Source organism: Nocardioides daedukensis (genome assembly GCF_013408415.1).
Lineage (GTDB): Bacteria > Actinomycetota > Actinomycetes > Propionibacteriales > Nocardioidaceae > Nocardioides > Nocardioides daedukensis.
Map to the genome: position 1 here is coordinate 451,941 of NZ_JACCAA010000001.1, position 56,331 is coordinate 508,271.

The 56,331-nt window shown below is 67.4% G+C and carries 56 protein-coding genes and 1 riboswitch (2 of these 57 running past the window's edge); of the genes, 38 read left to right on the forward strand and 18 right to left on the reverse strand.

Translation table 11 applies throughout. The features are described 5' to 3' along the window. The 11 genes from BJ980_RS02270 to BJ980_RS02320 all read left to right on the forward strand — a co-directional run. Positions 1 to 579, forward strand: the 3' portion of a protein-coding gene (locus BJ980_RS02270; protein WP_179500790.1) for a DUF881 domain-containing protein. It extends 279 nt beyond the left edge of the window; the window shows 579 of its 858 coding nt (coding positions 280-858); the start codon falls outside the window, past its left edge; its stop codon occupies positions 577 to 579. Beyond that, complete coding sequence (locus tag BJ980_RS02275) at positions 576 to 908, forward strand: DUF1290 domain-containing protein (protein WP_179500791.1); 333 nt, start codon at positions 576 to 578, stop codon at positions 906 to 908. Before BJ980_RS02270 ends, BJ980_RS02275 begins: the two co-directional genes overlap by 4 nt. Continuing rightward, positions 901 to 1,722, forward strand: coding sequence for a DUF881 domain-containing protein (locus tag BJ980_RS02280; RefSeq protein WP_179500792.1), 822 nt, complete (start codon positions 901 to 903; stop codon positions 1,720 to 1,722). Before BJ980_RS02275 ends, BJ980_RS02280 begins: the two co-directional genes overlap by 8 nt. Before the next feature lie 48 nt (positions 1,723 to 1,770). Beyond that, positions 1,771 to 2,157 (forward strand): glycine cleavage system protein GcvH, encoded by a 387-nt coding sequence (gene gcvH, locus BJ980_RS02285; RefSeq protein WP_179500793.1) that lies wholly within the window; start codon positions 1,771 to 1,773, stop codon positions 2,155 to 2,157. An 82-nt stretch (positions 2,158 to 2,239) separates the two neighbouring features. Further along, positions 2,240 to 2,755 carry a zinc-ribbon and FHA domain-containing protein gene (locus tag BJ980_RS02290; protein WP_179500794.1) on the forward strand — a complete coding sequence of 172 codons (516 nt, stop codon included), beginning with the start codon at positions 2,240 to 2,242 and terminating at the stop codon, positions 2,753 to 2,755. Positions 2,756 to 2,790: 35 nt separating this feature from the next. Then, the gene (ftsR, locus tag BJ980_RS02295) at positions 2,791 to 3,483 is read left to right on the forward strand and encodes a transcriptional regulator FtsR (RefSeq protein WP_179500795.1); all 693 of its coding nucleotides are present in this window, start codon (positions 2,791 to 2,793) and stop codon (positions 3,481 to 3,483) included. A gap of 49 nt (positions 3,484 to 3,532) precedes the next feature. After that, complete coding sequence (locus tag BJ980_RS02300) at positions 3,533 to 4,012, forward strand: bifunctional nuclease family protein (protein ID WP_179500796.1); 480 nt, start codon at positions 3,533 to 3,535, stop codon at positions 4,010 to 4,012. A gap of 186 nt (positions 4,013 to 4,198) precedes the next feature. Next, positions 4,199 to 4,798, forward strand: a complete 600-nt coding sequence (locus BJ980_RS02305; protein ID WP_179500797.1) for a MerR family transcriptional regulator — start codon at positions 4,199 to 4,201, stop codon at positions 4,796 to 4,798. An 80-nt stretch (positions 4,799 to 4,878) separates the two neighbouring features. Beyond that, positions 4,879 to 4,980, forward strand: a riboswitch (glycine riboswitch). A 100-nt stretch (positions 4,981 to 5,080) separates the two neighbouring features. Further along, positions 5,081 to 7,945 (forward strand): aminomethyl-transferring glycine dehydrogenase, encoded by a 2,865-nt coding sequence (gene gcvP / locus BJ980_RS02310; RefSeq protein WP_179500798.1) that lies wholly within the window; start codon positions 5,081 to 5,083, stop codon positions 7,943 to 7,945. Further along, positions 7,942 to 9,282 (forward strand): serine hydrolase, encoded by a 1,341-nt coding sequence (locus BJ980_RS02315; RefSeq protein ID WP_218855387.1) that lies wholly within the window; start codon positions 7,942 to 7,944, stop codon positions 9,280 to 9,282. The genes gcvP and BJ980_RS02315 overlap by 4 nt, the downstream gene beginning before the upstream one ends. Continuing rightward, positions 9,279 to 9,932, forward strand: coding sequence for a GNAT family N-acetyltransferase (locus tag BJ980_RS02320; protein WP_179500799.1), 654 nt, complete (start codon positions 9,279 to 9,281; stop codon positions 9,930 to 9,932). The genes BJ980_RS02315 and BJ980_RS02320 overlap by 4 nt, the downstream gene beginning before the upstream one ends. A gap of 20 nt (positions 9,933 to 9,952) precedes the next feature. Here the strand turns inward: BJ980_RS02320 and BJ980_RS02325 are convergent, their stop codons facing one another. Both BJ980_RS02325 and kstD read right to left on the reverse strand, forming a co-directional pair. Next, the gene (locus BJ980_RS02325) at positions 9,953 to 10,837 is read right to left on the reverse strand and encodes a MaoC/PaaZ C-terminal domain-containing protein (RefSeq protein WP_179500800.1); all 885 of its coding nucleotides are present in this window, start codon (positions 10,835 to 10,837) and stop codon (positions 9,953 to 9,955) included. Continuing rightward, positions 10,838 to 12,520 (reverse strand): 3-oxosteroid 1-dehydrogenase, encoded by a 1,683-nt coding sequence (gene kstD, locus BJ980_RS02330; protein ID WP_179500801.1) that lies wholly within the window; start codon positions 12,518 to 12,520, stop codon positions 10,838 to 10,840. It lies immediately after the preceding gene. 278 nt (positions 12,521 to 12,798) lie between these two features. Here kstD and BJ980_RS02335 point away from each other — a divergent pair, with 278 nt between their 5' ends. From BJ980_RS02335 to BJ980_RS02365, 7 genes are all read left to right on the forward strand, one after another. Continuing rightward, positions 12,799 to 13,695: an acetaldehyde dehydrogenase (acetylating) gene (locus tag BJ980_RS02335; RefSeq protein WP_179500802.1), complete on the forward strand. Its 897-nt coding sequence runs from the start codon at positions 12,799 to 12,801 to the stop codon at positions 13,693 to 13,695. Between the two features lies 1 nt (position 13,696). Then, positions 13,697 to 14,785, forward strand: coding sequence for a 4-hydroxy-2-oxovalerate aldolase (gene dmpG, locus BJ980_RS02340; protein ID WP_218855388.1), 1,089 nt, complete (start codon positions 13,697 to 13,699; stop codon positions 14,783 to 14,785). Positions 14,786 to 14,877: 92 nt separating this feature from the next. Further along, on the forward strand, positions 14,878 to 16,044 hold the full coding sequence (gene hsaA, locus BJ980_RS02345; protein ID WP_179500803.1) for a 3-hydroxy-9,10-secoandrosta-1,3,5(10)-triene-9,17-dione monooxygenase oxygenase subunit: 1,167 nt from the start codon (positions 14,878 to 14,880) through the stop codon (positions 16,042 to 16,044). A gap of 5 nt (positions 16,045 to 16,049) precedes the next feature. Continuing rightward, on the forward strand, positions 16,050 to 16,934 hold the full coding sequence (gene hsaD / locus BJ980_RS02350; protein WP_179500804.1) for a 4,5:9,10-diseco-3-hydroxy-5,9,17-trioxoandrosta-1(10),2-diene-4-oate hydrolase: 885 nt from the start codon (positions 16,050 to 16,052) through the stop codon (positions 16,932 to 16,934). Further along, positions 16,931 to 17,830, forward strand: coding sequence for an iron-dependent extradiol dioxygenase HsaC (gene hsaC / locus BJ980_RS02355; RefSeq protein ID WP_343047646.1), 900 nt, complete (start codon positions 16,931 to 16,933; stop codon positions 17,828 to 17,830). Before hsaD ends, hsaC begins: the two co-directional genes overlap by 4 nt. Positions 17,831 to 17,846: 16 nt before the next feature. Then, complete coding sequence (locus tag BJ980_RS02360) at positions 17,847 to 18,488, forward strand: flavin reductase family protein (protein WP_246279911.1); 642 nt, start codon at positions 17,847 to 17,849, stop codon at positions 18,486 to 18,488. A gap of 60 nt (positions 18,489 to 18,548) precedes the next feature. Further along, complete coding sequence (locus BJ980_RS02365) at positions 18,549 to 19,310, forward strand: enoyl-CoA hydratase-related protein (protein ID WP_179500805.1); 762 nt, start codon at positions 18,549 to 18,551, stop codon at positions 19,308 to 19,310. Between the two features lie 98 nt (positions 19,311 to 19,408). On the opposite strand, the gene BJ980_RS02370 is transcribed toward BJ980_RS02365, so the two are convergent. The 6 genes from BJ980_RS02370 to BJ980_RS02395 all read right to left on the reverse strand — a co-directional run bounded on the left by BJ980_RS02370 (position 19,409) and on the right by BJ980_RS02395 (position 26,295). Next, positions 19,409 to 20,293, reverse strand: a complete 885-nt coding sequence (locus BJ980_RS02370; RefSeq protein ID WP_179500806.1) for an HpcH/HpaI aldolase/citrate lyase family protein — start codon at positions 20,291 to 20,293, stop codon at positions 19,409 to 19,411. A gap of 3 nt (positions 20,294 to 20,296) precedes the next feature. Next, positions 20,297 to 21,379: an HpcH/HpaI aldolase/citrate lyase family protein gene (locus BJ980_RS02375; RefSeq protein ID WP_179500807.1), complete on the reverse strand. Its 1,083-nt coding sequence runs from the start codon at positions 21,377 to 21,379 to the stop codon at positions 20,297 to 20,299. Positions 21,380 to 21,586: 207 nt separating this feature from the next. Beyond that, positions 21,587 to 22,561, reverse strand: a complete 975-nt coding sequence (locus BJ980_RS02380) for an acyl-CoA dehydrogenase family protein (protein ID WP_179500808.1) — start codon at positions 22,559 to 22,561, stop codon at positions 21,587 to 21,589. 1 nt (position 22,562) lies between these two features. Beyond that, the gene (locus BJ980_RS19390; protein WP_179500809.1) at positions 22,563 to 23,519 is read right to left on the reverse strand and encodes an acyl-CoA dehydrogenase family protein; all 957 of its coding nucleotides are present in this window, start codon (positions 23,517 to 23,519) and stop codon (positions 22,563 to 22,565) included. Next, complete coding sequence (locus BJ980_RS02390) at positions 23,516 to 24,670, reverse strand: acyl-CoA dehydrogenase family protein (RefSeq protein WP_179500810.1); 1,155 nt, start codon at positions 24,668 to 24,670, stop codon at positions 23,516 to 23,518. The genes BJ980_RS19390 and BJ980_RS02390 overlap by 4 nt, the downstream gene beginning before the upstream one ends. Continuing rightward, a complete protein-coding gene (locus tag BJ980_RS02395) occupies positions 24,670 to 26,295 on the reverse strand; it encodes a FadD3 family acyl-CoA ligase (RefSeq protein WP_179500811.1) in 1,626 nt (541 codons plus the stop codon). Before BJ980_RS02395 ends, BJ980_RS02390 begins: the two co-directional genes overlap by 1 nt. 80 nt (positions 26,296 to 26,375) lie before the next feature. On the opposite strand from BJ980_RS02395, the gene BJ980_RS02400 reads away from it, so the two are divergent. From BJ980_RS02400 to BJ980_RS02415, 4 genes are read left to right on the forward strand one after another with little or no spacing between them, the layout of a single operon-like run. Further along, positions 26,376 to 27,557 carry an acyl-CoA dehydrogenase family protein gene (locus BJ980_RS02400; protein WP_343047650.1) on the forward strand — a complete coding sequence of 394 codons (1,182 nt, stop codon included), beginning with the start codon at positions 26,376 to 26,378 and terminating at the stop codon, positions 27,555 to 27,557. Further along, complete coding sequence (locus BJ980_RS02405) at positions 27,554 to 28,357, forward strand: SDR family oxidoreductase (protein ID WP_179500813.1); 804 nt, start codon at positions 27,554 to 27,556, stop codon at positions 28,355 to 28,357. The genes BJ980_RS02400 and BJ980_RS02405 overlap by 4 nt, the downstream gene beginning before the upstream one ends. Next, positions 28,350 to 28,943 carry a TetR/AcrR family transcriptional regulator gene (locus BJ980_RS02410; RefSeq protein ID WP_179500814.1) on the forward strand — a complete coding sequence of 198 codons (594 nt, stop codon included), beginning with the start codon at positions 28,350 to 28,352 and terminating at the stop codon, positions 28,941 to 28,943. The genes BJ980_RS02405 and BJ980_RS02410 overlap by 8 nt, the downstream gene beginning before the upstream one ends. Continuing rightward, positions 28,936 to 30,099 carry an acetyl-CoA C-acetyltransferase gene (locus BJ980_RS02415; RefSeq protein WP_179500815.1) on the forward strand — a complete coding sequence of 388 codons (1,164 nt, stop codon included), beginning with the start codon at positions 28,936 to 28,938 and terminating at the stop codon, positions 30,097 to 30,099. Before BJ980_RS02410 ends, BJ980_RS02415 begins: the two co-directional genes overlap by 8 nt. An 81-nt stretch (positions 30,100 to 30,180) precedes the next feature. Here BJ980_RS02415 and BJ980_RS02420 read toward each other — a convergent pair whose 3' ends face one another. From BJ980_RS02420 to BJ980_RS02435, 4 genes are read right to left on the reverse strand one after another with little or no spacing between them, the layout of a single operon-like run. Next, the gene (locus tag BJ980_RS02420; RefSeq protein WP_179500816.1) at positions 30,181 to 31,248 is read right to left on the reverse strand and encodes an NAD(P)H-dependent flavin oxidoreductase; all 1,068 of its coding nucleotides are present in this window, start codon (positions 31,246 to 31,248) and stop codon (positions 30,181 to 30,183) included. Beyond that, entirely contained in the window at positions 31,245 to 32,018 is a 774-nt protein-coding gene (locus BJ980_RS02425; RefSeq protein WP_179500817.1) for a CoA-transferase subunit beta, read from the reverse strand. The genes BJ980_RS02420 and BJ980_RS02425 overlap by 4 nt, the downstream gene beginning before the upstream one ends. Further along, positions 32,015 to 32,911, reverse strand: coding sequence for a CoA-transferase (locus BJ980_RS02430; RefSeq protein WP_179500818.1), 897 nt, complete (start codon positions 32,909 to 32,911; stop codon positions 32,015 to 32,017). The genes BJ980_RS02425 and BJ980_RS02430 overlap by 4 nt, the downstream gene beginning before the upstream one ends. Next, positions 32,908 to 33,669, reverse strand: coding sequence for an enoyl-CoA hydratase family protein (locus BJ980_RS02435; RefSeq protein ID WP_179500819.1), 762 nt, complete (start codon positions 33,667 to 33,669; stop codon positions 32,908 to 32,910). The genes BJ980_RS02430 and BJ980_RS02435 overlap by 4 nt, the downstream gene beginning before the upstream one ends. A 108-nt stretch (positions 33,670 to 33,777) precedes the next feature. Between BJ980_RS02435 and BJ980_RS02440 the strand changes: the two genes are divergently transcribed. Next, complete coding sequence (locus tag BJ980_RS02440; protein ID WP_179500820.1) at positions 33,778 to 34,542, forward strand: SDR family oxidoreductase; 765 nt, start codon at positions 33,778 to 33,780, stop codon at positions 34,540 to 34,542. Between the two features lie 28 nt (positions 34,543 to 34,570). Then, a complete protein-coding gene (locus tag BJ980_RS02445) occupies positions 34,571 to 35,449 on the forward strand; it encodes an SDR family oxidoreductase (RefSeq protein WP_179500821.1) in 879 nt (292 codons plus the stop codon). A gap of 84 nt (positions 35,450 to 35,533) precedes the next feature. Here BJ980_RS02445 and BJ980_RS02450 read toward each other — a convergent pair whose 3' ends face one another. The 3 genes from BJ980_RS02450 to BJ980_RS02460 all read right to left on the reverse strand — a co-directional run bounded on the left by BJ980_RS02450 (position 35,534) and on the right by BJ980_RS02460 (position 38,373). After that, positions 35,534 to 35,878: a TM2 domain-containing protein gene (locus BJ980_RS02450; protein ID WP_218855389.1), complete on the reverse strand. Its 345-nt coding sequence runs from the start codon at positions 35,876 to 35,878 to the stop codon at positions 35,534 to 35,536. A gap of 111 nt (positions 35,879 to 35,989) precedes the next feature. Beyond that, positions 35,990 to 37,210: an acyl-CoA dehydrogenase family protein gene (locus BJ980_RS02455; protein ID WP_179500822.1), complete on the reverse strand. Its 1,221-nt coding sequence runs from the start codon at positions 37,208 to 37,210 to the stop codon at positions 35,990 to 35,992. Further along, on the reverse strand, positions 37,210 to 38,373 hold the full coding sequence (locus BJ980_RS02460; protein WP_179500823.1) for a steroid 3-ketoacyl-CoA thiolase: 1,164 nt from the start codon (positions 38,371 to 38,373) through the stop codon (positions 37,210 to 37,212). The genes BJ980_RS02455 and BJ980_RS02460 overlap by 1 nt, the downstream gene beginning before the upstream one ends. Before the next feature lie 187 nt (positions 38,374 to 38,560). Between BJ980_RS02460 and BJ980_RS02465 the strand changes: the two genes are divergently transcribed. Beyond that, on the forward strand, positions 38,561 to 39,787 hold the full coding sequence (locus BJ980_RS02465) for a cytochrome P450 (protein WP_343047652.1): 1,227 nt from the start codon (positions 38,561 to 38,563) through the stop codon (positions 39,785 to 39,787). A gap of 144 nt (positions 39,788 to 39,931) precedes the next feature. Here the strand turns inward: BJ980_RS02465 and BJ980_RS02470 are convergent, their stop codons facing one another. Genes BJ980_RS02470 through BJ980_RS02480 form a run of 3 tightly spaced genes read right to left on the reverse strand, consistent with a single transcriptional unit; the run spans position 39,932 to position 42,681 of the window. After that, a complete protein-coding gene (locus tag BJ980_RS02470; RefSeq protein ID WP_343047653.1) occupies positions 39,932 to 40,498 on the reverse strand; it encodes a carboxymuconolactone decarboxylase family protein in 567 nt (188 codons plus the stop codon). A 10-nt stretch (positions 40,499 to 40,508) separates the two neighbouring features. After that, positions 40,509 to 41,408, reverse strand: coding sequence for an SDR family oxidoreductase (locus tag BJ980_RS02475; protein WP_179500825.1), 900 nt, complete (start codon positions 41,406 to 41,408; stop codon positions 40,509 to 40,511). 13 nt (positions 41,409 to 41,421) lie between these two features. Next, positions 41,422 to 42,681 (reverse strand): phospholipase D-like domain-containing protein, encoded by a 1,260-nt coding sequence (locus BJ980_RS02480; protein WP_343047654.1) that lies wholly within the window; start codon positions 42,679 to 42,681, stop codon positions 41,422 to 41,424. A 97-nt stretch (positions 42,682 to 42,778) separates the two neighbouring features. Between BJ980_RS02480 and uvrB the strand changes: the two genes are divergently transcribed. The 13 genes from uvrB to BJ980_RS02545 form a co-directional block, all read left to right on the forward strand. Continuing rightward, positions 42,779 to 44,899, forward strand: coding sequence for an excinuclease ABC subunit UvrB (gene uvrB, locus BJ980_RS02485; protein ID WP_179500826.1), 2,121 nt, complete (start codon positions 42,779 to 42,781; stop codon positions 44,897 to 44,899). Further along, positions 44,896 to 45,321 carry a DivIVA domain-containing protein gene (locus BJ980_RS02490; protein WP_179500827.1) on the forward strand — a complete coding sequence of 142 codons (426 nt, stop codon included), beginning with the start codon at positions 44,896 to 44,898 and terminating at the stop codon, positions 45,319 to 45,321. Before uvrB ends, BJ980_RS02490 begins: the two co-directional genes overlap by 4 nt. Positions 45,322 to 45,511: 190 nt before the next feature. Continuing rightward, positions 45,512 to 46,243, forward strand: coding sequence for an MlaE family ABC transporter permease (locus BJ980_RS02495; RefSeq protein ID WP_179503720.1), 732 nt, complete (start codon positions 45,512 to 45,514; stop codon positions 46,241 to 46,243). A gap of 11 nt (positions 46,244 to 46,254) precedes the next feature. Next, positions 46,255 to 47,082, forward strand: a complete 828-nt coding sequence (locus BJ980_RS02500; RefSeq protein WP_246279912.1) for an MlaE family ABC transporter permease — start codon at positions 46,255 to 46,257, stop codon at positions 47,080 to 47,082. Between the two features lie 5 nt (positions 47,083 to 47,087). After that, the gene (locus BJ980_RS02505; protein WP_179500829.1) at positions 47,088 to 48,452 is read left to right on the forward strand and encodes an MCE family protein; all 1,365 of its coding nucleotides are present in this window, start codon (positions 47,088 to 47,090) and stop codon (positions 48,450 to 48,452) included. Next, the gene (locus tag BJ980_RS02510) at positions 48,449 to 49,516 is read left to right on the forward strand and encodes an MCE family protein (RefSeq protein ID WP_179500830.1); all 1,068 of its coding nucleotides are present in this window, start codon (positions 48,449 to 48,451) and stop codon (positions 49,514 to 49,516) included. The genes BJ980_RS02505 and BJ980_RS02510 overlap by 4 nt, the downstream gene beginning before the upstream one ends. Then, positions 49,516 to 50,499, forward strand: coding sequence for an MCE family protein (locus tag BJ980_RS02515; RefSeq protein ID WP_179500831.1), 984 nt, complete (start codon positions 49,516 to 49,518; stop codon positions 50,497 to 50,499). The genes BJ980_RS02510 and BJ980_RS02515 overlap by 1 nt, the downstream gene beginning before the upstream one ends. Beyond that, on the forward strand, positions 50,499 to 51,686 hold the full coding sequence (locus tag BJ980_RS02520; protein ID WP_179500832.1) for an MCE family protein: 1,188 nt from the start codon (positions 50,499 to 50,501) through the stop codon (positions 51,684 to 51,686). Before BJ980_RS02515 ends, BJ980_RS02520 begins: the two co-directional genes overlap by 1 nt. Continuing rightward, the gene (locus tag BJ980_RS02525) at positions 51,683 to 53,053 is read left to right on the forward strand and encodes an MCE family protein (RefSeq protein ID WP_179500833.1); all 1,371 of its coding nucleotides are present in this window, start codon (positions 51,683 to 51,685) and stop codon (positions 53,051 to 53,053) included. The genes BJ980_RS02520 and BJ980_RS02525 overlap by 4 nt, the downstream gene beginning before the upstream one ends. Continuing rightward, entirely contained in the window at positions 53,050 to 54,324 is a 1,275-nt protein-coding gene (locus BJ980_RS02530; RefSeq protein WP_179500834.1) for an MlaD family protein, read from the forward strand. The genes BJ980_RS02525 and BJ980_RS02530 overlap by 4 nt, the downstream gene beginning before the upstream one ends. After that, the gene (locus tag BJ980_RS02535) at positions 54,325 to 54,891 is read left to right on the forward strand and encodes a hypothetical protein (protein WP_179500835.1); all 567 of its coding nucleotides are present in this window, start codon (positions 54,325 to 54,327) and stop codon (positions 54,889 to 54,891) included. It abuts the gene before it with no gap. Positions 54,892 to 54,896: 5 nt separating this feature from the next. After that, positions 54,897 to 55,853: a hypothetical protein gene (locus BJ980_RS02540; protein WP_179500836.1), complete on the forward strand. Its 957-nt coding sequence runs from the start codon at positions 54,897 to 54,899 to the stop codon at positions 55,851 to 55,853. A gap of 150 nt (positions 55,854 to 56,003) precedes the next feature. Further along, positions 56,004 to 56,331, forward strand: partial view of an NAD(P)/FAD-dependent oxidoreductase gene (locus tag BJ980_RS02545; protein ID WP_179500837.1) — the 5' end (the start) only. 656 nt of this gene lie beyond the right edge of the window; only the first 328 of its 984 coding nucleotides appear in the window; its start codon is at positions 56,004 to 56,006; its stop codon lies off the right edge, out of view.

Genomic DNA, 56,331 nt, shown 5'->3' on the forward strand with positions numbered 1-56,331 from the left:
CTGGAGAAGCGGCAGGCCAGGATCGGCGACCTGCGCGAGGAGACCCTCTCGCTGTCCGACGACGTACGCCGGGTGGCGGAGGCCGAGTCGAGCGCGAAGACCAACCTGCTGGGGATCCGCGGAGTCAGTGGCTTCGCGCCCGTCACCGGCCCCGGTGTCCGCGTCAAGGTGGACGACGCGCCCGACGGCAGTGCGAACGGGCAGGTCCGTGATGAGGACCTGGCCCTCGTGGTCGACGGACTCTGGGCCGCAGGCGCGGAAGCGATCTCGATCAACGGGCACCGGCTGACGCCGCTGACCGGCATCCGCAACGTCGGCGTCGCCGTACACATCAAGGCGCAGCCCCTCAAGCCTCCTTATCTGATCGAGGCCATCGGGGACCCGGACACCCTGCAGTCCCTCTACGTCGAGTCCTCGCCCGGCACCCAGTTCATGTCGGTGGCAAACCAGTTCGGGTTCCGGCTCGACATGGACAACGCCCGCACCCTCAACCTCTCCGGAAGCACGAGTCCACGACTGCGTTCGGCACAGGTGCACCAGAAGAAGAAGTCGGAGAAGGACATGGAGGTCAGACCGTGATTGCAGCACTTGGCCTGTTGATCGGGATCGTCGTCGGGTTGATTCTCCAACCCGACGTCCCGATCTGGCTCGAGCCCTACTTGCCGATCGCGGTGGTTGCGGCGCTCGACGCCGTCTTCGGTGGTCTGCGTGCCTTCCTGGACGGCATCTTCGACGACAAAGTCTTCGTGGTCTCGTTCTTCAGCAACGTCGTGATCGCGGCCGGCATCGTGTTCCTCGGCGACAAGCTGGGCGTCGGCGGCCAGCTGGCGACGGGAGTCATCGTGGTGCTCGGCATCCGGATCTTCTCCAACGTGGCTGCGATCAGGAGGCACATCTTCCATGCCTGAGCAGCCAGGGAGCCCCGAGCCCAAGCCGGAGGACAGCAAGTCCGTGCCGGCGGACGTCGAGGCAACCAGTGAGTCGCCGGAAGCACCCGCCGAGGGCTCGACGGGGCGCGCCCGATTCATGAAGGCGCTGGTGTCCCGCCCGACGCGCGGTCAGGCCCTCGTGGCCGTGCTCCTTGCCGCGGTCGGATTCGCTGCCACCACACAGGTGCAGTCCAACGAACGCGACGATGACTACACCGGGCTGCGCCAGTCCGACCTGATCCGAGTGTTCGACGGACTCTCGGGCAGCTCCCAGCGCGCGGATGCCGAGATCCAGCGACTGACCGGGCTCCGCGACGACCTCAGGACCGAGAGCTCGAGTCGTCAGGCCGCCCTCGACCAGGCCCGCAACGACGCCCAGGTCTATGGCATCCTCGCCGGCACGCTGCCCGCCTCGGGGCCCGGCGTGCGGATCACCATCGAGGACCCGGAAGGGCGGGTCTCGGCACGCACCCTGCTCGACACCATCCAGGAGCTGCGCGCTGCGGGGGCCGAGGTGATCGAGTTCAACGAGCGGGTCCGCCTGATTGCCCAGAGCGACGTCGTGGAGACGGTCTCGGGCATCGAGATCGACGGACGAAGCCTGGAGGCTCCCTACGTGATCGACGTGATCGGTGAGCCGAACACCCTGGCCGGATCGCTCGACTTCCCCGGAGGACCGACCGAGAGCGTCGCCGCCGAGGGAGGAAGCATCACCTTCGAGGAGTTGGACCAGGTCGTCGTCGAGAGCGTCGTGGACGAATCCGCGTCGAAGTTCGCCTCGCCCCGTTCCTAGCAGTAGCCTGCCGTCGACACCAGACGGCATCACCCGAGAGGATCCGCCTTGTACCCCACCGACCTGAAGTACAGCAGCGAGCACGAGTGGGTCCGTCAGCCGGGGGAGAGCCCCGACTCGGTCCGCATCGGGGTCAGTCACTTCGCCCAGGATGCCCTCGGCGACATCGTCTACGTCTCGCTCCCGGAGATCGGCGACCAGATCGCCTCCGGCACCGCTGTCGGCGAGCTCGAATCGGTGAAGTCGGTCAGCGACATCTACTCCCCGGTGACCGGCGAGGTGGTGGCACGCAACGAGTCGCTCGACGACACTCCGGGCCTGGTCAACTCCGACCCGTACGGCGGCGGATGGCTCTTCGAGGTCAAGGTCACAGACGCATCTGAGCTGGACTCCTTGATGGATGCCGATTCCTACCAGAGTTCATTGGACGGCTGATAGGTTTACACCATCAACCTCGACTGTGTGTTGAGGGTTGGCGACCTTTGTTCCACCCATGATCTCTATGGAGGGCTCGTAGATGCCGTTCTGCACCAGCTGTGGCCGGAAGAACCCTGACGACGCGCGGTTCTGTGCCCAGTGTGGAAATCGGCTCGTCACCGAGACGGGCGCGGAGTCCGCGACCGAGTCCACGGCCACGATCTCGTTCAACGCACCGGAGCGTGTCGAGACCGGTGATCGAGCCCTGAACCTCGCCGAGTCGGCCGCCGTCGACGCGCTGCCGGCCGGGCATGCCCTGCTCGTGGTGCAACGCGGACCCAGCGCCGGGTCGCGCTTCCTGCTCGACCAGGACCTGGTCACCGCCGGACGTCACCCGGAGAGCGAGATCTTCCTCGACGACGTGACCGTGTCGCGCCGCCACGCCGACTTCCGTCGCGCAGGCGCAGGCTTCACGGTCTCCGACTCCGGGAGCCTCAACGGCACCTACGTGAACCGTGACCGGATCGACGAGGTCATCCTGCAGGACGGGGACGAGGTCCAGATCGGCAAGTACCGGCTGGTCTACTTTGCCGGGCACGGCAGCGAGACGCACTGATCGTGGCCACTCCGGCAGCTTCACCACGAAGCCGGATGAACATCGGGCAGGTGCTGTCCGAGCTGGAAGGCGACTTCCCGGGCATCTCGCACTCGAAGATCCGCTTCCTCGAGGACAAGGGCCTGATCGATCCCGAGCGCACGTCTGCGGGCTATCGCAAGTTCTCCGCCCGTGACGTGGACCGGTTGCGCTACATACTGCGGATGCAGCGCGACCACTACCTTCCACTGAAGGTGATCGGTGAGCACCTCGACGCCATGGACCGGGGGCTCCAGCCGCCGGCGATCGAGGAAGTCGGTCCTCGGGTGCCGAGCGTCGCCCTGGCCACCGACGGCATGCCGTCGGTCGAGTCCTTCCGTAGCACCTCCGACCTCCGTGTCTCGCGCCGTGAGCTGCTCAAGGTGGCCGGCATCGACGAGGACCTGCTGGCCCAGCTCGAGACGTTCGGTCTGGTGACGGCGAGCAGGAGCGGACACTTCGACGCCGACGACCTGGTCATCGCCAAGGCTGCCTGCGACCTGGCCGCCTTCGGGTTGGAGCCGCGACACCTGCGGACCTTCCGCACGGCCGCCGATCGTGAGGTCGGACTCGTGGAGCAGGTGGTCGCCCCCGTGCGTGGAGGACGCGACGCGAGTGCCCGCGCCCGGGCGGAGGAGGCGGTCGCGGAGATCGCCGCACTGACCGTGAAACTCCATGCCACGTTGGTGAAGAAGGGCCTGCGTTCCTGATCGCACCGCCGCAGTGGTGCGTGCCCGCAGGCCGAGTAGTGTGACGCACATGCGTGAAGTGGATGTCATCGGAGTCCGTGTCGAGATGCCTTCGAACCAGCCGATCGTGCTGCTGCGCGAGGTGGCGGGGGAGCGATACCTCCCGATCTGGATCGGCGCGGTGGAGGCCACCGCGATCGCCTTCGCCCAGCAGGGCGTCGTACCGCCGCGTCCGTTGACCCACGACCTGCTCAAGAACATTCTGGACGAGACCGGCAACGCGCTCTCCGAGGTGCGGATCACCGAGATGCGCGATGGTGTCTTCTATGCGCTGCTGGTCTTCGAGTCGGGACTCGAGATCAGTGCCAGGCCCTCGGACTCGATTGCCCTGGCGTTGCGCACGCAGACCCGGATCGTCTGCTCCGAGGAGGTCCTCGACGAGGCCGGACTGGCGGTGCCCGAGGAGCAGGAGGACGAGGTCGAGCGATTCCGGGAGTTCCTCGACCACGTCACGCCGGAGGACTTCGAGAGCGGTTCCGAGGAGAGCTGAAAGACTCACCTTCAACTTCAGGTTGAGGGTTGCGACACTCGGCGCGTCACGTTGACCAAGGTGGTGCTCTGCCTTACCTTGAAGTGTCTCCGTTGTAACTCCACCGTTGTGGTCCGCCCAGGTCGCCCGCAACACCTTCCCCCCTCGGGAGTTACGCTGAATGGAGTAACTGACCGGAGGGTCGACGTGGCATTCAACGAAAAGGACGCAGTGGACGAGTCCGCTGCTGCCGCAGCAGGCAGAGCCGACGAGCAGGGCCTGCTCTTCACCGACGATGTGTCGCCGCTGCCCAGCGACCTGGGCTACCGCGGGCCGACCGCGTGCAATGCCGCCGGGATCACCTACCGCCAGCTCGACTACTGGGCCCGCACCGGCCTGGTCGAGCCCACCGTGCGCGGTGCCACGGGTTCGGGCACGCAGAGGCTCTACTCCTTCCGCGACATCCTGATCCTCAAGATCATCAAGCGACTCCTCGACGCAGGCATCTCGCTGCAGCAGATCCGCACCGCCGTCCAGCACCTGCGTGAGCGGGGCACCGAGGATCTCACTCGCGTGACGCTGATGAGCGACGGCGCGTCCGTCTATGAGTGCACCAGCAATGACGAGGTCATCGACCTGCTCCAGGGTGGGCAGGGCGTCTTCGGCATTGCCATCGGTGGAGTGTGGCGAGAGATCGAGGGGTCCCTCGCCGAGCTCCCCAGCGAGCGCGCTGCTGACGACGCCGCCGCAGGCGAGTCGGGCAACGACGAGCTCGCTGCGCGACGCGCGGCACGCAAGATCAGCTGAATCCACGCACCTTCGCAACGGCTCGCCACCTGATCGTGGCGGGCCGTTCGTGCGCTCCGGTGATAGATTGCAGCCGCTGACAATCCCGCGTGGGAGAGTCCCTGCCGGTCCAGGCCGCGCAGGGCGCCGAAGGTGCAACTCCTCCCCGGAACCTCTCAGGTGCAAAGGACCACGCGGAGCAGGCAACTCTGGAGCCACCCGGACGACCACCGGGCCCGGTGACTGAGGGGGAGGCGTGAACCACGCCATCCGCCTTCTCCGCCTGCCTCCGGGAGTCACACCGTGTCCGATCACCCCACGCTCTCCGAGCTCGACAACGCCCAGCCCTTCACCGATCGCCACATCGGCCCGGACGCCGATGCCGTGGCAACGATGCTGGAGACGCTGGGCCAGGAGAGCCTCGACTCGTTGATGGACGCCGCGGTGCCCGGGGGCATCCGGTCGGTCGAGTCACTCAACCTTCCCGCGGCAGCTTCGGAGAGCACCGTGGCCAGCGAGCTGCGTGAGCTCGCCGGACGCAACCGCGCGGCCGAGTCCATGATCGGTCTCGGCTACCACGGCACGGTGACCCCTCCGGTGATCCGTCGCAACGTGCTGGAGGACCCGAGCTGGTACACCGCCTACACGCCGTACCAGCCGGAGATCTCCCAGGGCCGCCTCGAGGCCCTGCTCAACTTCCAGACCGTGGTCGCCGACCTGACCGGCCTGCCGGTGTCCAACTCCTCGCTGCTCGACGAGGGCACCGCCGTCGCGGAGGCGATGACGCTCGTACGTCGTGGCAACCGCAAGGCGAGTGGCCCCTTCGTGGTCGACGCCGACGCCCTGCCGCAGACCATCGACGTGGTCCGCACCCGCGCCGAGGCGATGGGGATCGACGTCGTTGTGGCCGACCTCGCCGAGGGTCTGCCCGAGGGTGACCTGTGCGGCGTGGTCGTCCAATATCCCGGCGCCTCGGGTCGCATCGTCGACCCCCGAGGAGTGATCGACCAGGCGCACGAGCGCAACGCCCTGGCCGTGGTCGCCACCGATCTGCTCGCCCTCACCCTCCTCGAGGCTCCCGGGACGATGGGAGCAGACGTCGTCGTCGGCTCGAGCCAACGGTTCGGCGTCCCGCTCTTCTACGGCGGTCCGCACGCCGGTTTCATGTCCGTGTCGTCCGGTCTCGAGCGCCAGCTGCCCGGTCGTCTCGTCGGTGTCTCCGTGGACGCCGCCGGTCGTCCGGCATATCGCCTCGCGCTGCAGACCCGAGAGCAGCACATCCGCCGCGACAAGGCGACCTCCAATATCTGCACGGCCCAGGTGCTCCTGGCCGTCGTCGCCTCGATGTACGCCGTGCACCACGGCCCCACCGGTCTGAAGCAGATCGCCGCACGCACGCACCGCTATGCAGCCGTGATCGCGAGGGCGCTGACCGACGCCGGGTTGGAGATTCTCGCGGGGGAGTTCTTCGACACCGTCACGGTCCGTGTCCCGGGTGGCGCCGAGGCTGTCGTCTCGGCGGCCCGCGACCTCGGCGTGCACCTTCGCCTGGTCGATGCCGACCAGGTCGGGCTGTCCACCTCCGAGACCACCACGCGCTCGACAGTGACCGCGGTGCTGAAGGCCTTCGGGGTCAGCGCCGACCTGGACGCCGTCGACCGGATCGTCGGTGACGCGCTTCCGGACGCTCTGCGTCGCAGCACCCCCTACCTGGAGCACGAGGTCTTCAACACCCACCGCAGCGAGACCTCGATGCTGCGCTACCTGCGCCGTCTCTCGGCTCGTGACTACGCCCTCGACCGCGGGATGATCCCGCTCGGCTCATGCACGATGAAGCTGAACGCCACTACCGAGATGGAGCCGATCAGCCTTCCCGGCTTTGCGAACCTGCACCCGTTCGCACCGGCCGAGGACGCAGCCGGCTACCACCGGCTGATCGCAGACCTGGAGGGTTGGCTCGCCGAGGTGACCGGCTATGACCGCGTCTCGATCCAGCCCAACGCGGGCTCGCAGGGTGAGCTGGCCGGCCTGCTCGCGATCCGTGGCTACCACCGGGCCAACGGTCAGGAGCAGCGGAACGTCTGCCTGATCCCGTCCTCGGCCCACGGCACGAACGCAGCCTCGGCCGTGATGGCCGGCATGCGGGTGGTCGTGGTCAAGGCAGCCGAAGACGGTTCGGTGGACCTGGCCGACCTGGAGGCCAAGTGCGAGGAGCACGCAGCGACGCTGGCCGCGGTGATGGTCACCTACCCGTCGACGCACGGGGCCTATGAGGAGGGCATCACGGCGCTGTGCGAGCTGGTGCACGCGCACGGCGGGCAGGTCTATGTGGACGGGGCCAACCTCAACGCCCTGCTCGGCTATGCCCAGCCCGGTGTCTTCGGCGGCGACGTGTCGCACCTGAACCTGCACAAGACCTTCTGCATCCCCCACGGCGGCGGCGGGCCCGGCGTCGGGCCGGTGGCGGTGCGTGCGCACCTCGCGCCCTACCTGCCCTCGCACGCGCAGCACCCCGAGGAGGAGAAGCGAGCCGGCATCGGCCCGATCAGCGCTGCGCCCTACGGCTCGGCGGGCATCCTGCCGATCTCGTGGGCCTACATCCGACTGATGGGTGCTGCCGGCCTGACTCGCGCCACGGCGGTCGCCGTGCTGTCCGCGAACTACATCGCTGCCCGGCTCCAGGAGCACTACCCGGTGCTCTATCGCGGGCACGGGGGACTGGTCGCCCACGAGTGCATCCTCGACCTGCGCGAGCTGACCAAGACCAGCGGCGTGACGGTCGACGACGTGGCCAAGCGCCTCATCGACTACGGGTTCCACTCGCCGACGATGTCCTTCCCGGTCGCGGGCACCCTGATGGTCGAGCCGACCGAGTCCGAGGACCTGGCCGAGATCGATCGCTTCATCGAGGCGATGATCGCGATCCGCAAGGAGATCGACCAGGTCACCGCAGGCACGTGGACCCCCGAGGACTCCCCGCTGCGCGGAGCACCGCACACGTCGGCCGCGCTCGTCGGCGAGTGGGACCGGAGCTATTCCCGAGAGCTGGCCGTCTTCCCGACCGGTCCCGACCCGGACAAGTACTGGCCCATCGTCGCCCGGATCGACCAGGCCTACGGCGATCGCAACCTGGTCTGCTCCTGCCCGCCGCCCGAGGCCTTCGAGTGAGCTTGCCGGTGCACCCGGTTGCCCCGGTGACCTCGCGACGGCTCCTCGCCGTGCTGGCGCGGGCCCAGGTCGAGGGGCGAGTGCCCTCGGTCGTGGCGGGCGTCATTCGTGACGGAAGCCTGGTCTGGCACGGCGGGTACGGCGATGTGCCCGGCGACCCGCTCGAGGTGCAGTACAAGATCGGCTCGATCACCAAGACGATGACCGCGGTCCTGGTGCTGCAACTGGTCCGGGACGGGCAGGTCGCCCTGGCGGACCCGATCGGTTCGGTCCTCGGGGACATCGGTCATGGTGACCGCACCGTGCGCAGCCTGCTCGCGCACAACTCGGGCATGCAGGCCGAACCCTCAGGCCCGTGGTGGGAACGCTCGGCCGGAGGGACCTTCGCCGAGCTGGCCGGTGCCAATGACGGAACGTCGGCGCCGCTCCCGGTGGGGGAGCAGTTCCACTACTCGAACCTCGCCTACGGCCTGCTCGGTGAGCTGGTGGCCCGTCTGCGTGGCGGGACCTGGTGGGACGCGGTCCAGGAACGGATCCTGCAACCGCTGGGGATGACCCGCACCACCTACCAGGCCGTGGCGCCGCACGCCCAGGGGGCGAGCGTGCACGCCTTCTCCAACGAGGTCACCGCAGAGCCGCACCCCGACACCGGTGCGATGGCGCCGGCCGGCCAGCTGTGGAGCACGGTCGCCGACCTGACGACGTACGCCGCGTTCCTGCTGGAGGGGCACCGCGACGTGTTGGACAAGGAGCACCTCGAGCAGGCATACATTCCCCAGTCCGGTGCCCTCGGCACCGGCCTGGACTACAGCCACGGGCTCGGCTTCCAGATGTTCCGCGGCGGCTCCGGCACCCTGATCGGCCACACCGGATCGATGCCGGGCTTCGTCGCCACCTGCTTCATCGATCGCGCCCGACGCACCGGTGTGGTGGCGTTCGGCAACTCGATGAGCGGGCTCCCGGCGGTGGGGCTGGCCTCCGGCCTGCTGGAGGACCTCGAATCCTCCGAACCCACGCTGCCCCCACCGTGGCGGCCGTCCTCCCCACCCCCCGACCTGGTCCGCGACGTGCTGGGCACCTGGCACTGGGGACCGACCCTGCACCAGTTCAGCTGGGAGGGCGAGGAGGTCGTGGTCCGAAAGAACCAGGTCGTGGTCCACCGGTATCGGGTCCAGGGAGATCGCCTGGTCGGCACCGCAGGCCACCATCTCGGTGAGGCCTTGAAGGTGGTCCGCAACGACGACGGCACGGTCAACCACCTCGACCTGTCCACCTTCATCTTCACCAGGACGCCCTACGATCCCGCTGCGCCGATCCCCGGAGGTGTGCCGCAATGACCGAGCTCGCCGACTTCTACCTGCCGTTCCAGCTCCGCGTCACTGCCGGACCGCTCGAGCTCAGTCCGGTCACCGATGCGGACATCCCGGGACTGATCGACCTCGCCCTGGATGGCATCCATCCCGAGGACGAGATGCCGTTCTACTACCCATGGACCAAGGCTGCCCCGGACACGCTCGGTCGCAACATGGCGCAGTTCTACTGGAAGGCACGCCAGGAGTTCTCGCCGGGCGACTGGACCCTCAACCTGGCGGTGCGCCACGACGGCGAGCTGGTCGGCTGCCAGGACTTCCAGACCAATCGGTTCCACGTCACGCTCACGGGGGAGACCGGCTCCTGGCTGGCCGCGCGCCACCAGGGCAAGGGGATCGGCACTGCGATGCGCCAAGCAGTCTGCGCGCTGGCGTTCGACCACTTCGGTGCCACCGAGGTCACCTCTGGTGCCTTCCTGGACAACCCCAGGTCGCAGCGGGTCAGCGAGAAGGTCGGCTACCGCCCCAACGGGACGCACCGCCGCCAGCGTCGTCTGGGCGAGCTGGCGACGGTGCAGTCGTTCCGTCTTGAGCCGCAGTGGCTCGTGCGCGGGGAGCCGTTGGTCGTCCAGGGCCTGGAACCGATGGCCGACTGGTTGCTGTTCCCGCGGAAGTGAGCTGCTGCGGCGAGCTGTGATCAGGCCTTGGTCAGCACGCAGTCGGCAAGGACGGGTGCGCCATTGCGCTGCTCGTTGTCGCTGACGATGGTGGCGCTGACGAGCACTCGGTCGCCCTCGTCCCAGGCCTGCACCCTGATCGTCTCCGACGGGAACACGACCCCGGCGAACCGGGCACTGAACCCACCCACGCGGGCGGTGTCCCCGTCGAGCAGCAGGTCGGTGACCTCACGCAGGACGATGCCGTAGGAGCAGAGTCCGTGCAGGATCGGAGCCGGGAACCCTGCGCCCTCGGCGAAGGCCGGGTCGATGTGCAGCGGGTTGCGGTCGCCGCAGAGCCGGTAAAGAGCGGCCTGCTGGGGGAGCACGGCGTACGACGTCTCGGCGTCGGCGTCACGGGCAGGCAGCTCCACCTTGGTGGAGGGGCCGCGGTCGCCGCCCCAGCCGCCCTCGTTGCGGACGAAGATCGTCGAGCGCACGGTCCACAGGTGCTGGCCCTCGGCGTCGTGGGCCTCGCCCTCCTGGACGATGACCGCGGCCTTCTGCTTGTCCCAGACATCGGAGATCTTCGTGCTCAGCGTCGCCGTGCCCGAGGTCGGGATCGGCCGGTGGACGACGATCTCCTGCGAGCCGTGCAGGACGAACTGCAGGTCGATGTCGCAACCCGGCAGGTCGAGTGCGGGCGGAGCCGTCTCGTGGAACGTGGGTGCGACGATGCCGAACGACGGCAGCACCTGCAGGGCGTCGTCGTCGTGCGTGTAGCGCAGGGCGCCGGCGTCGATGTTGTCACCGGGACGGTTCCCGGCTCCGACGCCGAGGTGATAGAGCAACACGTCCGAGGTGTTCCAGCTGAAGGTCCGGTCGGGAAGGGCGGCTCCGATGGCGACGGAGGTGTCGATGGGCACTCAGGACTCCTGGTCTGCGATGACGTTTGCGGCAATGTAGCCGAAGGTGATGGCGGGACCGATGGTCGCGCCGGCGCCAGCGTAGGTGTTGCCCATGACGGCTGCACTCACGTTCCCGGTGGCAAAGAGTCCTTCGATCACCGAGCCGTCGGGACGCAGTGCGCGTGCCTTCGCGTCGGTGAGGATGCCACCCTTGGTGCCCAGGTCGCCGGGCACCATCTTGACTGCATAGAACGGGCCCTGGTCGATCACACCGAGTGACGGGTTCGGCTTGACCCGGGGGTCGCCGTAGTAGCGGTCGTAGGCCGAGTCGCCACGGCCGTGGTCGAGATCCTTGCCGGTGAGGGCATAGCCGTTGAAGGTCTCGAGGGTCTCCTTCAAGGAGTCGGCCGGGATGTCGATCTTCTCGGCGAGCCGCTCGATGCTCTCGGCCTTGACGATCACGCCCTCCTTGAGCCAGCGACCCGGGAAGGGCTGGCGGGGGCCGAGGCCCGCGAAGAGGTAGCGGTTGCGGTAGCGCTGGTCGATGATCATCCAGCTCGGGAAGTGGTCGATGCCGGTCCGCTCGGCGGACTCATACATGGTGTGGACGGCGTCCACGTAGGGAGCAGCCTCGTTGCCGTAGCGCTTGCCCGCCTGGTTGACGATGATCGAGCCGGGCAGGTTGCGCTCGGCCAAGCAGAACCACGGGCCGCTCGGCAGCGGGATCGCGGGGCCCCACCAGGCGTCGTCCATCAGGGCGAGCTCGGCGCCGATCTTCTCGCCGGCCGCGATGCCCGCGCCGGTGTTGCCGGCCGCCCCGGTGGTCCACTCGGTGCTGATCGGTGCGCGTTGGTGCTTCTGGCGCATCTCCTCGTTGTGCTCGAACCCGCCGCAGGCCAGGATCACGCCGCGGCGCGCCTTGAGCACCTGCTCCACGCCGTTGCGGGTGACCACGACGCCGGTGACCCGGCCGTCGGTCACGTCCAGGTCGGTGAGCGGGGTGTCGTACCAGAGGGGGATCTCGCGGTCCTGCAACCCCTTGCGCATGCCGATCATCATCGCCATGCCCATGCCGAACATCTGCTTGCCGCGAAGGGTGGTGAACAGGCGGGACAGGAAGACCTTGATCATCGTGATCGGTCCCCGGAGGGTGCGCATCCCCAGGGAGATCTTGCGGAAGTCGGCCTGGGTGACGACCATGCCCGCCGGCGCCTTCGTGTAGGACTTGGTCAGTCGGTGCATCTCGTCGCCGATGATCTTGCCGTTGATCGGCTTCGGCTCGACGCTTCGACCGCTGGCCTTCCCGCCCGGGGCCTCGGGGTAGTAGTCGCTGTAGTCGGGGACCCAGGTGAAGTCGGCCGCCGAGTTGTCGCGCACGAACTGGAGCGCCTCGGGGCCGGTCTCGACGAAGGCATCGATGCGGTCGCGCGAGACGCCGTCGCCGATGATCGAGTAGAGGTATTCCTTGACCTCGGCGTCGGGCTGGACCTGGCCGGCCTTCTTCAACGCATAGTTGTTCGGGATCCACACGCCGCCGCCGGAGCGGGCGGTGGAACCACCGAAGCCGTCAGTGCTCTCAATGACGAGGGTGTCCAGGCCACGCTCGTGGGCAGCCAGTGCAGCCGTGAATCCGCCACCGCCACTGCCGACGACGATGACGTCGTACTCGGTCTTCTCGACCACGATTCCTCCGCGGGTCATCCCGCCGTGGCGGGGGGTGTACTTCCGCAAAACTGTAACAGGTTCTAGCATGGCGTCATGCCGTCCCACGCACTGCGGGTCGATGCGGCCGCCGTCGGGTCTTGTCCCACTGATCTGGACCTGACGGGGATCCAGGGCCGGATCCTGTGCAACGGTGACGGAGTGGGCCACGGACGGTACGACGCCGCCCCAGGGCAACCCGGTGTCCGCCTCTCGCTCAGCGACAGAACCACCGCTCCACATCCACGAACAGCGTGAATCCGATCACAGGGAGAACCATGACCAAGCTGACCGCCGCAATCGTCGGTCCGGGCAACATCGGCACCGACCTTCTCTACAAGCTGCTGCGCAGCGACGTGATCGAACCGCGCTGGATGATCGGCGTCGATCCCACGTCCGAGGGGCTCAAGCTGGCTCGCGACAAGGGCCTGGAGGCCTCGCACGAAGGTGTCGACTGGCTGCTCAAGCAGGACGAGCTCCCCGACCTGATCTTCGAGGCCACCAGCGCCTACGTCCACCGCGAATATGCGCCTCGCTACCAGGAGGCGGGCATCCGCGCGATCGACCTGACCCCCGCCGCGGTGGGCCCGGCAGTGATCCCGCCGGTGAACGGTGAGGAACACGTCTCGGCGTGGAACGTCAACATGATCACCTGCGGGGGACAGGCGACCATCCCGATGGTCGCCGCCGTCTCCCGGGCAACTGCGGTCTCCTACGCCGAGATCGTGGCCTCGGTCTCGAGCGCCTCGGCAGGGCCGGGCACCCGCGCCAACATCGACGAGTTCACCCGGACCACCTCGGCCGGCGTGATGAGCATCGGCGGAGCCGAGCGTGGCAAGGCGATCATCATCCTCAACCCCGCCGAGCCGCCGATGATCATGCGGGACACGATCTTCTGCGCGGTGGCCCCCGACGCCGACCGCGATGCCATCACCGCCTCCGTGCACGAGATGGAACGCGCCGTCCAGGAATACGTCCCCGGATATCGCCTGCTGCAGGAGCCGCAGTTCGACGATGCTTCCGAGGCCACCCTCGGCCAGACCAAGGTCAGCATCTTCGTCGAGGTCGAGGGCGCTGGGGACTTCCTCCCGCCGTACGCCGGCAACCTCGACATCATGACCGCCGCAGCCGCCCGCGTGGGCGACAACATCGCCCGCTCGATCCTGGGAGCCTGACATGTCCTTCCTCACCACCCCTGAGACCAACACCCTGAGCCGGACCTGGGCCGACGTCGATCCCGCATCCGGCCTTGACCTGCGCCTGACCGACACCTGCCTGCGTGACGGCTCGCACCACAAGCGCCACCAGTTCGTGCCCCAGGAGGTGCGCGACATCGTCGCCGCGCTCGACGGTGCGGGCATCCCGGTCATCGAGGTCACCCACGGCGACGGCCTCGGCGGATCCTCGTTCAACTACGGGTTCTCCCGCACCCCGGAGCAGGAACTGATCAAGCTGGCGGCCGAGACCGCCAAGCGCGCCAAGATCGCCTTCCTGATGCTGCCCGGCGTCGGCACCAAGGACGACATCCGTGCCGCCCAGGACAACGGTGGCCAGATCTGCCGGATCGCCACGCACTGCACCGAGGCGGACACCTCGCAGCAGCACTTCAGCCTCGCTCGCGAGCTGGGCCTGGAGACCGTCGGCTTCCTGATGATGTCGCACACCCAGCCGCCCGAGGTGCTCGCGCGCCAGGCCCGGATCATGGTCGACGCCGGCTGCCAGTGCGTCTATGTCGTCGACTCGGCCGGTGCCCTCGTCCTCGAGGGCGTGGGCGACCGGGTTTCCGCCGTGGTCAATGAGATCGGCAGCGAGGCGACCGTCGGCTTCCACGGCCACGAGAACCTGGGCCTCGGGGTCGCCAACACCGTGGTGGCGGCGCGTGCCGGCGCCACCCAGATCGACGGGTCCGTGCGCCGCTTCGGTGCCGGTGCCGGCAACACCCCGCTCGAGGCCTTCATCGGCGTCAGCGACAAGCTCGGCTGGAACACCGGGGTCGACTTCCTGCAGATCGTCGACGCGGCAGAGGACGTCGTACGCCCGGCAATGCCGGAGGAGTGCACGCTGAACCGGATGACGCTGATGATGGGCTACGCGGGCGTCTACAGCTCGTTCCTCAAGCACGCCGGGAACGCGGCAGAGCGCTACGGCGTCTCCGGCGCGCAGATCCTGCTCGAGGCCGGGGAGCGCAAGCTGATCGGTGGCCAGGAGGACCAGCTCATCGACATCGCGCTGCAGCTGAAGGCCAAGCAGGACGCCAACAACTGAGCTAGATGGCCGGTTTCGGCACGTTGCTCTCGCGCAAAACGAGAACGTGTTCTAGTATTGAGCCATCATCCTCACCTTCACCAGGAGAAGTAATGTCGAAGGAAGTCCTCGCCGGAGTGCGTGACCTGCTCCCCACCTTCCGGGATCGTGCCGACGAGGCCGAGAGGCTCCGCCAGGTTCCTGAGTCGTCGGTCAAGGCGCTCGAGGAGACCGGGTTCTTCCGGATGCTCCAGCCCAAGCGCTTCGACGGCCTGGAGAGCGACCCGATCGACTTCTTCACCGCCGTGAAGGAGATCGCCTCGGCCGACGGCTCGACCGGCTGGATCTCCTCCGTGCTCGGCGTGCACCCCTGGCAGGTGGCGCTCTTCCCCGACGAGGCGCAGCAAGCGGTCTGGGGCCAGGACACCGCCACCAGGTTGTCCTCCTCCTATGCGCCGACCGGCAAGGCGGTCCTCACCGAGGGCGGCTACACGCTGTCCGGCAAGTGGTCCTTCTCCTCCGGCTCGGCACACGCCAGCTGGGTGCTGCTCGGCGGCCTCGTGTTCAACGAGGAAGGGAACGTCGTCGACTTCAAGACGTTCCTCGTCCCGGGCGACAAGTACGAGATTGTCGACGTCTGGAACGTGGTCGGCCTCCGTGGCACCGGTTCCAACGACATCGTCGTGAAGGACGTCTTCATCCCCGAGGCGTTCACCCTCTCGATGTCGGACACCGGTCGCTGCTTCGGTCCCGGCCAGGAGCAGAACAACTCCGAGCTCTACCGGATGCCCTTCCACTCGCTGTTCACCACCACGATCAGTACGCCGATCGTGGGCATGGCCACCGGTGCCTACAACGAGCACGTCGAGATGCAGCAGAAGCGCGTGCGCGCCGCCTACCTGGGCGAGAAGGCATCCTCGGATCCCTTCGCCGCGGTCCGGATCGCCAAGGCTGGCTCGGAGATCGACGCGGCCTGGGCGCTGCTGATGAACAACATCCGCGAGGAGCAGGCGCACGTGGCCAAGGGTGAGAAGATCCCGCTCGGCCTGCGGTTGCGCGTTCGTCGCGACCAGGTGCTCGGCACCCAGCGCGCCATCGACGCCATCGACGCACTCTTCGAGGCCTCCGGCGGCCGCGCCCTCGCGGAGGGCACCTACCTCCAACGCGCCTGGCGCGACGCGCACGCCGGTCGCGTGCACGCTGCCAACGACCCCGAGCGAGCCCTGAAGATGTTCGGCGACCTCGAGTTCGGGCACAAGATCGACCCGGGGATGTACTGATCGTGGTGGAGGGTTTCGGACAGGAAGAGGTCCGCAGGACCGCGACGGTCGACGGCGTCTCGATCAACTACTACGAGGCGGGTTCGCCCACCCAGGCCGGAGCCGGGCTTCCGCTGGTCATGCTGCACGGCGGCGGGCCGGGAGCGTCCGCATGGTCCAACTTCGGCAGCGCCCTGCCCGGCTTCGCCGCCGGGTTCCGCACGATCCTGATCGACCAGCCGGGCTTCGGCGGTTCGGACAAGCCGCCGGTGGAGGGCAACTACTACCGCTTCGCCGCGAAGTACGTCGTGGGTCTGCTCGACCAGCTCGGCATCGAGCGGGCGCACGTCCTGGGCAACAGCCTGGGTGGTGGCACCGCCGTACGCCTCGCCCTGGAGAATCCGCGACGGGTTGCTCGTCTCGTGCTGATGGGTCCCGGCGGACTCTCGCTCAACCTGTTCCACGCCGATCCCACCGAGGGCGTGAAGCGGTTGATGGACTTCGCAGCCGATCCCTCGCGTGAAGCGCTCAGGGCGTTCATCTCGACCATGGTCGTCAACCAGGCCCTGGTCACCGACGAGCTCGTCGAGGAGCGCTTCGCCGATGCGACCGCTCCCGGTGCCCGCGAGGCAATGGCCTCGATGGGCGCGTCGTTCTGGAACCCGGAGACCTTCGAGGACGCGATGCTGTGGCGCGAAGCGCACAGGTTGCGCCAGCACACCCTGCTCACCTGGGGACGTGAGGACCGGGTCAATCCGCTGGACGGCGCCCTGGCCGCACTGAAGCTGATCCCCAAGGCACAGCTCCATGTCTTCCCGAACTGCGGCCACTGGGCCCAGATCGAGGCTGCGGACGAGTTCCGCGAAGTGACCACACAATTCCTCAACCGCCACGTGGAGCGCACGAAGTGACGATCGACATCAAGTCCATGGGCTACGTTCGCGTGGCCTCCACCGACCTCGACCAGTGGCGGGCCTTCGCCGGCAAGGTGCTGGGGCTCGGTGAGGGACGCGGGCCCGACCCGGAGAACCTGTACTACCGCATCGACCAGGTCTCGGCACGCCTCGTCGTCTTCGGTTCCGACGTCGACGAGCTCTCGGCCACCGGCTGGGAGATGGCAGACCACCGTGCCCTGCAGGCCGCCCGTGAGCACCTGCAGACGGCCGGCGTCGCCTTCCGCGAGGGAACTGCGGAGGAGCTCGCCGAGCGCCGGGTCCAGGAACTGGTTCGCTTCGAGGACCCGTGGGGCAATGTCTTCGAGCTCTTCCACGGCATCACCTATGAGTCGCGTCCGGTCGTGACCCCCTATGGGGCGAACTTCGTGACCGGGGACCAGGGGATGGGCCACATCGTCGTCCCGGTGACCGACGACGTCGAGGCCCTGCGCTTCTACACCGAGGTGCTCGGATTCCGGCTGCGCGACTCGATGTCCATGCCCGGCGAGTTCGTCGGCAAGGAGCCGGGCTCGAAGGTCTGGCTCCGCTTCCTCGGCGTCAACCCCCGGCACCACTCGCTGGCCTTCCTGCCGATGCCGAACGCCGCCAAGTGCGTGCACATCATGCTCGAGGTCGACAAGCTCGACGACGTCGGCCGCGCCCTCGAGCGGGTGCGCAAGCACAAGGCTCCGCTCTCGGCGACCCTGGGCCGGCACATGAACGACGAGATGGTCTCGTTCTACGTGAAGTCACCCGGCGGTTTCGACATCGAGTTCGGCACCGAGGGCCTGACCGTGGACGACCAGCGGTGGGTAGCACGGGAGTCCACGGCCGTGTCCTACTGGGGTCACGACTTCGGCGGCGGGGCCTGAAGGAACAATGGGTTCCATGGCAGACCACGAGACCCCGGACATTCCTGCGGGGATGCGCAGCGACGCACACGAGACCTGGCCGCCGCGGGACCTGATCGACTCCTTCCTGGGAAACTTCGATTTCGAGTTCCGTCCCGGCGAGGCAGCCGACATCGCGGACACGGTGGCCGCGCAGGAGGCGGCACGCAAGTTCCGCGACACGCTCGGGCGCTATGCCTCGGGAGTCACCGTGGTCACCTCGATGTCGGGCGGTGAGCCGGTGGGGATGACCTGCCAGTCGTTCTCGTCGATCTCACTGGACCCGGCACTGGTGATGTTCAGTCCGGCCCGCACGTCCAGGGCGTGGCCGCTGATCCAGCGGGCCGGTCACTTCTGCGTGAACTTCCTGGCCGATGGCCAGGAGAGCCTGTCCAACACGATGGCCAGCCGGGGCACGGACAAGTTCGCGGGTCTCACCTGGACCCAGTCGAAGACCGGGGCGCCCTTGTTCGACGGGATCGTCGGCCACGTCGACTGCACCATCGAGGCCGTGCACGAGGCCGGTGACCACTACGTGGTGATCGGCAAGGTGCAGGACATGGACTTCCACGTCGACGCCCAGGGCAGCTCGCCGGACCCGCTGCTCTACTTCCAGGGCGCCTACCGCACCGTCCGCTGAGCGGTGTCCAGAAGCAGGCCGCGGGTCGGACCTGCTGCGTCCGGTCGATAGCCTTCAGCCGTGACTCCTGGACTGCAGATCAACCGGACCGACGGCGTCGTCGAGGTCCTCTTCGACCGACCCGAACGCCACAACGCCTTCACCCGGGCGATGTATGAGGGGATCGCTTCCCTGTGCGCCGAGCTGCGCGAGGATCGATCGGTCAAGGCACTCGTCCTGCGCGGCGCGGGAGGGCGGGCCTTTGCCGCGGGAAACGAGATCTCCGACTTCGTCGACGCGGACGCAGTCGCCTACGAGACCTGGATCCGCGAGCTGCTGCGGTCCCTCTTCGAGCTGCCGCAGGTGACGATCGCCGCGATCGACGGAGTCTGCGTCGGTGGCGGTCTAGCGGTCGCGACGCACTGCGACCTGCGCATCGCCACCCCGCACTCACGCTTCGGGTATCCGATCGCGCGGACGCTGGGCAACGCGCTCTCGGCGCCGATCGTCTATCGCTGTGCCGCGGTCTTCGGTGAGTCGATCACCAGGGAGATGCTGTTGGCCTCCCGTCTCGTGGATGCCCAGCGGGCCCACGCCGTGGGAGCCGTGATGTGTGTGGTCGAGGACCTCGACGCCGAGGTGGCGACTCTCCTCGACGGCATCGGCCGGGCTTCGGGCGTCACGCTCCGGACCACCAAGTCCCAGCTGGTCCAGCGGTCACAGGCCCTCGAGGTCGCACCCGCGGACGACGACGACGTACTGCGCGAGGTCTACACCGGCACTGACTTCAGCGAGGGTGTCCGTGCCTTCCTGGCCAAGGAGAAGCCGCACTTCACCGGCTGAGTCCCGCGGAGAGATGCCTCGGCGCCACATGCAGGACGGGGACGAGCCACCTGTCGTGGCTCGTCCCCGTCTCGAGGTGCTGGGTGGTGCGGTGAAGATCAGGCCTGCTCGGACTCCAGCGCCGTGATCGCCTCGTGGATGTCGAGCGTGCGCTGGGCGGACTCGACGTGCAGGTTTTCGACCATCTTGCCGTTGTAGGTCACCACGCCGGCGCCCTTGCCGTCCTCCCACGCCTGGATCAGCCCGCGGGCGTCCTCCACGGCCTGGGCGGACGGGGCGAAGGCGGAGTTGGCGCCCTCGACCTGTCCGGGATGGATCAGGGTCTTGCCGTCGAAGCCCATCTGGCGTCCCTGCTCGCACTCGGCCAGGAACCCGTCGATGTCCTTGACGTTGTTGTAGACACCGTCGATGACCGCGATACCGGCTGCGCGCCCGGCGAGCAGCGCAGTGTGCAGGCTCGGCAGGATCGGAGCGCGGCCCGGGACGTGCTCGGCGTAGAGCTCCTTGACCAGGTCGTTGGTGCCCAGCACGAACGCGCCCAGGCGGTCCGAGGCCTGCGCGATGGAGAGTGCACCGAGGATCGCGACCGGGGTCTCGACCATGGCCCAGAGCTTGGTGTGTTCGGGAGCGCCGGCCTTCTCCATCGCGGCGACGAGCTGCTTGACCTCGTCGGCGGAGTTCACCTTGGGTACGACGATCGCGTGCGGGCCGGCCTGCGAGGCGGCGATGATGTCAGCCTCGTGCCACTCGGTGCCGATGCCGTTGACCCGGATCGTCAGCGTGCGCTTGCCGTAGTCATCCGATCCCGCAGCAGCCGCGGCGGCCTCACGGGCGTCCGGCTTGGCGTCGGGGGCGACAGCGTCCTCGAGGTCGAAGATGACGCCGTCGATGGGGAGCGTCTTGGCCTTCTCGAGTGCCTTCGCGTTGGAGGAAGGCATGTAGAGGACGGAGCGCAGGGGAGTGAAGGCAGGGGAGTCGGTCATGGTTCAGGCCTCCGGGGTCTCGATGGCGTCGTACAGGTCCTTGAGCTCGGGGTCGATCGCGGCGAGCTGCTCGGCGAGCTCGACCTGCACCTTGCACTGCTTCACGGAGGCGTCGTCCTCCATCTTGCCGTCGATCATCACCGCACCGGTTCCGTCGCCCATGGCGGCGATCACGCGTCGGGCGTGGGTGACGTCCTCGATGCTCGGCGCGAAGACGCGGTTGGCGATCTTGATCTGGACCGGGTGCAGCGACCAGGCGCCGACGCAGCCGAGCAGGAACGCGTTGCGGAACTGGTCCTCGCAGGCGACGGTGTCCTTGATGTCGCCGAACGGGCCCCAGTAGGGGAAGATCCCGTGCATCACGCAGGCGTCGACCATGCGGGCGATGGTGTAGTGGTAGAGGTCCTGCTGGTACGTCGCCCGTTCGGCGTCGTAGGCGAACCCACCGTCGTCGGTGCGCGGAGCATCGCCACGGACGAGGTAGCCGGGGTGCGGACCGCCGACGCGAGTGGTCTTCATCCGGCGGTCGGCGGCGAGGTCGGCCGGACCGAGGGAGAGGCCCTGCATCCGCGGCGAGGCGGCGCAGATCTCCTCGATGTTGGCGACTCCGCGGGCGGTCTCGAGGATGGCGTGCACCTGGAGCGGCTTGGTGATGCCGGCCTTGGCCTCGAGCTGGGCCAGGATCCGGTCAATGTAGTGGATGTCCTCGGCGCCCTGGACCTTCGGCACCATGATCACGTCGAGCTTGTCCCCGATCGCGGGGACCAGGGTGGTCAGGTCGTCGAGCACCCACGGGGAATCGAGGGAGTTGATCCGGGTCCAGAACTGGGTCGGGCCGAAGTCGGTCTCCTGGCCGATCTTGACCAGGCCGTTGCGGGCCTTCTCCTTGTTCTCGGCCTTGACCGCGTCCTCGAGGTTGCCCAGCAGTACGTCGGTGGTGCCGACCATGGCGGGGATCTTCGCCGCCATCTTCTCGTTGCCGGGATCGAAGAAGTGGATCGCCCGCGAGGGGCGCGCCGGGATCTCACGCAGAGGCGTGGGGGCCCCGACAGCGAGGGGGGTGAAGAAGTCCTTGGCGGTTCGCAACGATCTGCTCCTCAGTGTGTTCGGGCACGCCAAGGCACGGCGTACCGGATTCACGGGCGAACTTAGCAGTCGAGACGGGGCGTGGCGTGGGTCACCTGCGATCGCGGACCGCAGTCACCGTCACCGCCTCTGCCGCCGCCACCGACCCGATCGGCATGCGGAGCCAGTGACCGGGTCGGGTGGCGGGTCAGCCAGGGAGTCAGGCGGTCACAGGACGATGCGCGCCCGGTGCTCGTGGGCGGATCCGAACAACCTGCCCAGGGCATGGGCCCGCTTGAAGACCATCTGCGCGTCGTGCTCCCAGGTGATCGCGATGCCACCGTGGAGCTGGACCGTCTCGGAAGCGATCTTCTCGAGGGCGTCCGAGCACCAGGACTGTGCTGCGGCACTGCGCTCGACGAGCACCTCGGCATTGGCCTGCGAAGGCGACTCCAGGTAGGCCGCGGCTGCTGCAGAGGCTGCCCACGAGACGGACCTGCTGGTCTCCAGCAGCACCAGCATGTCGGCCATCCGGTGCTTCAGGGCCTGGAACGACCCGATCTGGCGACCGAACTGGACCCGCTCCTTGGAGTAGGCGACCGTCATGCCCAGGCCACGCTGCATGGCGCCCACCTGCAGTGCGCTGGCCAGTGCGGCCGCCACGTCGTGCACCGGTCCGTGCGCCGGACGCGCCACGTCGACCTTGCCCAGGCTGATCGTCTGGTCGACGGTGACCAGCGGCGTGACTTCGGCGTCCACGACGCGGATGCTCTCGCCGTCGAGCTCGAGGATGATCGAGGCGTGCGGCGCATCGATCACGACGTCGGGGTCGAGCACGACTGTGGCGATCTCTCCGGCGGCGATGCGGGGGAGCAGGTCCGCTTGCTGCTCCGGGCTGCCCATCAGCCGCAGGGCTGCGACCGCGATCGTGGTGGCCAGCAAGGGTGACGGCGTGAGCGCGATACCGAGCTGCTCGAGCACGACTGCCGACTCGAACAGGGTCGCACCGGCGCCGTCGTTCTCCTCGGGCACTGCCAGGGCGGCAACGCCGACCTGTTCGCACAGGGTCTGCCACAGCGCGGTGTCATGACCCGCCGTCGACTCGATCGCCGCACGGACCGCGAGGCTGTCGCTGCGCTTGGTGAGCAGGGCCGCGATCATGTCGGAGAGCTCCTGCTGGTCCTCGGAGAGCCCGAAGTGCATCTCAGGCCCCCACCGTCAACGCAGAGAGGATCCGGGCACGGTGCGCGGCCGGCGTACCCCACGCGGTGAGCAGCGCGCGCACCTTGAGGATCCAGATGCTGAGGTCGAACTCCTGGGTGTAGCCGATCGCCCCGTGCACCTGCAGTGCCACGCGGCTGGTGCGGTAGGCGGCCTCGGCGGCCGCCACCTTCGCGGCCGACACGTCGCGGGCCCCCTCGGGGCCTGCCACGGTGAGTGCAGCTCCGTGGATGAGCGGCCGGGCGAAGTCCAGGGCGATGCGGCAGTCGGCGAGCTGGTGCTTGATCGCCTGGTAGGAACCGATCTCGCGGCCGAACTGCCGGCGCTGCTTCACATAGGCCACCGCGTCAGCAAGCAGGCGCTCGCCGACGCCGAGCAACTGCGCGGAGGTGGCCAGGACTGCCATGTCGAAGGCCGCATCGAGGTCACCGTGGGCGACGTCCTCGCCCTCGGTCAGCGCGAAGAGGCGGCGGGTGGGGTCGACCGAGTGGGCACGCTCCCCGGGTGCGCCTGACATGAGCGACCCGTCCTTGGCAACGAAGGTGTGGTCGGCGATGTCGGCGTCCAGGGCGCGCTGGGAGGACCCGGCGGCGGCGACGGTGCCGACCGCGCCTGCGGCCAATGCCTCGACGACGTCACCGTTGCCGAGTGCCATCGGTAGGTAGGCCACCGACTCCACCCACGGACCGGGCACGGCGTGCCGGCCCAGGGCCTCGAAGGCAATGGCGAGCTCGACCGGGCTGGCCCCCATCCCACCGGACTCCTCGTCGACGATCAGAGCCTGGACGCCCTGGTCCGCGAGGCGCTTCCAGAGCGCGAGGCCGGGGGCGGTGTCGTCATCGCCCCAGGCCCGGGCGATCGCCACGGTGTCGGCAGAGGTGAGCATCTTGTCGAGCGTGGTCGCGAAGGACTCCTGCTCGGCGGTGAACGTGAACTTCACTTGCGTGCTCCCTTCGGCTCCTTGGGAAGCCCCAGGATGCGTTCTGCCACGATGTTGCGCTGGATCTCGTTCGTCCCGGCATAGATCGGCCCGGACAACGAGAAGATGTAGCCGTCGGTCCACCGCGACTCGATCTCGGCGTCGTCGCCGAGCAGGTCGAGCGCGGTCTCGTGCAGGGCGACGTCCAGCTCGGACCAGAAGACCTTGTTGATCGACCCGGCGGCACCCATCTCGCCGCCGTCGGCGAGTCTGGTCACCGTGCCCCAGGTGTAGAGCCGGTAGGACTGCGCCTTGAGCCAGGCATCCACCACGCCGTCGGCTGCGGCGGCGGGAGCATCGGGCGTGGCGGCATACAGGTCCACGAGGCGGTCGGCGGCGGCACAGAACCGGCCGGGTGAGCGCAGCGAGAGGCCGCGTTCGTTGCCGGCGGTGCTCATCGCCACCCGCCAGCCGTCGCCCGGGGCGCCGAGCACGTCGGCGTCGGGGACGAAGACGTCGTCGAAGAAGATCTCCGCGAACCCGGCCTCGCCGTCGAGCTGGGCGATCGGGCGCACTGTGATGCCGTCGGCGTCGAGCGGGAAGAGGAAGTAGGTGAGTCCGTTGTGCCGTTCGGCGCTGGGGTCGGAGCGGAACAGCCCGAATCCCCAGTGGGCGAACGAGGCACGCGACGACCAGGTCTTCTGACCGTTGAGCACCCAGCCCCCGCGGTCCTCGTCACGCTCGGCCGTCGACTTCAACGAGGCGAGGTCAGAGCCGGCCTCGGGCTCGGACCAGGCCTGGGCCCAGACCTTCTCGCCGGTGGCCATCGAGGGCAGGAACCGGTCCTGCTGCTCCTTGGTGCCGTGGTCGAAGATGATCGGCGCGAGCAGGAAGATGCCGTTCTGGGAGACCCGACCGGGCGCACCGGCGCGGTAGTACTCCTCCTCGAAGATGACCCACTCCACGAGGGATGCCTCGCGACCGTGGTAGCCCTTCGGCCAGGAGACGACCGACCAGCGAGCGGCCGACAGCTTCGCCTCCCACTCACGGTGTGCCTGCCACCCCTCGGCGGTGTCCATCGACGGCAGCGGCTCGGCCGGGACGTTCTCGGCCAGCCAGGAGCGGGCCTCGTCGCGGAAGGCGAGTTGGTCAGGGGTCAGTTCGAGATCCATCAGCCCTCGTTCTCTCGGGTGTCGTGAAGCTGGCGCAGTTCTGTCTTGAGGACCTTGCCGCCGAGGTTGCGGGGGAGCGCGTCGACGAACTCCACCTCCCGGGGCACCTTGAAGTTCGCGATCCGTTCGCGGGCGAAGGCGATCACGTCCTCGGCCGTGAGCGTCGCAGTCGCACGGCGTACGACGAAGGCCTTGCCGACCTCGCCCATCCGGTCGTCGGGAATCCCGATCACGGCCGACTCGACCACGCCGTCGAGGCGGGCGAGTGCCTGCTCGACCTCGGCCGGATAGACGTTGAAGCCGCCGGAGATGTACATGTCCTTGAGCCGGTCGGTGATCCGGAGGTAGCCGTCCTCGTCGACGGTCCCGACGTCGCCGGTGTGCAACCAGCCGTCGGCATCGATCGCGGCGGCGGTGGAGTCCTCGTCGTCGAGGTAGCCGAGCATCACCATCGCGCCGCGGAACTGGACCTCGCCCTCCTCCCCGGAACCCATCACCTGGCCGCTCTCCGGGTCGGCGATGCGCATCTCGAGGCCATCGACGACACGGCCGCAGGTCGCGGCGATCGTCTCGTCGGAGTCCCCGGGACGGCACATCGTGGCGGTGACGCACTCGGTCATCCCGAAGGCGGTGATGACCAGCTCGAAGGAGAGTTCGCTCTGCAGGCGCTCGATCAGGGCCGCGGGCACGGACGCTGCGCCGGTGTTAGCGAAACGCAGGGAGGAGGTGTCGGTCGAGGCGAAGCGCGGCGACTCCAGCATGGAGTAGAAGATCGCCGGCGCCCCGGGAAGCATGGTGATCCGGTGCTCCTCGACAATGCGCAGGGCGTCGTCCGCGTCGAAGGCCGCGACCGGGTAGAGCGTGCAGCCCTTGAGGATCGAGGTGACGATGCCGACCTTGTAGCCGTAGGAGTGGAAGAACGGGCTGATCACCAGATAGCGGTCGCGTTCGGTGACCTGGGCGGTCGTCGCCCAGGTGTCGGCCGCTGCGATCGTCTGCCGGTGAGCAGTGAGCACGCCCTTGGACCGACCGGTCGTGCCGCTGGTGAACAGGATGTCTGCGATGTCGTCGGGTGAGACGGCGTCCGCGGTGGCCTCGATCTCCGACAGGTCGATGGTGGCACCGACCTCGGGCAGGTCACCGAACGCGACGGTGCCGTCCAGGTCACCTTCGCCGATGCGCACGATCGCGCGGACCGCGGGGAGTCCCTCGATCACGTCTCCCTCGGCACCGAGCTCAGAGGCAGCGATCAGCTCACCGGCAGCGGTGTGCAGGTCCGTGACCTGGCTGCGGCCGAGGAACCCGTCTGCCACGACAGCCAGGGTGGCACCGGTGCGCGCGATGACGTCGACGACCTCGTGACCCTTGTAGCGGGTGTTGAGCGGAACCAGGACGGCGCCGGCATAGCTCACTGCCAGGCCTGCCACGACCCACTCCCAGCGGTTCGGGGCCCAGAGCGCGACCCGGTCACCGGGACGGACGCCGAGCGCCGCATATCCCCGGGCCGTGTCCCGGATGCGTGCGTGCAGCTCGGTAAAGGAGAGCGTCACGTCGCCGTCCACGACGGCTGGGTGATCGGCGTACGTCGCTGCGGCCCGACGAACGGCAGCGGGGAGCGTGGTCAATGGATCCTCCTGATAGCGGCCCAAGCAAGTGCTTGGTAGGCTACCTTAGACCGAGCGCCAGCACATCCGAAAGGACCACCGTGGATCTGAGCCACTCCGCAGAGGACGAACAGTTCCGCCGCGACGTCCGAGAATGGTTGGGCGACAACCTTGTCGGCGACTTCGCCGAGCTCAAGGGGCTCGGCGGCTCCGGCAAGGACCTCGAGGCCCATGACGAGCGCCTCGAGTGGGACCGACACCTGGCCCGGCACGGCTGGACCTGCATCGGGTGGCCCACCGAGCACGGTGGCCGCGGCCTCTCCTTGATGCAGCAGGTGATCTTTCACGAGGAGTACGCCCGCGCGAACGCCCCGGCCCGCGTCAACCATCTCGGTGAGGAGCTCCTCGGCCCCACTCTGATCGCCCACGGCACTCCCGCTCAGCGGGAACGCTTCCTGCCGAAGATCCGTGCCGTCGAAGAACTGTGGTGCCAGGGATATTCCGAGCCCGGTGCCGGCTCCGACCTCGCCAACGTCTCCACCAAGGCCCGGCTCGAGGGCTCGGGGGAGCCCGGCGAGTGGGTCATCGACGGCCAGAAGGTGTGGACCTCGCTGGCCCAGTTCGCCGACTGGATCTTCGTCCTCGCTCGCACCGAGCCCGGGTCGAGCAGGCACAAGGGGCTCAGCTTCCTGCTGGTTCCCACCAAGCAGGACGGCGTCGAGATCCGGGGCATCGAGCAGCTCACCACCGGCGCCGAGTTCAACGAGGTGTTCTTCACCGGGGCCCGCACCAGCGCCGACCTGGTCGTCGGCGAGCCCGGCGACGGCTGGGGCGTGGCGATGAGCCTGCTGGGATTCGAGCGTGGGGTCTCCACCCTGGGTCAGCAGGTCGGTTTCGCCCGCGAGTTCCAGGGCGTGGTCGAGCTGGCCAGGTCCACCGGCGCCATCGACGACCCGATCCTGCGGGACCGGCTGGCGAACGCCAAGGTCGGTCTCGAGACCATGCGGCTCAACGCCCTGCGCACCCTGTCCGGCGGCGGCCCCGGTGCCGAGTCCATCGCCAAGCTGGTCTGGGGCAACTGGCACCGTCGCCTCGGCGAGCTCGCCATGGAGATCGCCGGTACGTCGTCGCTGAGCACCCAGGGCGCGCCGTACGACCTCGATCGTTGGCAACGACTCTTCCTCTTCAGCCGGGCGGACACGATCTACGGCGGCTCCGACGAGGTGCAGCGCAACATCCTTTCCGAGCGAGTGCTCGGACTACCCAGAGAGGCACGCCCATGAGCGTCCAGCGTCCCGAGCAGTCCGCCCCCGACTACGTCCCCGGCCACGACCTGCTGGCCGGCAAGGTCATCGTGATCACCGCCGCCGCCGGCGCGGGGATCGGAGCAGCCGTCACCCGCCGCGTCCTCGAGGAGGGCGCGCGTGCGGTGGTCTTCAGTGACACCCACGCCCGCCGGCTGGCCGAGGCCGAGGAGGAGCTCGGCAAGGAGTTCGGCGCCGACCGCGTGCGCTCGTTGGTCTGTGACGTCACCGACGAGTCGCAGGTCGCCGCTCTGCTGGACGCGGCCGAGGAGTTCGGTGGCGTGGACGTGATGATCAACAACGCCGGGCTCGGCGGCGAGGTCAACGTCCTCGACATGACCGACGACCAGTGGGGCAAGGTCCTCGACATCACCCTCAACGGCACCTTCCGGTGCGTGCGCGCCGCAGGCAAGCGGATGGCCAAGGCAGGCAAGCGCGGAGTGATCATCAACAACGCCTCGGTGATCGGCTGGCGCGCGCAGGAGGGCCAGGCGCACTATGCGGCTGCCAAGGCCGGCGTGATGGCGCTGACCCGCTGCGCCGCCCTCGATGTCGCCAAGCACGGCATCCGGATCAATGCGGTCTCGCCCAGCCTCGCCATGCACCCGTTCCTGGAGAAGGTGACCACCCCCGAGCTCCTCAGCGAGCTCAAGCAGCGCGAGGCCTTCGGCCGTGCTGCCGAGCCCTGGGAGGTGGCCAACGTGATGGTCTTCCTGGCCAGCGACTACTCCTCCTACATGACCGGTGAGGTCGTGTCCGTGAGCAGCCAGCATGCCTGAGGCCCCGACCGCCGGGACCCGACGCGAGGAGGTGCTGCACATCGCCGCCCAGCTCTTCGCCGAGAAGGGCTTCAAGAACACGACGGTGCGCGACATCGCCGACGCGGCGGGCATCCTCTCCGGCAGCCTCTATCACCACTTCGACTCCAAGGAGTCGATGGTCGACGAGCTTCTGGTGCGTTTCCAGACTGAGCTGTTCGACCGCTATGACGAGATCCTGGCCAGCGACCTGGACCCCCGCGCCAAGATCGAGGCCGCGGTCCGCCTGTCGTTCGAGACCATTGACCAGCGCGGCCCGGAGGTCGCCATCTTCCAGAACGACGCGGCATACCTGTCGTCGTTCGATCGGTTCGGCTATCTCGAGGACCGCAACCGGCAGTCGCGCCAGATCTGGATGACGTTGCTCAGCCAGGGCGTGGACAGCGGTGCGCTGCGCAAGGACCTCGACATCGAGCTCGTCTACCGCTTCATCCGCGACACCGTCTGGGTCGCCGTCCGCTGGTATCGCCCCGGCGGCAAGTCGTCCCACCACGACGTCGCCAACCAATACCTGAACATCCTCCTGGAAGGAATCACCCATGGCTGAGGCCTACATCGTCGACGCAGTCCGCACCCCGGTCGGCAAGCGCCGCGGCGCACTCGCATCCATGCACTCGGCCGACCTCGGCGCCCACTCCATCAAGGCGCTGGTCGACCGCACCGGCATCGACCCCGGTGCCGTCGACGACGTGATCATGGGCTGCTGCGACACCATCGGCTCCCAGGCCGGCGACGTCGCGCGTACGTCGTGGCTCGTCGCCGGACTCCCGGACCACGTTCCCGGGGTCACCATCGACCGGCAGTGCGGCTCGTCGCAGCAGTCGGTCCACTTCGCGGCCCAGGGCGTGATGTCGGGCACCCAGGACCTGGTCGTCGCGGGTGGGCTGCAGAACATGTCTGCGATCCCGATCTCGGCCGCGATGCTGGTCGCCGACCAATATGGCTTCACCACCCCCTTCGCCGAGTCGCCGGGCTGGCGCGCCCGCTACGGCGACGTGGAGGTCTCCCAGTTCAACTCCGCAGAGATGATCGCGGAGAAGTGGGACATCAGCCGGGAACAGATGGAGGAGTTCGCGCTCGCCTCCCACCAGCGTGCCAAGGCAGCCATCGCCGAGGGCCGGTTCAAGAACGAGATCGCCCCGGTCACCCTCGAGGACGGTTCCGTCTTCGAGGTCGACCAGTGCCCCCGCGAGACCTCGCTGGAGAAGATGGCCGAGTTGCAGACCCTGCTGCCCGGTGGGCGCATCCACGCCGGTGTCGCCTCGCAGATCTGCGACGCGTCGTCGGCGATGCTGATCGCCTCCGAGCAGGCAGTCAAGGACCACTCGCTGACCCCGCGGGCCCGGATCCACCACCTGTCCGTGCGTGGGGATGACCCGATCTGGATGCTGACCGGTCCGATCACGGCCACCAAGCACGCTCTGGCCAAGGCGGGCATGACGATCGACGACATCGACCTGTTCGAGTGCAACGAGGCGTTCGCCAGCGTCGTGCTCGCCTGGATGAAGGAGACCGGCGCCCCGCACGAGAAGGTCAACGTCAACGGCGGCGCGATCGCGCTCGGTCACCCAATCGGTGCCACCGGCACCCGGTTGATGACCACCATGCTCAACGAACTCGAGCGCACCGGTGGGCGGTTCGGCCTGCAGACCATGTGTGAGGGCGGCGGCCAGGCGAACGTGACGATCATCGAGCGCCTCTGAGGATCGAGGGGTCAACACCCTGAACACACGACCGGCCCGGATGGAGACTCCATCCGGGCCGGTGCGTTTCTTGCTGGTTGATCAGAGATAGGAGTGCGAGCGCTGCAGGCACTCGATCGCCTCGGCGACCACACGACTGATCAGCTCGTCACACGTCGGCAGGTCGTCGAGGACCCCGACCACCTGACCGGAGGCCAGGACGCCGGCGTTGGTGTCGCCCTCGACCAGTCCCGCCTTGAGCATCATCGGCGTGTTCGCGGCAAGGGTCATCTGGGCCAGCGAACGGCCCTGGTTCTTCTTCATCTCGCGGCCGTCGCGGGCCAGGTCGGCCCAGCTCATCTCGGACATCTTCTTGAAATCCAGGGTTCGCTTCAGCGTCGGTACGAGACGCTTGAGGCGACTGGACTCCTCGATCTCCTCGACCAGTGCGGTGCGCAGCATCCGGTGCGGCATGCCGTCGACCTTGTCGGTCACGACCGTGCCGTTGATGTCGTGGGAGAGATAGAGCTCCTTGACCGCCTGCGGGACCGAGCTGTCCTGGGTGAGCAGGAAGCGGGTGCCCATGCCGATGCCGGCGGCCCCGTAGGAGAGTGCTGCGGCCAACCCACGACCGTCGAAGAAGCCACCGGCCGCGACGACGGGAATGTCGACCGCGTCCAGAACGCTCGGCAACAGCAGCGTGGTGGGCACCGAACCGGTGTGGCCGCCGCCTTCTCCGCCCTGGATCATCACGGCATCGGCGCCCCAGGAGGCCACCTTCTCCGCGTGCCGGGGGAGCCCGACCGACGGCATCACCATGATGCCGTGGTCCTTGAGCTTGGCGATCAAGTCCTTCTTGGGGGCGAGGGCGAAGGAGGCGACCTTCACGCCGTGCTTGATCAGCAGGTCGCAGCGGGCCGGAGCATCCGAGGCATCGGCACGCAGGTTGACCCCGAACGGCTGGTCCGTGCGCGACTTGACCTCGAGGATCGCCTTCTCGAGCTCCTCGAAGGTCATCGTCGCGCTGGCCAGGACTCCGAGGCCACCGGCGTTGGCCGTGCCGACCACGAGACGCGGACCGGCGACCCAGCCCATGCCGGTCTGCACCACGGGGTGACGCACGCCGGCGAGCTCGGTCAGCGGCGTACGCAGCTGTTGTGGGGTGCTCATGAGGCAGCGGCCTGGACTGGCGGGACCTCGCGGTCGCGCAGCTTCTTCGGGTCGAGCACCTCGCGGATGATGGTCAGCTCCTCGAGCGTGGGCAGCCGGGTCTCGGGCACGTCACCCTCGATGGCGAGCTCGAAGCCGGTGTTCGCACGGACCTCGTCGACCGTGACGCCGGGGTGCACCGAGAGCAGGCGGACCGTGTCGTCGGCGCCCTTGACGTCGAAGACGGCGAGGTTGGAGACGATCCGGTGGATGTCGTTGTACTTCGACGCACCGATGCCGGCTTCCTTGGCCCGCTTGGGTCCGACGCCGGAGACGATGTCGACGTGCTCGACGAAGACCCGGTCGGAGTGCTTGGGCACCCAGTAGGAGGTGCGGTTGTTCACCGTGTTCCCGGGCGCCCCGCGCGAACCGAGCAGCTGCCGCTTCGGCTGGGCGAAGTCGCCGATCGCCGAGATGTTCTGGTTGCCGTGCTTGTCGACCTGGGTGGCGCCCATCATCACGTGGCGCCGGCCGTAGGCGATGACATCGAAGACCCGACGGAACGGGATCCAGCCCTCGATCACGTCGCCCTTCGCGAACAGCGGGGGCACGCCGCCGAGGAAGAGTGCCTCGCCGTCGGAGATGACCAGGTCCGGGTTGCTGGTCAGCTTGGCCAGCCGGACACCGAGCATCGGGAGCATGCCCATCGGGGACCCGAAGATCTCGCCGTCGTCCTTGAAGGCGTCGGCGATGGCTGCGGCGCAGACCTCTGCGCGCGTTGCGTCGTTCACTTGTTCTCCTCCTGGGCGTGGAACTCCTGGACGGCCGACTGGTAGGCGGCTTCATCGCCGTTGAGGAAGCGAGCCTCGAAGGCGGCCCACGACTCGTCGTCCTTGGCGGCTGCGGCGTACGCCTTCTGGAACTTCTCGTCCCGCTCGTAGTCGGGCGTGCAGGTGGTGAAGTGCGCCCCGTTCGGGGTCTCCACCACCCCGTCGACCATGATCCGGTTGATCAGGACCCGCTGGACCGGGGTGTCGACGGTGAGGCCCGCCGTGTCCACGATCTGTTCGGTGGTGACGAAGACCCGGTCGGCGGCCATGGCGAACAGGTCGTCGAAGTAGGGGTCCGGGCCGAGGTAGCTCGCGTTGCCGTGCTGGTCGGCACGGTTCATGTGGATCAGCGCCACGTCCAGCCGCAGGGCGGGGACGGCGGTGAACTTCTCGAACTCACCGTCGGCATCCGGGTAGGGGCTGGCGACCGTCTTGATGTCCGGGTTGTTGACCAGCACGTCGCTGCCCAGGCCCGCGCGCATCGGCAGGAACGGCATCCGCTGCGAGGCGGCCAGGAGCCCGGTCTGGAACATCCCCTCGTCGATCTCGACGATCTCGGGGATCGACTTCTCCTGCCGAGCCTTCTGGAAGTTGGGCTCGAGGGGGACCGAGTCGAGCGAGACGAACGCATAGACGAGCTTGCGGATCTTGCCTGCCCGGGCGAGCAGACCGACGTCGGCGCCTCCCCAGCTGACGATGGTCAGGTCCTTTAGGTCACTGTTGCGGATCGCGCGGATCAGGGCCATCGGCTTGCGCCTGGGTCCCCACCCGCCGATCCCGATGGTCATGCCGTCCTCCAACGAGGCGACGACGTCCTCGATGCTGGTCCGCTTGTCGCGCGGCTTGCTGCTCACTTGGTGTTCCCTGCCTTCTCGGTCCCGGCGAATTCATCGCGCAGTTCATCGGACACGCCCATGAGATTGAGCTCCATCGTGAAGCCCTGCTCGAAGCGATAGCTCTTGTTGACGTCGATCGGGTCGATGCCGTTGAGGGCCTCCTTGGCCGCGCGAATGACGCGCGTGTCCTTGGCGGCGATCTCGCCGGCCACGGCGAGCGCGGCCTCGTCGAGACGGTCACGGGGGACCACCTCGAGGACGGACCCGTGCTGCACCAGGTCGACGGCCTTGATGGTCCGGGCCGTGAAGTAGAGCGAGCGCATCAGGTGCTGCGGAACCAGGCGGGCCATGTGGGTGGCGGCGCCGAGGGCACCTTGGTTCACCTCCGGGACACCGAAGAACGCATCGTCACTGGCGACGACACAGTCGGCATTGCCGACCAGGCCGACGCCGCCGCCGACGCAGAAGCCGTTGACGGCTGCGACGACCGGCACCGCACACTCATAGACGGCCTTGAAGGCGGCGAAGCAACCCTTGTTGGCACCGATGAGCGCGTCGAAGCCCGTGGTGTTCTGCATCTCCTTGATGTCGACGCCGGCGTTGAAACCCTTGCCCTCCGCGCGCAGGACCACGGCATGCGTGTTCATGTCGCGGCTGGCCTCGTCGAGGGCTGTTGCGACATCGAACCAACCCTGTACCGGCAACGCATTGACCGGCGGGTAGGCCATCGTGATGACGCGGACGTGGTCCTCGCGAAGCTCTGAGGTGATCGGCATTTTTCTCCTCCCGAATCCTGTGCGGGCTAACAAACCTAATGTTTGCTTGGTAGCCTAACAGTTGCTTGGTCCGATGTCCCGGACCGGCGTCGACCAGAAGGAGCAGGAATGACAATCGGAATCGACCTCACCGGGCGCGTGGCTCTGGTGACCGGCGGCTCGCAAGGCGTCGGCCTGGGGATCGCCGAGGTCCTCGTCGAGGCCGGTGCCACCGTCGTCACGTGTGCCCGCTCAGCCGTCGAGCAGCCGCTGGAGGGCACCAGCCACCTCCAGTGCGATGTGCGCGACCCCGAGTCGGTCCACGCGATGGTCGACTCGATCGTGGCCGAGCACGGCCACCTCGACATCGTCGTCAACAACGCCGGGGGAGCGCCGTACGCGCTCGCAGCCGATGCCTCGCCACGTCTGCACGACAAGATCCTCGGCCTGAACCTGACCGCTCCGCTGCTGGTGGCACAGGCCGCCAACGCCGTGATGCAGGGCCAGGAGCAGGGCGGTGCGATCGTGAACATCTCCTCGATCAGCGCGCAACGCCCCTCGCCGGGCACGGCGGCGTACGGCGCTGCCAAGGCCGGCGTGGACTCGCTGACCAAGTCCCTCGGCATGGAGTGGGGCCCCAAGGTGCGCGTGAACGCGATCAACGTCGGCCTGTGCCGCACCCCGCAGACCGACGACCACTACGGCGGTGACGAGACCGTGGCCGCGATCGAGGCGACCATCCCGCTCGGCAGGATGGCCAAGCCCGAGGAGGTCGGCAACGTTGTTGCCTTCTTGGCCTCCGATCTCGCCTCCTACGTCTCCGGCGCCGCGATCGAGTGCCACGGCGGCGGCGAGCCGCCGGTCTTCCTCTCCGTCCTCAGCACCCATTCCTGATCCGAACCCCACACCACAGGAGCAGCACATGACCCGTCTTCTCGAAGGACGCATCGCCATCGTCACCGGAGCCGGCCGAGGCATCGGCCGCGCCCACGCGCTCGAGCTCGCCCGCCACGGCGCGAAGATCGTGGTGAACGACTTCGGCGTCACCAACAACGGCGAGAAGTCCGACTCTCCCGCTCACCAGGTGGTGGCCGAGATCGAGGCCCTCGGCGGTGAGGCGGTCGTCAACGGCGCGGATGTGGCCGACTTCGACCAGGCCGGCGCGATGGTCCAGCAGGCGATCGACACCTTCGGAGCCCTCGACATCCTGGTCAACAACGCCGGCTTCGTGCGCGACCGGATGCTGGTCAATGCGGCCGAGGACGAGTGGGACGCCGTGATCCGCGTGCACCTGAAGGGGCACTTCGCCCCGCTGCGCCACGCAGCGGCGTACTGGCGCGCGGAGTCGAAGGCGGACCGCAAGCGCGCGGGTCGCGTGATCAACACGACCTCGGGAGCCGGACTCCAGGGATCCATCGGTCAGGTCGCCTACTCGGCCGCAAAGGGCGGCATCGCGACCATGACGCTGGTGGCCGCGGCCGAGCTCGGGCGCGTCGGCGTGACGGTCAACGCGATCGCCCCGGTGGCGCGGACCCGGATGACCGAAGGCGCCTTCGACACCAGCGAGATGGCACTGCCCGAGGACAACTCGCCGGTGGTGGCGTGGCTCGCCTCCGAGGCGGCCGCCAACGTGACCGGCCGGATCTTCGAGATCGACGGGGGCCGGTTGACCCTCGAGGACGCGTGGCGCCACGGCGCGAGCAAGGACGCGGGTCGGCGCTGGGAGGCGACCGAGCTCGGGGACGTGGTCAACTCGTTGATCGCCGAGGGTGCTGAGCCTGAGCCGGTCTACGGAAGCTGAACCAGCCACTGAGCTGGGGCGCGACGTACGAACGGCACAGGGCCCGGATCCATGATGGATCCGGGCCCTGTCTCGTGCGTGGACTCAGTTGGGTCGCAGCAGCCGACCGTCCGCGTCGCGCTGGTCGTCCTGGACCAGGATCATGATCCCGTCGATCAGCGCCCAGACACCGCACCCACCACAGGTGAGGAGCTGGAAGATCGCGATGGTGGTGTGGCCGGTGTAGAACCGACCGATGCCCAGGGTGCCGATGATCAGCTGGAGCAGGCCGGCCAGCAGCTTGCTCTTCTCGCCGTAGGGCTCGCCGGTCTGCGGGTGGCGGCCGTACGGCGCCTGCGGGTCCGGGGCGCCGGGGAAGCCGTAGGCATATCCCGGCGCCGGCATTCCGTAGCCCTGACCGGGCTGGCCCGGCATGGGCTGGCCTTGCATGGGCTGACCCTGCATGGGGCCGGGCTGGGGCGGCTGCGGGCCGGGCTGTCCCCAGCCGGCTTGGTCGTCAGGTTCGTTGCCGTGTTCGCTCACGGGTGCACTCTGCCACGCTCAGCGGCGCAGCAAACCCTTGGCGACGTGTGTCACCTGCACTTCGTTGGAACCCGCATAGATCATCAGCGACTTCGCGTCGCGAGCCAGCTGCTCGACCCGGTATTCGGCCATGTAGCCGTTGCCGCCGAACAGCTGCACCGCTTCCATCGCCACCTCGCAGGCGGCGCGAGACGAATACAGCTTGTACGCCGACGCTTCGGCGATGTCGATCAAGGTGCCGGCCCGCCGGGCGGCGATGCCCTTGAAGACCATGTTGGCCACGTTGACGCGCGCGATCTCCATCTCGGCGAGCTTGAGCTGGATCAGCTGGAAGTCGCCGATCGGCTTGCCCCACAGCTCCCTGGACTTCGCATAGTCGATCGAGAGCCGCTGGCACTCCTCGATGATTCCCAGGGCGAAGGTGGCGATGCCGACCCGCTCGGCCACGAAGTTGGCCTTGGCCGATGCACGCCCGTCGGAACCGGGTGTGCCGGCGAGCAGTCGGTCGCGTCCAAGACGGACGTTGTCGAAGAAGAGCTCGCCGGTGGGGGAGGAGGCCATCCCCATCTTCTTGAAGGGCTGGGACTGGGTGAGGCCTTCCATGCCGGTGTCCAGGACGAAGGTCAGCACGGGCTGCTGACGGCGGTCGACGCCGGATCCGTCGTCGAGCTTGGCGTAGACGACGATGGTGTCGGCGTACGGGCCGTTGGTGATGAACGTCTTGTGCCCGCTGAGCAGGAAGTCGTCGCCGTCGGGTCGCACGGTCGAGCGCATCCCGCCGAACGCGTCCGATCCCGACTCGGGTTCGGTGATCGCCCAGGCGCCGACCTTGTCGAAGGTGAGCAGGTCGCGCGCCCAGCGCTTGCGCTGTTCCACGGAGCCGAGCGCGTTGATGGTCCCGGCGGTCAGTCCGGCCGAGACCCCGATGGCCGTGGGGATGCCCATGCCGACCTTGACCAGCTCGATGTTCGCGATGCTGCCCAGGGCCACCTCGAGGCCTTCGGGTTGCTCCTCGTCGAAGGGCTGCCCGGCCGCCTCCGCCTCGGTCTTGCGGATGTCGTGGTCGAAGCGCTGAGCAGCGGCCTCGGCCAGCCCGAAGGCGGAGTAGTAGCTGCGGACGAGGTCGTAGGGAGGCAGTCCCTCGAACTCGAGCGCGTCCTGGTGGGGACGGAGTTCCTTGTCCACGAACTTGCGGACGGCGTCACGGACGGCCAGGTCGTCCTGGCTCCACTCGAACATCAGATGCGTTCGATGATCGTGCCGGAGGCCTGTGCGCCACCGGCGCACATCGAGACCAGCGCGGTCTGCGCGTCGCGCCGCTCCAGCTCGTGCAGGGCGGTGGTCAGCAGTCGGGTGCCGGTGGAGCCGACCGGGTGCCCGATGGCGATGGCGCCACCGTTGACGTTGATCTTCTCCTCGGGCACCTCGTGCACCTTTGCCCACGACATCACGACCCCGGCGAATGCCTCGTTGACCTCGCAGATGTCGATGTCGCCGATGCCCATGCCCGTGTCCTTGAGCAGCTTCTCGGTCGCCTGGACCGGCCCGTCGAGGTGGTAGTAGGGGTCTGCGCCGACCAGGCAGGAGGAGATGATCCTGGCGCGCGGAGTGAGACCGAGCGAGAGGGCCAGGTCCTCGTCCATCAGGAGCAGGGCCGAGGCGCCGTCGGAGATCTGGGACGACGTACCCGCAGTGTGGACTCCGCCCTCGAGCACCGGAGCAAGCTGGGCCAGGCCCTCGAGCGTGGTCTCGCGCAGGCCCTGGTCCGTCTTCACGACCTGCGTCTGGCCGGTGGGGTTCCCCTCGGCGTCGAGGACCGGTGCCTCGACACCGAAGATCTCCCGGTCGAAGTGTCCTGCGTCGACAGCAGCGCGGGCCTTCTGCTGGGACCACAGGCCGAACTCGTCCACCTGGCTGCGGTTGAAACCGCGGTCACGGACGATCCGGTCGGCGCCCTCGAACTGGTTGGGCAGGTCGATGTCCCAGCTACTGGGGCGGGGGTCGCCCAGGCCCTTGGGAACGTTGCCGCCGAGCGGGATGCGTGACATCGACTCGATGCCGCAAGCAACCCCGACGCTGATCGCACCCGCAGCGATCATCGAGTTGATCAGGTGAGTGGACTGCTGGGCCGAGGAGCACTGGGCGTCGATGACCGTCGAGGCCGTGTGGTTGGGCAGGCCGGCATGCATCCAGGCGCGGCGCACCATGTTGTTGGACTGTTCTCCGGCCTGGGTGACGCAGCCACCGATGACCTGGTCGACGAGCTCGGGGTCGATGCCGGAGCGCCTGAGCACCTCCACCTGAGCGGCGCCGAGCAACTCGGCCGGGTGCAGACCGGCGAGCCAGCCTCGACGCTTGCCCTGCGGCGTACGGACTGCTTCGACGATGACTGGCTTGCCCATGGATGCCTCACTGGAGTCAGGTGACGGATGTGAACTGAAAGTAGAACACGTTCTCATCGGCGGCAAGCGAGGTCGCAACCAGTGGACACGATCGGTCGATTTTGGGCGAACCCCTTCCTAACATTCCGAGAGTATGTAACGATCGTCACTAGAACGTGTTCTACACACCTGGAGGAAGCAAGTGACCGTGACCGCGCAGTTGCCCGTGGGATTCGATCCGACGGACCCGGACCTGAACGAGCAGGGGATTCCGCACGAGCAGTTCAAGGCGCTGCGCCGCAGCGCACCCGTGCACTGGGTAGCCCAGGAACAGGAGGCGCGGGCCGGATTCAAGGGCTGCGACGGCTACTGGGCACTCACCAAGCACGAGGACATCGCAGCGGTGTCGAAGAACAGCAAGGTGTTCTCCACCGCCAAGCAGGGCGCCATCATCCGGTTCGCTCCGGACATGACTCCCGAGCAGGTCGAGCTGCAGGGCGTGATGCTGATCAACCAGGACCCGCCGGACCACACCAAGCTCCGCCAGGTGATCTCCCGTGGGTTCACCCCCCGCGCCATCGGTGCCCTGCACGAGGCGCTCAAGGAGCGGGCCCACAAGATCGTCGCGGATGCCAAGGCCAAGGGCTCGGGCAACTTCGTCGAGGACATCGCCGCCGAGCTCCCGCTCCAGGCCATCGCAGAGTTGATGGGAGTCCCGCAGGAGGACCGCGGCAAGCTGTTCGAGTGGTCGAACCAGATGCTCTCCTACGACGACCCGGAGATCGAGGGCGACGAGGAAGCAGCGTCGATCGAGATCCTGACCTACGCGGCAGCACTGGCCGACGAGCGTCGCAAGAACCCCAAGGACGACATCGTCACCAAGCTGCTGACCGCTGACGTCAACGGTGAGGCACTGACCGACGACGAGTTCGGGTTCTTCATCATCCTGCTCGCAGTGGCCGGCAACGAGACCACCCGCAACGCCATCACCCACGGGATGGACGCCTTCTTCAACCACCCCGAGCAGTGGGAGGACTACAAGGCGAACCGTCCCGACACCGCTGTTGACGAGATCGTGCGCTGGGCGACCCCGGTGTCGGTCTTCCAGCGGGTGGCGCTCGAGGACGTCGAGATCAACGGCCAGCTGGTCAAGGAGGGCGATCGTGTCGGGCTGTTCTACTCGAGCGGCAACTTCGACGAGGACAACTTCGACGCGCCCTACGACTTCAACATCAACCGCCAGAACAACAACCACCTCGGTTTCGGTGGTCACGGGGCGCACTACTGCATCGGCGCAAACCTGGCCCGGCTGGAGATCGAGCTGATCTTCAACGAGATCGCGGACCAGATCCCCGACATCAAGCGGGCCGGCGAACCCCACCGCCTGCGCAGCGCCTGGATCAACGGCATCAAGGCGCTCCAGGTCACCTACTGACCCACGCGTCCGCGCTCCTCGAGCCTGCACAACTGATCGCAAGTTGTGCAGGCTCGATGCGTTGCTGGCGCAGGTTGGACGCGCAAGAAGTGCAGGTTCGGCGCGCAACAAGTGCAGGTTGGGCGCGCAACAACTGCAGGTTCGTCAGAGGCGGCGGTCGGGCTGGACCCTCAGCGCCTTCAACGTCGTGGCCAGCATCCGGTAGTGACCGACCAGCATCAAGAGCTCGACCGCGGTGCGCTCATCGAGTACGTCGCGCAGTCGGCGCCAGGTCTCGTCGCTCAGGTCCTGGCTCGCGAGGAGCTCGTCGGTGACGTCGAGGAGCAGCCGGTCCCGCAGCGACCAGTCGTGCTGCTCCATGCCCTGGGGGCCCTGGGCGCCGGCGAGCAGGGCGACGGCGTCGATCTCGCCGGCGGTGAGACCGGCCCGGCGGCCGAGGCCAGCGTGCTGCTCCCACTCATAGTCCGATCCCGCGCTCGCCGCGACCCGGAGGATCACCAGCTCGGTCTCTCGCCGGGCGAGCCGTCCACCGGGCATCAGCGTGCCGGCGAAGTGCAGCCAGCCCCAGAAGAGCCGGCGATTGCGGCCCAGGGTCAGGAAGACGGCTGGCGGCTCGGTGCGTGAGACCTTGCCTGCGATCCGGGAGAAGAGCCAGATGAACGGACCCACGTCGCGCATCGACCCGGGGGCGAGCCTGGCCTGGCCGCTCACGCCTGGCCCCTCACGACTGGTCCGCCCGCCGAGCCTGGCCGACAGCAGGCAGGGCCCGGTTGGCCCCGAAGTTCATCACCCGCATCGCGCCGACATAGCCGGGGGAGAAGTGCCGCTGGATGAAGTGGATCAGCCGAATGTCGTTCGAGGTGTAGACCCAGTACTTGTTCTTCCGCACGCCCGCGATGATCGACTCGGCGGCAGCCTCGGGGGAGACCGCCCGCTTCTTGAAGTGCGCGTGCGCCCTGGTGAACGCGGGGGTGGCCTTGTCGATGCCGGCGATGTCGATGGTGTCGGTCAGGCCGGTGTCCACGCCGCCCGGGCAGACCAGGCTCACCCCGATCCCATGGCGCCGTAGATCGAACCGGAGCACCTCCGAGACCCCACGGATGCCGAACTTGCTGGCGGAGTAGGCCGCGTGCCACGGCATCCCGATGATGCCGGCCGCCGACGAGACGTTCACCAGGTGCCCGCCCCTGCCGGCCTCGATCATCGGCGGGATGAGCGTCTCGATGACGTGGATCGGTCCCATCAGGTTCACGTCCACCAGGCGCTTCCAGTGACTGTGCTCCAGCGACTGCACCGTGCCCCACGAGGAGATGCCGGCGATGTTCATCACGATGTCCATCGCCCCGTGCTCTGCGGTCAGGCCGGCTGCGAGACGGCGTACAGCCTCGTAGTCGCTGACGTCCACGGCCTCGACCAGTCCCACGTGCCCGCCGATCGCGCGGATCTGATCGGCGACCTCCAGCAGGGGCGCCTCGTTGCGGTCGGTGAGGTGGACGACCGCTCCCTCGGCCGCGGCCAGCTCGGCGGTTGCCCGCCCGATGCCGCTCGCGGCGCCAGTGATGAAGACCTGCTTGCCTGACAGGTCACGCCGAACGGATCGAGAGCTGCGCTTGCGGAACATGGTTCTCCTCGGGTCACAAGACGTGGCGGAGCGGGGCGAGTACGGCCTCGGTGAATCGGCGATAGATGTTGCGACGTTCCCAGTCGGCCAGGGTTACCGGGACACAGTTGGACAGGTCCGTCTCGAAGATCGCCTCCATCGTGGCGGCGAGCTTCGGGTCGATGAACTCGACGTTGATCTCGTAGTTGCCGCTCATGCTCAGGCGGTCGATGTTGGCGGTCCCGATGGTCGCCCAGTTGCCGTCGATGGTGGCCGTCTTGGAGTGCACCATCGCCTCACGGAACCAGTGGATCTTCACGCCGGCTTCGAGCATCTGGCTGTAGTAACCCCGGCCGAGCCAGTCGGCGACGATGTGGTTCGACTTCTGCGGCACGAGCAGGCGTACGTCGACCCCGCGCCGGGCCGCGTTGTTGATCGCGTCGACGAAGTCCTCGTCCGGGATGAAGTAGGCGTGGCTGAGCCAGACGCGACTGGTGGCGCGGTTGATCGCCTCGAGGTACATCGACCGGATCGGGAACATCCACAGCCGCGGCACGTTGCGGTGGATCCGGATCCGCGGCTCCCACTGCGAGGCGGTCTCCAGCAGCAACGGGCGCTCGCTGGCGCGGAAGCGCTTGCGGCGGTTGAGGTTCCAGAAGTCGGCGAAGGCGCGCTTGAGGTCCCACACGCCCGGCCCGGTGATCCGGCAGTGGGTGTCTCGCCACTCGGTGGCATAGGGCGTGCCGATGTTGTAGCCGCCGACGAACCCCACGGCGTCGTCGACCACCAGGATCTTGCGGTGGGCGCGGCCGTAGCGGCGCAGGTCGAAGAAGCGGAACCCGGCGTTGTAGACCGGATAGCGCAGCACCTTGAGGCTCGGGGCGAACCGCTTGAACCTCGGGTTCACCACCAGGTTGGCGAACCCGTCATAGATGATGTGTACGTCGACGCCTCGCTCGGCCGCATCGGTGAGGGCCTGCTTGAAGCGCTCGCCGACCTCGTCGCCCTTCCAGATGTAGGTCTCCAGGAGGATCTGCTTCTTCGCGCTCCCGATCGCCTCCAACATGTCGGCATAGACGTCCTTGCCGAAGGTGTAGGTCGTCACCGTGCCATCGCCCACCGAGACGGTCTCCGGCGCGGTGATCGGGAAAGGCTTCGGCTTCTTGTTCCGGCGTCGGTAGGAGTCGACGAGGGTGAGCCCCATCGCCAGCAGCACCGGGGCCGTGACGAACGTGATCAGGGACCGCCGAAGCCACGACAGTGCCCAGGCGTTGGAGAAGTTGGGTCGGAGCACGCCGTCAATCTAGTGCAGGGTGCCCACGTGGCGTGTGACTCTCTCGGGCAAAGCCGTCGCCGAGGCGTTGTCGGTGTGCCCGGTTAGGCTGAATGTCATGCGTCCAGTCACCGATCTCGAGCGTCGCGTCGCCCCCTTCCACGTGGTCTCCGACTACCAGCCAGCCGGTGACCAGCCGGCCGCCATCGCGGAGATCTCGAAGCGGATCCAGGCCGGGGTCGAGGACGTGGTGCTGCTCGGGGCGACCGGCACCGGCAAGACCGCCTCGGTCGCCTGGGTGGCCGAGCAGCTGCAACGCCCGATGCTCGTGCTCCAGCCCAACAAGACGCTTGCCGCCCAGTTCGCCAACGAGCTGCGGCACCTGTTCCCCGACAACGCGATCGAATACTTCGTCAGCTACTACGACTACTACCAGCCCGAGGCATACGTCCCGCAGACCGACACCTACATCGAGAAGGACTCCTCGATCAACGAGGAGGTCGAGCGACTCCGGCACTCGGCGACCAACTCGCTGCTCACCCGGCGTGACGTCATCGTGGTCTCCACGGTGTCGTGCATCTATGGCCTCGGCACCCCGCAGGAATACGTCGACCGGATGTTGCGCCTGCGGGTGGGGGAGGAGCACGACCGGGACTCGATCCTGCGCCGGCTGGTGGAGATCCAGTACACGCGCAACGACATGGCGTTCACCCGTGGCACCTTCCGGGTCCGTGGAGACACGCTCGAGATCTTCCCGGTCTATGAGGAGCTCGCGGTCCGCATCGAGTTCTTCGGTGACGAGATCGAGCGGTTGATGACCCTGCACCCGGTGAGCGGCGAGGTGATCACCGAGGACCAGGAGCTCTACGTCTTCCCGGCCACGCACTATGTCGCCGGCCCGGAGCGGATGGAGCGGGCGATCAACGGGATCGAGGCGGAGCTGACCGAGCAGCTCGCGAACTTCGAGCGCCAGGGCAAGCTCCTCGAGGCCCAGCGACTGCGGATGCGCACGACGTACGACGTCGAGATGATGCGCCAGGTGGGCTCGTGCTCAGGCATCGAGAACTACTCAATGCACATGGACGGGCGTCAGCGGGGCACGGCGCCGAACACCCTGCTGGACTACTTCCCCGAGGACTTCGTGCTCGTGGTCGACGAGTCCCACGTGGCCGTCCCCCAGATCGGCGGGATGTACGAGGGCGACATGTCCCGCAAGCGCAACCTGGTCGACCACGGCTTCCGGCTGCCCAGCGCGATGGACAACCGGCCACTGAAGTGGGAGGAGTTCCTGGAGCGGATCGGACAGACCATCTATCTCTCCGCGACCCCGGGCAACTACGAGTTGGACCGGGTCAGTGTCGACGGCGGCCCACCTGATGTCGTGGAGCAGATCATCCGTCCTACCGGGCTGGTCGACCCCGAGGTGATCATCCGCCCGACCAAGGGCCAGATCGACGACCTGATCCACGAGATCCGGATCCGTGCCGAGAAGAACGAGCGCGTCCTGGTCACCACGCTGACCAAGAAGATGTCCGAGGACCTCACCGACTACCTGCTCGACGCCGGCATCCGGACCCGCTACCTGCACAGCGAGGTGGACACGCTGCGCCGCATCGAGTTGCTGCGCGAGCTGAGGATGGGCGAGTACGACGTCCTGGTCGGCATCAACCTGCTCCGTGAGGGCCTCGACCTCCCCGAGGTCTCCTTGGTCGCGATCCTGGACGCCGACAAAGAGGGGTTCCTGCGCTCGGACAAGTCGCTGATCCAGACCATCGGGCGTGCGGCGCGAAACGTGTCGGGCCAGGTCTTCATGTATGCCGACAAGATCACGCCGTCGATGGAGAAGGCGATCGACGAGACCAACCGGCGACGTGAGAAGCAGGTCGCCTACAACAAGGAGCGCGGGCTCGATCCGCAGCCGCTGCGCAAGAAGATCGCCGACATCACCGACCTGCTGGCCCGGGAGGACGAGAACACCGAGGAGCTGCTCAAGAGCTGGCAGCTCGACCAGAAGGGCAAGAAGGCACCGGTGCCGGCGCTGTCGCGTACGGACGCGGGCAAGCACGCAGCCGACCTGGCAGGCATGCCCAGCGCGGACCTGGCCCAGCTGATCCAGGACCTCACCGACCAGATGCACAACGCTGCCGCGGAGCTCCAGTTCGAGGTGGCAGCCCGGCTGCGCGACGAGATCTCCGAGCTCAAGAAGGAACTGCGCCAGATGATGGAGGCCACCAAGTGAGGGAGCGCAGGTCCCGCAGCCAACCCGGTGACCATCCGATCGCCGAGCGGGTCGCCGCCATAGTCGAGAACGCCAAATTCAGTCCGGTCCGTTGGGGGACCGGCTATGACATGGCACAGGTGGACCACTTCCTGGACGACCTCGTCGTCCTGGTCCGCAACGGGCACCCGATCGACTCTCCGGTCGCCCTGGTCCAGTTCCGCCCGAGCAAGCTGCGCGAGGGCTATCACGTGGGCGAGGTCGACGACTTCCTCGACGAGGTGGTCGCCACCGTGGCTGCCTTGGTCCGTGGGGACGAGCCGGAGCGCTTGGCCCGCTGTGAGTCCGCAGAGGGTGAGCCGCCGACGCTGTTCGAGTCGGCGCCGAGCGTGATCGAGGAGCAGCGCGGAGTGCTCGCAAGGCTCTTGCGCCGCAAGCGCTGACCCCGTCACTTTCCGGCCCCTGTCTCGTTGGTTGGGATCTACGGAGACTGTCGCCGTAGGTCATTGCCCAAAACGAGAACACGTTCTACTGTGGTCGCAGTCGCGTTGAGGGCCGATGCGAGGGAGAAGTCACCGGGGAGGTGTCTGCGTGGGGTTTTCTGCTGTGTCCGTGGTCCGTGGACCCGGTGAGATGACCGGGATGGTCATCCAGGTGACAAAGCGCATCTTCACCCGTCCATTCCAGTTCCGTGAGTTCATCGAGCAGGCCTGGTTCATCACGTCCGTGACGCTGATGCCGACCCTCCTGGTCTCGATCCCCTTCGGCGCCGTGATCTCACTGCAGGTCGGAAACCTGACCGGCCAGCTCGGCGCACAATCGTTCGCAGGCGCCACTGCGGTCCTCGCCGTGGTGCGCGAAGCAGCCCCGATCGCCGCCGCCTTGATCATCGCGGGTGCCGCGGGCTCAGCAATCTGCTCGGACATGGGAGCCCGCAAGATCCGCGAGGAGATAGATGCCATGGAGGTCCTCGGCATCGACCCACTCGAACGACTCGTCGCCCCCCGGGTGTGCGCCACCGTCTTCGTGGCGATGATGATCAACGGCCTGGTGATCACTGCCGGCATCAGCGGCGCCTACTTCTTCACCGTGATCATCCAGGGCGGCTCGGCCGGTGCGTTCCTCTCCTCCTTCACCGCGCTGGCCACCCTGCCTGACCTGTGGATCGCCATGATCAAGGCCGCCGTGTTCGGCTGGTTGGCCGCGATTGTCGGTGCCTACAAGGGGCTCAACGCGGGTGGTGGGCCCAGCGGTGTCGGGCGGGCAGTGAACGAGTCGGTGATCGTCGCGTTCATGCTGCTGTTCTTCATGAACGCGATCATCACGGCGATCTACTTCCAAGTCGTCCCACCGCCGGGGTTGTGATGGCGACGATCATGAAGCTCGGCGCGCCCGCCCTCAAGGCCCGACGCGACAGCCTTGAGCAGGCCGGCGACCAGTTCCTCTTCTACGTGAAGGCGCTCGCCTGGACGCCGCGTGCGCTCAAGCGCTATCGACGCGAGATCCTGAACACCCTGGCCGAGGTCACCTTCGGCGCTGGTGGCCTCACCGTCATCGCCGGCACCGTGGGTGTGATCGCGTTCCTGGCGTTCTTCGCGGGCACCGAGGTCGGCATCCAGGGCTATGCGTCGCTGAGCCAGATCGGTGTGGCGAAGTTCAGTGCGTTCATCTCCGCCTACTTCAACACCCGCGAGGTGGCGCCGTTGATCTCCTCGATCGCGCTGGCCGCGACCGTGGGCTGCGGCTACACCGCCCGTCTCGGCGCGATGCGGATCTCGGAGGAGATCGACGCGCTCGAGGTGATGGGCGTGCCGTCCCTTCCCTACCTGGTCACCACACGGATGATCGCCGCCTTCATCGCCGTGATCCCGCTCTACATCGTCGCGCTCTCGGCGTCCTATCTCTCGCCGCGCCTGATCACCACGATGATGTACGGCCAGTCGTCCGGCACCTATGACCACTACTTCATCCAGTTCCTGCCCCCCATCGACATGCTCTGGTCCTTCTTCAAGCTGCTCTTCCTGGCGACCTCGATCATCCTGATCCACTGCTACTACGGCTACACGGCCTCCGGTGGCCCGGCAGGAGTCGGTACGGCGGTGGGCCGCGCGATCCGGACATCCATCGTGTGGACCGTGGTCGCCAACTTCTTCCTGAGCTTTGCCATCTGGGGCTCGACGACCACGGTCCGGATCACGGGGTAGTCGCGATGTTGGTCAACCTTCACCACGGGAACGCAGCCGAGCACCGCCGCCTGCTCCTCTGCGGCGTGCTCTTCCTGTCCCTCATCGGAGGCCTGCTCGCACTCTCCATCGCGGTCTACCAGAAGGCCTTCCAGCCGGTCACGATGGTGACGATCAAGGCCGATCGGGCGGGTCTGCAGCTCGCCAAGTTCGGCGACGTCCGCGTCCATGGCGCGTTGGTCGGCCAGGTGCGATCGATCGAGCAGGACGGCAAGGAGGCCTCGATCCGGGTCGGGCTCGATCCGGAGTCAGCCAAGAACATCCCGGCCAACGTCAAGGTCGAGATCATCCCGACCACGCTCTTCGGCCAGAAGTTCATCGCCTTCGTCGACCCCGAGGACGCCCCCGAGGGTTCGCTCGAAGAGGGCACAGTGATTCCGTCGAGTCGGGTGGAGACGAACGTCGAGCTGAGTCGGATCCTGGCCGACCTGTTCCCGCTGCTGCGCTCGGTTCGACCGGCCGATCTGAACGCCACCCTCAACGCCGTCTCGACGGCTCTCGACGGTCGCGGCGAGGACCTGGGCAAGACCCTCGACAAGCTGGACGGGTTCCTCACCGACATCAAGCCGCACCTGCCGACCCTGCGCAAGGACCTGGTCCTGCTGGCCGAGGTCGCCGAGACCTACTCGATCGCGGCGCCGGACCTGATCGAGGTCCTCAAGGACGTCACTGTCACCAGCAAGACCGTGATCGAGAAGAAGGAGGACCTCGGGGTCTTCTTCGCCGACCTGACCGGTCTGGCCGACACCACCACCCGGGTGCTGTCCGCCAACGAGAAGGACCTGATCCGTGCAGGCGAGCTCGCCCGGCCGGTGCTCGACCTGCTCGCGACGTACTCCCCGGAATTCCCCTGCCTGCTGCGCGGACTGGACCGCTACGACGAGCGCCTGGGCGACATGTTCTCCGGCGACCGGGTCAAGCAGTACGTCGAGCTGGGCGCCACCCAGAAGGAGGGCTACAAGGCGGAGGACCGACCGGTCTTCGGCGAGGTCGGCCACGGTCCGTGGTGCGCTGGCCTGCCGAACCCGCCCACTCCCTTCCCTCCGGGTGTCAAGCTGAAGGACGGGGACAACGGCAGCCTGGACAACTCGCCGACCTCCCTGCTGCAGGATCCCTCCAGGCTGCTCGACATCCTCGGCATCAGCCAGTCCTCCCTGTCGGGGGACGGCGTCGGACGAACCACCATGGGCTATGCCGGCACCCGTGCCGACCAGCACCTGACCAGCACCCTCCTGGGTGCCGAGGCGGGGGAGTCCCCGTCGGGATATGGGTCGCTCTCCTCGCTCCTCTACGGCCCCCTGGTGCGCGGATCGGCCGGTGAAGCCCAGTGAGTCGCAATTCCGAGACGATGGCGGCCGGCATCAAGCTGGCGATCTTCACCCTGGCCAGCATCCTGGTCACCGGCCTGCTGGCCGCGATCATGGGCAACTTCGGGTTCGGGCCGGGCAAGGTCTACAAGGCCGAGTTCACCAGCGCCAGCCAGCTCGAGAAGGGCGACGACGTCCGCGTTGCGGGGGTCGCCATCGGCGAGGTCAAGAAGGTCGAGCACTTCAAGCGCAACCGGGCACTGGTCACCTTCCGGGTGAAGGCCGACGTACCCGTCACCACGTCCACCCGGGCCGAGATCAGGTTCAAGAACCTGGTGGGCGACCGCTACCTCGCGATCGAGCCGGGCAAGAACCCCAAGGCCAAGAGGCTCGACGCGGACTCGACCATCCCGGTCGCCAACACCGAGCCCGCGCTCGACCTCACCACGCTGTTCAACGGGTTCAAGCCGCTGTTCACCGCGCTCGATCCCGACCAGGTCAACGAGCTGTCGATGAACCTGGTCCAGGTGCTGCAGGGTGAGGGCGGCACCGTGGCGAGCCTGCTGGAGAACACCGCCTCGCTCACCGGCACCCTGGCCGGTCGGGACGACCTGATCGGTGAGGTGATCACCAACCTCAGCAAGACCATGGACACCGTGAACGGGCGCAGCGGACAGCTGACCGCCCTGATCAAGGAACTGAAGGGCTGGATGAAGAACCTGGCCACCGACCGCAAGACGATCGGCGGGTCCCTCGACAACATCTCCGACCTGACCGAGGTGGTCGCCGGGTTGATCGAGGAGGCGCGCCCCTATCTGAAGGCCGACGTCGCCGAGCTCAAGAAGGTCTCCCAGCTGCTCACCCGCCCCGAGAGCCGTGACGTGCTCACCGAGCTCCTCGACCGCCTGCCCGAGTCGATGACCGACCAGACCCGGACCGGGACCTACGGCTCCTGGTACAACTACTACCTCTGTGCGGTGTCGGTGAAGATCCAGCTCCCGATCCTCTCCGACGTCCCCTTGCTCGACGAGTTGCAGAAGCTGCTCGGCAGCTTCAAGCTCAAGTCCTCGGCTGCGAGGTGCCAGTGATGCGGCACTACACCCAGGCCCAGACTCTCCGGCTCGGCGCCTTCACGATCGTGATCATGCTGCTGATCGTGGCGGCGGCCTTCAACCTCTCCAAGTTCCCCGGCTTCGGCGGCGACTCCTACCAGGCCGAGTTCGCCGATGCCTCGGGACTGCGCAAGGGCAACATGGTCCAGGTCGGGGGCATCCGTGCCGGCCGGGTCCAGGACATTACCCTGCGCGACGGCAAGGTGCTGGTGAAGTTCGAGGTCGACCACGGGGTCGAGTTCGGCAAGAAGAGCCGTGCCTCGGTCGAAGTGCTCAACCTGCTCGGCGAGAAGTATCTCGAGCTCACTCCTGCCGGATCGGGACAGCTGAGCAGCGACGACCTCATTCCTGTCGAGCGGACCGAGTCCGCCTATGACATCGTCGGCGTCCTCGGTGACCTCACCTCCACCACGGAGAAGATCGACACCGAACGCCTGCGCGAGGCGCTGAACACGGTCTCCGACACCGTCGACGCCTCCGGCCCGGAGATCGAAGCGGCCTTCGAGGGGATCTCGGCCCTCTCGCAATCCATCTCCAGCCGCGACGAGGAGCTGCAGACCCTGTTGAGTGGATCCTCGTCCGTGAGCGAGATCCTCGACGACCGCAGTGACGACATCGTCAGCCTGATGAAGAATGCCGACCTCGTCTTCAAGGAGCTCCGGACCCGCAAGGACTCCGTGCACCGGCTCCTGGTCAACGCCCGCACCCTGGCCAAGGAGCTGCGCGGAGTGGCTGCCGACAACCAGAAGCAGATCGCTCCCGCCCTGAAGGAGCTCGACGACCTGCTCAACTTCCTGACCACCAAGGAGAAGGAGCTCAAGGCGACCCTGGCTGCCTATGGCCCCTATGCCGACATCCTCGGCAACATCATCGGAACGGGCCCCTGGTTCGACGCCTATGTCGTGAACCTCGCGTCCCTCGCCACCGGTGAGTTCTCCCAGCTGGGGGAGGTGCCGTGATGCTGGCAAGGATCAACACCCGTGTGGTCCTGGTGGCAGTCGCCGTACTGCTGCTGATCGCAGCGTTCCTGATGTTCGACAAGGACACCGAGCAGAAGACCGTCACGGCCCACTTCCCGCGCGCCGTCAGCGTGTTCGTCGGCACCGACGTACGCGTGCTGGGCGTCAACGTCGGAGAGGTGACCGCCGTGGTCCCGGAGGGCAACTCGGTCCGCGTCGACATGACGTACGACGCGTCCTTCAAGATCCCGGCGGACGCCAAGGCCGTCGTGATCACGCCCACCCTCGTCGCGGACCGGTTCGTCCAGCTGACGCCGGTCTACGAAGAGGGCCCGGTGATGGCCGACAAGGCCGACATCGCGTTGAAGGACAGCGACGTGCCCGTCGAGCTGGACCGGATCTATGCCGGCCTGCGCGACCTCAGCGAGACGCTCGGACCCAACGGGGTCAACAAGGACGGCACCCTGGATCACCTGCTCGCCGTGGCGAACAAGAACCTCGGCGGCAAGGGCAAGAAGGGCAACGACGCGATCCGGAGCCTGTCCGAGGCGGCGGAGACGTTCGGCGACGGCAGTGGGGACCTGTTCAGCACGGTCAAGCACCTGGCGGAGTTCACCGACACGCTGGCCACCAACGACGAGCTGGTGGTGGCCTTCATGAAGGACCTCACCGGAGTGACTGCCGATCTGGCCGAGGAGCGTGACGAGCTCGAAGCCGCCCTCACCGAGGTGGCCGGAGCCATCGGCACGGTCGAGTCCTTCGTCGAGGACAACCGAGAGGCATTGAGCACCGACGTGGAGAAGCTGACCCGGGTGATCAAGAACATCGCCTCGGAGAAGGACAGCATGGACCTGGCCCTCACCGCCGGCCCCGTCGGGATCGGCAACCTGGTTCTCGCCTTCGACGACAAGTCCGGGGCGATCGGATCCCGGTTCGGCTTCCAGGGCAACGTCGCTGACGCCGATGGCTTCCTCTGCGCGATCGTCCAGCAGTCCGAGCTGCCGAAGGCCGCCAAGGACCTCGCCTGCACGCTCTTCGAGGCGGCCCTGGAGCCGATCGTGTCCCAAGCCAACCAGAAGCTCCCGATGTCGGGCGGCACGGCCTCGGAGACCTCCCGCGAGGACCTCTCCTCGGCGTACGCCTCGGGCACTGGCTCCGAGCTCAGCGACCTCCTGGGGGCACGATGACCGCCCGCATCCCGACCCGGCCGATGAAGCGGATCGCGACGGTGCTGATCGCGTCGCTGGCGCTCCTGCTGGCAGCGTGTGACTTCGACGGCGCCTACGACCTGCCGCTGCCGGGCTCACCGGTGGACAAGGACAAGTCCTACGTGATCACCGCGGACTTCCGCGACGTGCTCAACGTCGTACCCAAGTCCCCGGTGATGGTGGACGACGTCACCGTCGGCGAGATCACCGAGGTCGACCGCAACGGGTGGCACGCCCGGGTCACTATGCGGATCCGCGACGACGTGAAGCTCCCGGCCAACTCGATGGCGATGATCCGCCAGACCAGCCTCCTGGGTGAGAAGTACGTCGCCCTCGAGGAACCGGTCGACGAGCCCGCAGCCGGAGTCCTCACCGACAAGGGGCACATCGCTCTCAGTGCGACCGGTCGCAACCCCGAGGTCGAGGAAGTGCTCGGCGCGCTCTCCTTCCTGCTCAGCGGCGGGGGAGTGGCCCAGCTGGGCACCATCACGACCGAGCTCAACAACGTGATGAGCGGACGCACCGGTGACGTGAAGAGGCTGCTCACCAACCTCGACCAGGTCGTCGGCACCCTCGATGACCAGAAGGCCGACATCATCGACGCGATGGAGTCGATGAACAAGCTCGCCACCACGCTGAACACCGAGCGCGATGCCATCGGCGAAGCCATCGACGTGATGCCCGCGGCGATCAAGGTGCTCAAGGACCAGCACGGCGAGCTGGTGAAGATGCTCAAAGGCCTCGAGGAGCTCGGCAAGGTCGGCACCCGGGTCATCGGCGCGAGCAAGGACGACCTGATCGCCTCGCTGAAGTCGCTGAAGCCGATCCTGACCGCGCTCAACGAGGCCGGCGCCTCGCTGCCTGCCGGTTTGTCGCTGATGCTGAGCTTCCCGTTCCCCGAAGAGGCCCAGGACATCGTGAAGGGGGACTACGGCAACACCGAGATCCGTCTCGACGTGAACCTGGAGAACTACATCACCGATTCGCTGATCACGCTCCCGGACCCCGCCGAGCTGGTCAAGGACCTGACCAAGTGCCTGGGCAGCGGCAATCTCGCCAGCAAGGCGTGCGCCAAGTTCCTGACCAACCTGGACCTGTTCCGCGAGCTGCGGGCCGCCTGCAAGGAGCCGATCAACAAGCTGCGTGACGTCTGCAAGATCCTCGCCAAGCTTCCCGGCGGTGGCTTGCCGGACCTCAGTGACCTCAGCAAGCTGCTCGGCCAGCCGGGGCTCTCCGCCGTACCGGAGCTGCTGGGGCTCGACGGTCTGCTCGGACTCAAGAAGGCCGCGACCGGTGGCCCGGACGCACCCAGGGCCGACCTCTACGGAACGGGGATCACGTCATGATGACCCGAGGCGTCAAGATCCGGCTGATGGCCTTCGTGGTCCTCAGCGCAGTCGGCATCGTCTATGTGACCGCGAACTACCTGGGCCTCGTCGACCGAGTGCTGGGGCGTGGGATCACCGTGCACGCGACCCTGCCTGACTCCGGTGGCCTGTTCGTCGGCAGTGAGGTCACCTATCGCGGGACCAAGGTCGGCAAGGTCAGCGACATGAAGGTGACCAAGAAGGGCCTCCTGGTCGACATGAAGATCGAGGACGGCTACCGGATCCCCAAGGACTCCCCGGTCAAGGTGCACAACCTCTCGGCCGTGGGTGAGCAGTACATCGACTTCCTGCCCGAGGACGGCGAGGGTCCCTATGCGGAGGAGGGCTACACCTTCCGTGGCACGAAGGACTCCCTGCCCGTCGGTGAGGACGAGGTGCTGATCAAGCTCGACGCGTTCGTGAACTCCGTGGACAAGGACAACCTCTCGTCCTTCATCAAGGAGCTCGGCGCGATGTTCAAGGACACCGGCCGTCCGCTCCAGAAGCTGATCGACAGCGGCAGCGAGTTCATCGACGTCGCGTCCGCGCACACGCAGGAGACGATCAAGCTCCTGGACACCGGTCTGAAGGTCCTCGAGACCCAGCAGGGCCAGGGAGAGAACATCAAGGCCTTCTCCCGAGACCTCGCCTCGCTCACCGAGGTGCTGAAGAACAAGGACGGGGACCTGCGCAAGATCCTCGAGCTGACCCCGGAGGCGGCCACCGAGATCGACGGGCTGCTCCAGGACCTGGAGCCCACCCTGCCGGTGCTGCTGGCCAACATGATCACCACGAGTCAGGTGGCGGTGAACCACCTCGACGGCATCGAGCAGCTCCTGGTCTCCTTCCCGCTCGCCGTGGCCAGCGGGTTCACCGGAACCCCGGGCGACGGTTGGGGACACGTCAACATCCAGCTCGCGCAGTCACCCGGCCCGTGCCGGGGGGAGGGCTACATGCCCGCCACCGAGTGGCGCCGCGGGGACCAGCTCGATGACACGGCCGTCTATCCGGCGAAGTGCCTCAACCCCGGCAAGTCCGTCCAGCGCGGGTCGGTGTTCGCTCCTGGTCGCAGCCAGGGCGCCAACTCGACCGGCAAGTCGTACCGGGGCACCTACAACCCATCCACCGGCGAGGTCGACGGTGCGATGGACAAGGACGGCAACCCGATCTCCGTACACTCTCCGCAGAACCTGTCCGTGCTCGGAAACGATTCCTGGAAGTGGCTCCTCGTGGGGCCGGTGGCTGACTAAGTGACTCCTGTTCTTCAAGAGACCGAACAACGCCGCGATCGCACCACGCGACTCAACACGTGGCTCTATGTCCTCGTCGTGCTCCTGGTGTGCGCTGCGACGGTGGTGGGGGTGTTCGTCGTGAAGCCTGCCTTCTCCGACGAGTCCTCGAGCGTGACCTCCGAGCGCACGTCCGAGGACGTGCCTGCGACGACGTACGCCGAGGTGCTCGAGGCGGCGAGGAACGTCGCGCTCGCCTTCACCAATGTCGACTACCGGGACCTGGACGAGTCCCTGGACAAGATGCTGGCAGGTGCCACGGGCGACTTCGCCAAGCAGTACAAGTCCTCCACCGAGGGACTGCGCACGGTGATGACCGAGAACAAGTCGGTGATGAAGAGCAAGGTCCTGGCTGCCGGGATCGTGACCATCTCCGAGTTCACCGCGCGCGCCCTGGTCAGCACGTCCGGCACGGTCACCAACACCAGCACCAAGGGTGACAAGTCGGCGCGTGAGATGAGACTCCAGCTGGACCTCAGCAAGGTCAAGGGCAAGTGGCTGGTCAACGATGTGCAGTTCGTGGGTTGATGCAGATGACTGACAAGACTCCTCGCAAGCCCGTCGCAGGATCCCGGGTCCCGACCAGCGCTCCGCGCCGGATCGCCGGACGTGCGGCCCGTCCCACCGAGGCCGGACCGGACACGTCCGCCGTCGAGGACCTGCAGGTCGCTGCGGCGGCAGACGCCGCCGAGGCAGACGCTGCGGCGGCAGGCGCCGCCACGGATTCCGGTGCGAGCACGGACGCAGGCTCCGGCGCGAGCTCGGACACGGGCCCGGACAAGGCGCCGGACGCAGACACAACTTCGTCCAACCCGGCCACGGATGACGCGGATGACACGGCTGGGCGCACCGCAGGTGATGAACCAGTTGGCGACCCGATCGTTGAACCGGGCGATGAGCAGGAGCCGGCCGCGGCAAAGCCCGGGCTCCTGTCCCGCCGGCGTACGACCAGAGTGCTCACGGCCGTCGCCGCGCTGCTCACCCTGGCAATCGTCGCCGGTCTCGCGACCTCGTGGGTCGCCTCTCGCGAGGACGATGCGGGCAGCGCTGAGGTCCTTGCCTTCGACAAGCCCTACAAGGTCTCCGACGAGCCGGTGAAGGTCCCGGTCACCGACTGGAACTCGGCCAACACAGCTGCCGAGAAGGCGATCACCGAGATCTTCACCTTCGACTGGAAGGACTACGACAAGAACGTCGAGGCCGCCAAGGGGTTGATCACCGACCGTTTCGCCAAGGAATACTCGCGCACTGCAAAGGCGACCCGGGAGAAGTTCGTGGCCAGCAAGGCCGACTATGACGTCACCGTGGTGGGCCGCTCTGTCGTGGAAGCGACCAAGGACGAAGTGGCCACGCTGATCTTCCTGAACCAATTCGTCTACAAGGGCGAGGGCAAGCAGCGCACCGGGCCCGAGGTCTACCAGGCCCGGATGCTGGTGCGGATGGTGCGCACCGACAACGGCTGGCTGGTCGACGAGCTCCGCACGGACTGACCTTCCCGACACACGCGGGTTGCGTTGTCGGATTCTCTGGACATTGCCCCGGTACCGGACTAGTTTGGGACAAACTAGAACACGTTCCACTTTGTGGTGAGTTCGTCGTGTTCCTTGATGTCTGAGTCGTCGAGAGGGAAGGATCCGGTCATGCCACCACTCGACGACACCATTGAGACTGACCTGGTCATCATCGGCGGCGGCCCCACGGGCCTGTTCGCCGCCTACTACGCCGGCTTCCGGGGCCTGCGGGTCGCCGTCATCGACTCCCTGCCCGAGCTGGGTGGACAGGTGACCGCGATGTATCCCGAGAAGGCGATCCTCGACGTGGCCGGGTTCCCGACCGTCAAGGGCCGCGAGCTCGTTGCCGGACTCGTGGAACAGGCCGCGGTGGCCGATCCGACGTACCTCCTCGGACGCAGCGCCACGAAGATGACCACCGGCGACGACGGCGTGAGCGTAGGCCTCGAGGACGGCA

What these genes read in the sequence shown, in the direction of transcription:
- BJ980_RS02280 (WP_179500792.1), top strand. Translation starts at nt 901, where the DNA reads ATGCCTGAGCAGCCAGGGAGCCCCGAGCCCAAGCCGGAGGACAGCAAG.
- BJ980_RS02290 (WP_179500794.1), top strand. Translation starts at nt 2,240, where the DNA reads ATGCCGTTCTGCACCAGCTGTGGCCGGAAGAACCCTGACGACGCGCGG.
- ftsR (WP_179500795.1), top strand. Translation starts at nt 2,791, where the DNA reads ATGAACATCGGGCAGGTGCTGTCCGAGCTGGAAGGCGACTTCCCGGGC.
- BJ980_RS02300 (WP_179500796.1), top strand. Translation starts at nt 3,533, where the DNA reads ATGCGTGAAGTGGATGTCATCGGAGTCCGTGTCGAGATGCCTTCGAAC.
- BJ980_RS02320 (WP_179500799.1), top strand. Translation starts at nt 9,279, where the DNA reads ATGACCGAGCTCGCCGACTTCTACCTGCCGTTCCAGCTCCGCGTCACT.
- kstD (WP_179500801.1), bottom strand. Translation starts at nt 12,520, where the DNA reads ATGACCCGCGGAGGAATCGTGGTCGAGAAGACCGAGTACGACGTCATC.
- BJ980_RS02335 (WP_179500802.1), top strand. Translation starts at nt 12,799, where the DNA reads ATGACCAAGCTGACCGCCGCAATCGTCGGTCCGGGCAACATCGGCACC.
- dmpG (WP_218855388.1), top strand. Translation starts at nt 13,697, where the DNA reads ATGTCCTTCCTCACCACCCCTGAGACCAACACCCTGAGCCGGACCTGG.
- hsaA (WP_179500803.1), top strand. Translation starts at nt 14,878, where the DNA reads ATGTCGAAGGAAGTCCTCGCCGGAGTGCGTGACCTGCTCCCCACCTTC.
- BJ980_RS02360 (WP_246279911.1), top strand. Translation starts at nt 17,847, where the DNA reads ATGGCAGACCACGAGACCCCGGACATTCCTGCGGGGATGCGCAGCGAC.
- BJ980_RS02370 (WP_179500806.1), bottom strand. Translation starts at nt 20,293, where the DNA reads ATGACCGACTCCCCTGCCTTCACTCCCCTGCGCTCCGTCCTCTACATG.
- BJ980_RS02380 (WP_179500808.1), bottom strand. Translation starts at nt 22,561, where the DNA reads ATGCACTTCGGGCTCTCCGAGGACCAGCAGGAGCTCTCCGACATGATC.
- BJ980_RS02390 (WP_179500810.1), bottom strand. Translation starts at nt 24,670, where the DNA reads ATGGATCTCGAACTGACCCCTGACCAACTCGCCTTCCGCGACGAGGCC.
- BJ980_RS02405 (WP_179500813.1), top strand. Translation starts at nt 27,554, where the DNA reads ATGAGCGTCCAGCGTCCCGAGCAGTCCGCCCCCGACTACGTCCCCGGC.
- BJ980_RS02410 (WP_179500814.1), top strand. Translation starts at nt 28,350, where the DNA reads ATGCCTGAGGCCCCGACCGCCGGGACCCGACGCGAGGAGGTGCTGCAC.
- BJ980_RS02415 (WP_179500815.1), top strand. Translation starts at nt 28,936, where the DNA reads ATGGCTGAGGCCTACATCGTCGACGCAGTCCGCACCCCGGTCGGCAAG.
- BJ980_RS02420 (WP_179500816.1), bottom strand. Translation starts at nt 31,248, where the DNA reads ATGAGCACCCCACAACAGCTGCGTACGCCGCTGACCGAGCTCGCCGGC.
- BJ980_RS02435 (WP_179500819.1), bottom strand. Translation starts at nt 33,669, where the DNA reads ATGCCGATCACCTCAGAGCTTCGCGAGGACCACGTCCGCGTCATCACG.
- BJ980_RS02440 (WP_179500820.1), top strand. Translation starts at nt 33,778, where the DNA reads ATGACAATCGGAATCGACCTCACCGGGCGCGTGGCTCTGGTGACCGGC.
- BJ980_RS02445 (WP_179500821.1), top strand. Translation starts at nt 34,571, where the DNA reads ATGACCCGTCTTCTCGAAGGACGCATCGCCATCGTCACCGGAGCCGGC.
- BJ980_RS02450 (WP_218855389.1), bottom strand. Translation starts at nt 35,878, where the DNA reads ATGCAAGGCCAGCCCATGCCGGGCCAGCCCGGTCAGGGCTACGGAATG.
- BJ980_RS02455 (WP_179500822.1), bottom strand. Translation starts at nt 37,210, where the DNA reads ATGTTCGAGTGGAGCCAGGACGACCTGGCCGTCCGTGACGCCGTCCGC.
- BJ980_RS02460 (WP_179500823.1), bottom strand. Translation starts at nt 38,373, where the DNA reads ATGGGCAAGCCAGTCATCGTCGAAGCAGTCCGTACGCCGCAGGGCAAG.
- BJ980_RS02475 (WP_179500825.1), bottom strand. Translation starts at nt 41,408, where the DNA reads ATGTTCCGCAAGCGCAGCTCTCGATCCGTTCGGCGTGACCTGTCAGGC.
- uvrB (WP_179500826.1), top strand. Translation starts at nt 42,779, where the DNA reads ATGCGTCCAGTCACCGATCTCGAGCGTCGCGTCGCCCCCTTCCACGTG.
- BJ980_RS02495 (WP_179503720.1), top strand. Translation starts at nt 45,512, where the DNA reads ATGACCGGGATGGTCATCCAGGTGACAAAGCGCATCTTCACCCGTCCA.
- BJ980_RS02500 (WP_246279912.1), top strand. Translation starts at nt 46,255, where the DNA reads ATGAAGCTCGGCGCGCCCGCCCTCAAGGCCCGACGCGACAGCCTTGAG.
- BJ980_RS02505 (WP_179500829.1), top strand. Translation starts at nt 47,088, where the DNA reads ATGTTGGTCAACCTTCACCACGGGAACGCAGCCGAGCACCGCCGCCTG.
- BJ980_RS02515 (WP_179500831.1), top strand. Translation starts at nt 49,516, where the DNA reads ATGCGGCACTACACCCAGGCCCAGACTCTCCGGCTCGGCGCCTTCACG.
- BJ980_RS02520 (WP_179500832.1), top strand. Translation starts at nt 50,499, where the DNA reads ATGCTGGCAAGGATCAACACCCGTGTGGTCCTGGTGGCAGTCGCCGTA.
- BJ980_RS02525 (WP_179500833.1), top strand. Translation starts at nt 51,683, where the DNA reads ATGACCGCCCGCATCCCGACCCGGCCGATGAAGCGGATCGCGACGGTG.
- BJ980_RS02530 (WP_179500834.1), top strand. Translation starts at nt 53,050, where the DNA reads ATGATGACCCGAGGCGTCAAGATCCGGCTGATGGCCTTCGTGGTCCTC.
- BJ980_RS02540 (WP_179500836.1), top strand. Translation starts at nt 54,897, where the DNA reads ATGACTGACAAGACTCCTCGCAAGCCCGTCGCAGGATCCCGGGTCCCG.